47 protein-coding genes and 1 tRNA gene are annotated in these 57,151 nt (G+C 69.5%); 28 read left to right on the top strand and 20 right to left on the bottom strand.

Annotation, left to right across the window (positions count from 1 at the left end; genetic code table 11):
• Positions 1-261: 261 nt before the first annotated feature.
• Positions 262-1,272 carry a ribose-phosphate pyrophosphokinase gene (locus tag ACX938_RS11405; RefSeq protein WP_232753846.1) on the bottom strand — a complete coding sequence of 337 codons (1,011 nt, stop codon included), beginning with the start codon at positions 1,270-1,272 and terminating at the stop codon, positions 262-264.
• A 91-nt stretch (positions 1,273-1,363) separates the two neighbouring features.
• On the opposite strand from ACX938_RS11405, the gene ACX938_RS11410 reads away from it, so the two are divergent.
• Positions 1,364-1,963 (top strand): DsbA family protein, encoded by a 600-nt coding sequence (locus tag ACX938_RS11410; protein ID WP_459431145.1) that lies wholly within the window; start codon positions 1,364-1,366, stop codon positions 1,961-1,963.
• Entirely contained in the window at positions 1,963-2,811 is an 849-nt protein-coding gene (locus tag ACX938_RS11415; protein ID WP_459431146.1) for an alpha/beta fold hydrolase, read from the top strand. Before ACX938_RS11410 ends, ACX938_RS11415 begins: the two co-directional genes overlap by 1 nt.
• Positions 2,812-2,861: 50 nt before the next feature.
• On the opposite strand, the gene plsY is transcribed toward ACX938_RS11415, so the two are convergent.
• Entirely contained in the window at positions 2,862-3,470 is a 609-nt protein-coding gene (gene plsY, locus ACX938_RS11420) for a glycerol-3-phosphate 1-O-acyltransferase PlsY (protein ID WP_232753849.1), read from the bottom strand.
• 360 nt (positions 3,471-3,830) lie between these two features.
• Here plsY and ACX938_RS11425 point away from each other — a divergent pair, with 360 nt between their 5' ends.
• Positions 3,831-5,300 carry an efflux RND transporter periplasmic adaptor subunit gene (locus tag ACX938_RS11425; RefSeq protein WP_459431147.1) on the top strand — a complete coding sequence of 490 codons (1,470 nt, stop codon included), beginning with the start codon at positions 3,831-3,833 and terminating at the stop codon, positions 5,298-5,300.
• Between the two features lie 3 nt (positions 5,301-5,303).
• The gene (locus ACX938_RS11430; RefSeq protein WP_459431148.1) at positions 5,304-8,684 is read left to right on the top strand and encodes an efflux RND transporter permease subunit; all 3,381 of its coding nucleotides are present in this window, start codon (positions 5,304-5,306) and stop codon (positions 8,682-8,684) included.
• A 716-nt stretch (positions 8,685-9,400) separates the two neighbouring features.
• On the opposite strand, the gene ACX938_RS11435 is transcribed toward ACX938_RS11430, so the two are convergent.
• Together ACX938_RS11435 and ACX938_RS11440 are read right to left on the bottom strand one after the other, a co-directional pair.
• Complete coding sequence (locus ACX938_RS11435) at positions 9,401-9,802, bottom strand: hypothetical protein (protein WP_232753852.1); 402 nt, start codon at positions 9,800-9,802, stop codon at positions 9,401-9,403.
• A gap of 9 nt (positions 9,803-9,811) precedes the next feature.
• Positions 9,812-11,014: a pyridoxal phosphate-dependent aminotransferase gene (locus ACX938_RS11440; protein WP_459431149.1), complete on the bottom strand. Its 1,203-nt coding sequence runs from the start codon at positions 11,012-11,014 to the stop codon at positions 9,812-9,814.
• 96 nt (positions 11,015-11,110) lie between these two features.
• Between ACX938_RS11440 and ACX938_RS11445 the strand changes: the two genes are divergently transcribed.
• From ACX938_RS11445 to ACX938_RS11460, 4 genes are all read left to right on the top strand, one after another.
• Positions 11,111-11,503, top strand: coding sequence for a helix-turn-helix domain-containing protein (locus ACX938_RS11445; RefSeq protein ID WP_232753854.1), 393 nt, complete (start codon positions 11,111-11,113; stop codon positions 11,501-11,503).
• Entirely contained in the window at positions 11,500-11,799 is a 300-nt protein-coding gene (locus ACX938_RS11450) for a succinate dehydrogenase assembly factor 2 (RefSeq protein WP_459431150.1), read from the top strand. The genes ACX938_RS11445 and ACX938_RS11450 overlap by 4 nt, the downstream gene beginning before the upstream one ends.
• 105 nt (positions 11,800-11,904) lie before the next feature.
• Positions 11,905-12,402, top strand: coding sequence for a MarR family winged helix-turn-helix transcriptional regulator (locus ACX938_RS11455; RefSeq protein ID WP_232753856.1), 498 nt, complete (start codon positions 11,905-11,907; stop codon positions 12,400-12,402).
• Between the two features lie 843 nt (positions 12,403-13,245).
• Positions 13,246-15,750 carry a GcvT family protein gene (locus tag ACX938_RS11460; protein ID WP_459431176.1) on the top strand — a complete coding sequence of 835 codons (2,505 nt, stop codon included), beginning with the start codon at positions 13,246-13,248 and terminating at the stop codon, positions 15,748-15,750.
• Between the two features lie 107 nt (positions 15,751-15,857).
• Here the strand turns inward: ACX938_RS11460 and ACX938_RS11465 are convergent, their stop codons facing one another.
• The gene (locus ACX938_RS11465; RefSeq protein ID WP_459431151.1) at positions 15,858-16,820 is read right to left on the bottom strand and encodes an acetyl-CoA carboxylase carboxyltransferase subunit alpha; all 963 of its coding nucleotides are present in this window, start codon (positions 16,818-16,820) and stop codon (positions 15,858-15,860) included.
• 70 nt (positions 16,821-16,890) lie between these two features.
• Positions 16,891-17,493 carry a LysE family translocator gene (locus ACX938_RS11470; protein ID WP_232753858.1) on the bottom strand — a complete coding sequence of 201 codons (603 nt, stop codon included), beginning with the start codon at positions 17,491-17,493 and terminating at the stop codon, positions 16,891-16,893.
• Between the two features lie 324 nt (positions 17,494-17,817).
• On the opposite strand from ACX938_RS11470, the gene ACX938_RS11475 reads away from it, so the two are divergent.
• The 5 genes from ACX938_RS11475 to ACX938_RS11495 all read left to right on the top strand — a co-directional run bounded on the left by ACX938_RS11475 (position 17,818) and on the right by ACX938_RS11495 (position 21,299).
• The gene (locus ACX938_RS11475) at positions 17,818-18,276 is read left to right on the top strand and encodes a GAF domain-containing protein (RefSeq protein WP_459431152.1); all 459 of its coding nucleotides are present in this window, start codon (positions 17,818-17,820) and stop codon (positions 18,274-18,276) included.
• Complete coding sequence (locus tag ACX938_RS11480; RefSeq protein ID WP_232753860.1) at positions 18,273-18,884, top strand: LysE family translocator; 612 nt, start codon at positions 18,273-18,275, stop codon at positions 18,882-18,884. The genes ACX938_RS11475 and ACX938_RS11480 overlap by 4 nt, the downstream gene beginning before the upstream one ends.
• A gap of 42 nt (positions 18,885-18,926) precedes the next feature.
• Complete coding sequence (locus ACX938_RS11485) at positions 18,927-19,538, top strand: LysE family translocator (protein WP_459431153.1); 612 nt, start codon at positions 18,927-18,929, stop codon at positions 19,536-19,538.
• Between the two features lie 215 nt (positions 19,539-19,753).
• A complete protein-coding gene (locus tag ACX938_RS11490) occupies positions 19,754-20,650 on the top strand; it encodes a homocysteine S-methyltransferase family protein (protein WP_459431154.1) in 897 nt (298 codons plus the stop codon).
• Positions 20,643-21,299 (top strand): RluA family pseudouridine synthase, encoded by a 657-nt coding sequence (locus ACX938_RS11495; RefSeq protein ID WP_459431155.1) that lies wholly within the window; start codon positions 20,643-20,645, stop codon positions 21,297-21,299. Before ACX938_RS11490 ends, ACX938_RS11495 begins: the two co-directional genes overlap by 8 nt.
• Before the next feature lie 397 nt (positions 21,300-21,696).
• On the opposite strand, the gene truB is transcribed toward ACX938_RS11495, so the two are convergent.
• The 8 genes from truB to ACX938_RS11535 all read right to left on the bottom strand — a co-directional run bounded on the left by truB (position 21,697) and on the right by ACX938_RS11535 (position 28,768).
• Positions 21,697-22,602, bottom strand: a complete 906-nt coding sequence (gene truB / locus ACX938_RS11500; protein ID WP_232753864.1) for a tRNA pseudouridine(55) synthase TruB — start codon at positions 22,600-22,602, stop codon at positions 21,697-21,699.
• Between the two features lie 88 nt (positions 22,603-22,690).
• Positions 22,691-22,882 carry a Trm112 family protein gene (locus tag ACX938_RS11505; RefSeq protein WP_232753865.1) on the bottom strand — a complete coding sequence of 64 codons (192 nt, stop codon included), beginning with the start codon at positions 22,880-22,882 and terminating at the stop codon, positions 22,691-22,693.
• Positions 22,879-23,523, bottom strand: coding sequence for an LON peptidase substrate-binding domain-containing protein (locus tag ACX938_RS11510; protein WP_232753866.1), 645 nt, complete (start codon positions 23,521-23,523; stop codon positions 22,879-22,881). The genes ACX938_RS11505 and ACX938_RS11510 overlap by 4 nt, the downstream gene beginning before the upstream one ends.
• A 27-nt stretch (positions 23,524-23,550) precedes the next feature.
• Positions 23,551-24,462: a thioredoxin gene (trxA, locus tag ACX938_RS11515; RefSeq protein ID WP_459431156.1), complete on the bottom strand. Its 912-nt coding sequence runs from the start codon at positions 24,460-24,462 to the stop codon at positions 23,551-23,553.
• 93 nt (positions 24,463-24,555) lie between these two features.
• On the bottom strand, positions 24,556-25,344 hold the full coding sequence (locus ACX938_RS11520) for an exodeoxyribonuclease III (RefSeq protein WP_459431157.1): 789 nt from the start codon (positions 25,342-25,344) through the stop codon (positions 24,556-24,558).
• A gap of 239 nt (positions 25,345-25,583) precedes the next feature.
• Positions 25,584-26,609 carry a succinylglutamate desuccinylase/aspartoacylase family protein gene (locus ACX938_RS11525; protein ID WP_459431158.1) on the bottom strand — a complete coding sequence of 342 codons (1,026 nt, stop codon included), beginning with the start codon at positions 26,607-26,609 and terminating at the stop codon, positions 25,584-25,586.
• 69 nt (positions 26,610-26,678) lie between these two features.
• Positions 26,679-27,953, bottom strand: coding sequence for a multidrug effflux MFS transporter (locus ACX938_RS11530; RefSeq protein WP_459431159.1), 1,275 nt, complete (start codon positions 27,951-27,953; stop codon positions 26,679-26,681).
• A 161-nt stretch (positions 27,954-28,114) separates the two neighbouring features.
• Complete coding sequence (locus ACX938_RS11535; RefSeq protein WP_232753871.1) at positions 28,115-28,768, bottom strand: peroxiredoxin; 654 nt, start codon at positions 28,766-28,768, stop codon at positions 28,115-28,117.
• A 144-nt stretch (positions 28,769-28,912) separates the two neighbouring features.
• On the opposite strand from ACX938_RS11535, the gene ACX938_RS11540 reads away from it, so the two are divergent.
• On the top strand, positions 28,913-30,358 hold the full coding sequence (locus ACX938_RS11540) for an aldehyde dehydrogenase family protein (protein ID WP_459431160.1): 1,446 nt from the start codon (positions 28,913-28,915) through the stop codon (positions 30,356-30,358).
• 116 nt (positions 30,359-30,474) lie between these two features.
• Here ACX938_RS11540 and ACX938_RS11545 read toward each other — a convergent pair whose 3' ends face one another.
• Together ACX938_RS11545 and ACX938_RS11550 are read right to left on the bottom strand one after the other, a co-directional pair.
• Entirely contained in the window at positions 30,475-31,149 is a 675-nt protein-coding gene (locus ACX938_RS11545) for a GntR family transcriptional regulator (protein WP_232753873.1), read from the bottom strand.
• Between the two features lie 236 nt (positions 31,150-31,385).
• Complete coding sequence (locus ACX938_RS11550; protein WP_459431161.1) at positions 31,386-32,090, bottom strand: M48 family metallopeptidase; 705 nt, start codon at positions 32,088-32,090, stop codon at positions 31,386-31,388.
• A 116-nt stretch (positions 32,091-32,206) separates the two neighbouring features.
• On the opposite strand from ACX938_RS11550, the gene ACX938_RS11555 reads away from it, so the two are divergent.
• The 5 genes from ACX938_RS11555 to ACX938_RS11575 all read left to right on the top strand — a co-directional run bounded on the left by ACX938_RS11555 (position 32,207) and on the right by ACX938_RS11575 (position 40,251).
• A complete protein-coding gene (locus tag ACX938_RS11555; RefSeq protein WP_232753875.1) occupies positions 32,207-32,530 on the top strand; it encodes a TIGR02300 family protein in 324 nt (107 codons plus the stop codon).
• Positions 32,531-32,631: 101 nt separating this feature from the next.
• Positions 32,632-32,707: transfer RNA gene (locus ACX938_RS11560), tRNA-Ala, on the top strand.
• A gap of 1,132 nt (positions 32,708-33,839) precedes the next feature.
• Positions 33,840-36,287, top strand: a complete 2,448-nt coding sequence (locus ACX938_RS11565) for a mechanosensitive ion channel domain-containing protein (RefSeq protein WP_459431162.1) — start codon at positions 33,840-33,842, stop codon at positions 36,285-36,287.
• Between the two features lie 194 nt (positions 36,288-36,481).
• Positions 36,482-39,373: an error-prone DNA polymerase gene (locus tag ACX938_RS11570; RefSeq protein WP_459431163.1), complete on the top strand. Its 2,892-nt coding sequence runs from the start codon at positions 36,482-36,484 to the stop codon at positions 39,371-39,373.
• A gap of 515 nt (positions 39,374-39,888) precedes the next feature.
• Complete coding sequence (locus ACX938_RS11575; RefSeq protein WP_459431164.1) at positions 39,889-40,251, top strand: antibiotic biosynthesis monooxygenase family protein; 363 nt, start codon at positions 39,889-39,891, stop codon at positions 40,249-40,251.
• A gap of 38 nt (positions 40,252-40,289) precedes the next feature.
• On the opposite strand, the gene ACX938_RS11580 is transcribed toward ACX938_RS11575, so the two are convergent.
• On the bottom strand, positions 40,290-41,093 hold the full coding sequence (locus ACX938_RS11580) for an undecaprenyl-diphosphate phosphatase (protein WP_459431165.1): 804 nt from the start codon (positions 41,091-41,093) through the stop codon (positions 40,290-40,292).
• A 225-nt stretch (positions 41,094-41,318) separates the two neighbouring features.
• On the opposite strand from ACX938_RS11580, the gene ACX938_RS11585 reads away from it, so the two are divergent.
• The 6 genes from ACX938_RS11585 to queG all read left to right on the top strand — a co-directional run bounded on the left by ACX938_RS11585 (position 41,319) and on the right by queG (position 50,972).
• Entirely contained in the window at positions 41,319-42,755 is a 1,437-nt protein-coding gene (locus tag ACX938_RS11585; protein WP_459431166.1) for an NAD(P)-dependent oxidoreductase, read from the top strand.
• A complete protein-coding gene (locus ACX938_RS11590) occupies positions 42,752-43,210 on the top strand; it encodes a GFA family protein (protein WP_459431167.1) in 459 nt (152 codons plus the stop codon). Before ACX938_RS11585 ends, ACX938_RS11590 begins: the two co-directional genes overlap by 4 nt.
• A complete protein-coding gene (gene gltB / locus ACX938_RS11595) occupies positions 43,207-47,745 on the top strand; it encodes a glutamate synthase large subunit (protein ID WP_459431168.1) in 4,539 nt (1,512 codons plus the stop codon). Before ACX938_RS11590 ends, gltB begins: the two co-directional genes overlap by 4 nt.
• Positions 47,746-47,914: 169 nt before the next feature.
• On the top strand, positions 47,915-48,640 hold the full coding sequence (gene mtgA, locus ACX938_RS11600) for a monofunctional biosynthetic peptidoglycan transglycosylase (RefSeq protein ID WP_459431169.1): 726 nt from the start codon (positions 47,915-47,917) through the stop codon (positions 48,638-48,640).
• Positions 48,641-48,740: 100 nt separating this feature from the next.
• Positions 48,741-49,406, top strand: a complete 666-nt coding sequence (gene fzlA / locus ACX938_RS11605; protein WP_232753884.1) for an FtsZ-binding protein FzlA — start codon at positions 48,741-48,743, stop codon at positions 49,404-49,406.
• A gap of 525 nt (positions 49,407-49,931) precedes the next feature.
• Positions 49,932-50,972 (top strand): tRNA epoxyqueuosine(34) reductase QueG, encoded by a 1,041-nt coding sequence (gene queG, locus ACX938_RS11610; RefSeq protein WP_459431170.1) that lies wholly within the window; start codon positions 49,932-49,934, stop codon positions 50,970-50,972.
• A 198-nt stretch (positions 50,973-51,170) separates the two neighbouring features.
• Here the strand turns inward: queG and ACX938_RS11615 are convergent, their stop codons facing one another.
• Positions 51,171-51,659 (bottom strand): hypothetical protein, encoded by a 489-nt coding sequence (locus ACX938_RS11615; RefSeq protein WP_459431171.1) that lies wholly within the window; start codon positions 51,657-51,659, stop codon positions 51,171-51,173.
• Between the two features lie 308 nt (positions 51,660-51,967).
• Between ACX938_RS11615 and msrB the strand changes: the two genes are divergently transcribed.
• The 3 genes from msrB to radC all read left to right on the top strand — a co-directional run bounded on the left by msrB (position 51,968) and on the right by radC (position 53,867).
• Entirely contained in the window at positions 51,968-52,417 is a 450-nt protein-coding gene (gene msrB / locus ACX938_RS11620) for a peptide-methionine (R)-S-oxide reductase MsrB (protein WP_459431172.1), read from the top strand.
• The gene (gene msrA, locus ACX938_RS11625; protein ID WP_232753888.1) at positions 52,414-52,926 is read left to right on the top strand and encodes a peptide-methionine (S)-S-oxide reductase MsrA; all 513 of its coding nucleotides are present in this window, start codon (positions 52,414-52,416) and stop codon (positions 52,924-52,926) included. Before msrB ends, msrA begins: the two co-directional genes overlap by 4 nt.
• A 191-nt stretch (positions 52,927-53,117) precedes the next feature.
• The gene (radC, locus tag ACX938_RS11630; RefSeq protein WP_459431173.1) at positions 53,118-53,867 is read left to right on the top strand and encodes a RadC family protein; all 750 of its coding nucleotides are present in this window, start codon (positions 53,118-53,120) and stop codon (positions 53,865-53,867) included.
• On the opposite strand, the gene ACX938_RS11635 is transcribed toward radC, so the two are convergent.
• Together ACX938_RS11635 and ACX938_RS11640 are read right to left on the bottom strand one after the other, a co-directional pair.
• A complete protein-coding gene (locus ACX938_RS11635; protein ID WP_459431174.1) occupies positions 53,864-55,396 on the bottom strand; it encodes a phosphate ABC transporter substrate-binding/OmpA family protein in 1,533 nt (510 codons plus the stop codon). The genes radC and ACX938_RS11635 overlap by 4 nt on opposite strands.
• 133 nt (positions 55,397-55,529) lie before the next feature.
• Complete coding sequence (locus ACX938_RS11640; RefSeq protein ID WP_459431175.1) at positions 55,530-56,804, bottom strand: hypothetical protein; 1,275 nt, start codon at positions 56,802-56,804, stop codon at positions 55,530-55,532.
• Positions 56,805-57,151 lie beyond the last annotated feature (347 nt).

Raw genomic sequence — 57,151 nt, forward strand, 5'->3', positions numbered from 1 at the left:
GCCCGGCACCTTCGGTGCTATTCGGGCGCAAGAAGAGGGTGGTTGGGGAGGGTTGGCTCAGGAGGCGTCCGGTGGGGCGACTTGGACGTTGGCTGAGATAACGTTGCCCTTTGGAGGCCAGCCCCAAGACCGCCGGTCAGTCCTCAGCCAGCCTGCGGAGGCGCGTCGCCGCAAGAGGCAAGACCCAAGACCACCGGCCATCTCTCGGACAGCCCGCCGCAGGGGCGCCTCTTCACCAAAGCGCCCCCTCTCACCCCCCTCTTACAGGATCCCCTCGTAGATCGGCCCCAGCGTCTCCAGCTCGAAGAGCGAGGACACCGACGTCCCGTTCCAGATGTTCAGGATCGCCTGCGCGAAGAGCGGCGCGGTGGGCACCACGCGGATGTTCGGCGCGCCCTTGGCCTCGGGCGTGGCGGCGATCGAATCGGTCACCACCAGCGATTTCATCACGCTGGCCGAGATCCGCTCCACCGCGGGGCCGGAGAGCACGCCGTGGGTGATATAGGCATGCACCTCGGTGGCGCCGTGGTCCATCAGCACCTCGGCCGCCTTGCAGAGCGTCCCGGCGGTGTCGCAGATGTCGTCCACGATGATGCATTTCTTGCCCGAGACATCGCCGATCACGGTCATCTCGGCGACCTCGCCCGCCTTCTCGCGGCGCTTGTCGACGATGGAGAGCGGTGCGTTGATGCGCTTGGCCAACTCGCGGGCGCGCGCCACGCCGCCGACGTCGGGCGAGACCACCATCAGGTCGTCCATCGAGTCCTTGAACTGCGACTGCACGTCGAGCGCGAAAATCGGCGAGGCGTAGAGGTTGTCCACCGGGATGTCGAAGAAGCCCTGGATCTGGGCCGCGTGCAGATCCATGGTCAGCACCCGCTCGATCCCCGCCGAGACCATCATGTTGGCCACCAGCTTGGCGGTGATCGGGGTCCGCGCCTTGGTGCGGCGATCCTGGCGGGCATAGCCGAAATAGGGGATCACCGCGGTGATCCGCGCCGCCGAGGAGCGCCGCAGCGCATCGGCCATGATCAGGAGCTCCATCAGGTTGTCGTTTGCCGGGTTCGAGGTCGGCTGGATGATGAACATGTCCTCGCCGCGGACGTTCTCGTAGACCTCGACGAAGATCTCGGCGTCGTTGAACCTTTCGATCCGCGCGTCGACGAGGCCCACTGACATGCCCCGGTAAAGCGACATGCGGCGCGCGATGGATTTCGCGAGGTCGAGGTTGGCGTTCCCGGAGATGAGCTTGGGTTCGATGACGGTGGGCATGTGTCGCGCGGTCCATTTGGATTCGATATTGCCGCGCCCTTAGCATGGGCTAGGCTCGGCGGGAAAGCGCGACACCTCCAGGACCTTGAATATGCCGCATATCGACTACTATTTCGCGACCATTTCCCCCTTCACCTATCTCGCAGGGCGACGGCTCGAGGAGATGGCCGAGGCCCATGGCGCCTCGATCACCTACAAGCCGCTCGACATCGTGACGCTGTTTTCCCGCACCGGGGGCACCCCGCCCAAGGACCGGCACCCCTCGCGGCAGGAGTATCGTGCCCAGGATCTGCCGCGGCAGGCCAAGAAAGCGGGGCTGCCCTTCAACCTCAAGCCCGCGCATTGGCCGACCAACGCGGCGCCCTCCTCCTACGCGGTGATCGCCGCGCAGAAGGCCGGCGGCGGCGATATGGGCGCGCTGGTCCATGCTCTCCTGCGGGCCTGCTGGGCCGAGGAGAAGGACGTGGCCGAGGACGACGTGATCAAGGCCTGCTTGAGCGAGGCGGGCTTTGACCCGGGGCTCGCCGACAGCGGCCTTCTGGCCGGGGCCGAGACCTACGAGCGCAATCTCGAGGAGGCGGTCGCCAACGGCGTCTTCGGCGCGCCCTTCTACGTGGTCGACAGCGGTGAGCGCTTCTGGGGGCAGGACCGGCTGTCCGACCTGGAGGACCACCTGGCGGGCCGGCTCTGATGCCGCGCGACGCCGAGACCGGAGGCGGGGCCAGGGCCGAGAACACCACCGGCGCGGTGCACCGCATCACGCTGGGCGCGCCGCGCGGGCAGGGCGCCCCGGCGCTGGCGCTGCATTGCGCGCTGGCCCATTCCGGCGCCTGGGGCGGGCTGGCCGAGCGGCTGGGCGACCGGCTCTCGATCGCCGCACCCGACATGCCCGGCCATGGCCGCAGCGCGCCCTGGAGTGGCCCCGGCCCCGAGAGCTTCCACGACCAGGTGACCGCCATCGGCGCGGAGCACCTCGAGCCGGGCCTCACGCTTCTCGGCCATTCCTTTGGCGCCACCGTGGCGCTGCGCCTGGCCGAGGATCACCCCGACAAGATCCGCCGCATGGTGCTGGTCGAGCCGGTGCTCTTCGCCGCCGCGCGGGCGCGGGCGCCGGAGCTCTTCGAGGCGCGCCGCGCCGCGGGCCGCCCGATGATCGAGGCGCTCGAGGCCGATGATCTCGACCGCGCGGGACGGGTCTTCACCGCGACCTGGGGCGCGGGCCGCCCCTGGGACGAGATGGGCCCCCGCGCCCGGGCGCAGATCGGCCGCCAGATGCGGATCGTGGGCGAGACCCAGGCGACGCTGAACGAGGATGCGGCGGGGCTCCTGGCGCCGGGGCGGCTCGAGGCCTGCGCCCTGCCGGTGCTCTTGGTGCGCGGGGAGACAACCGAGCCGATCCTCGCGGAGATCCACGCCGAGCTCCTCGCGCGTCTGCCCGAGGCGCGTGAGGTGGTGATCCCTGGCGCGGGTCACATGGCGCCGATCACCCATCCCGAGGAGGTGGCCGCCGAGGTCCGGGCCTTCCTCGACGCGACCTGAAGAGTGCCTTCGGGCGTCCGCCTTGGCGGGAGGACGCCCCCGGCAGCCGCCTAGCTCTTCTGACCGATCTTCGGCTCGGTCCCGGCCTTCAGCCGCGCGATATTCGTCCGGTGCCGCCAGTAGATCAGCAGCGTCAGCACCGCGCCCAGGAACAGCGCCTCGGGCCGGGCCAGCAGCACCATCCAGATCGTGGCGCTGGCCGCCGCGACGAGCGCGCCGAGCGAGGAGATCCGCGTCAGCGCCACGCCCGCGATCCACATCGCGCAGGCCAGCCCGCCGACAACCCAGTCGAGCGCCAGCAGGATGCCGAGGAAGGTCGCCACGCCCTTGCCGCCGCGAAAGCCCAGCCAGACCGGGTAGCAATGCCCCAGGAAGGCCGCGAGCGCCGCGATCTGCGCCGCGTCCTCGCCCGCCAGCGCGCGCGCCAGCAGCACCGCGGCGGAGCCCTTCGCCCCGTCGAGCAGCAGCGTCGCCGCCCCCGCCGCCTTGGAGCCGGTGCGCAAGACGTTCGTCGCCCCGATGTTGCCCGAGCCGATGCCGCGCGGATCGGCAAGCCCCATGCCACGCGTGACGATCAGGCCGAAGGGGATCGAACCCAGGAGGTAGCCGATCACGGCCCAGATCAGGAGAAGGGTCGGCGCGGTGTCGAGAGGCGGCATGGCGGCTCCGGGGTCGTGGGGGCAATTGCCGGCGACATTACAGCCGGAGGGGGATTGGTCAATCGGCGGGGCACCGGGGAAAGGGCGGTGTGGCCTGCGGGTTCGGGGCGCTGGGCGCAAGCACGTGGGCGTGGCCAACCTGCCTTGAGCGCGACCCTCAGCACGCCAGCCGCCCAGCACCACCCCTCCCGCTACCCACGCCCAAAAAAATCCCCCGCCCCGCGACGGATCTCGGGCCCGCCCACGTAACACTCCGGTGAGAGCCGCCTGCGGCGCTTTGGAAATTTCTCCCATCCGGCTATCTCGCGCTATGATGGAAACACTTGGCCGCGCCTCTGCGGCGCTGGCGAACGAGGTGGAATGCGCTTTCTCCGACGCTCCCTGACGGGTCTCTTCCTCCTGGCGGCGACGCTGGGGCTCCTGGTCTATGCCGGCACGCTGATCCAGGGCGCCGTGGCGACCCGCATGGCCGATGAGCCGCGCATGCCCGAGGGCCGCGAGCGGGTCTTCGCGGTCAATGTCGTGACCGCCAGCCCGGGCACCGAGGTGCCGGTCCTGACCGCTTACGGCGCGGTGGAAAGCCGCCGCACGCTGGAGATCCGCACCGAGGCGGCGGGGCGCATCGTCGAGCTCTCCGAGGATTTCGACGCCGGCGGCGAGGTCACCGAGGGCCAGCTGCTCGCGCGGATCGACCCCGCCGATGCCGAGGCGGCGCTGGCCCGCGCCCGCTCGGCGCTGACCGACGCCCGGGCCGAGGCCCGCGACGCCCGCCGCGCGGTGGAACTGGCCGGGGCCAACCTCGAGGCCGCCGAGGAACAGGTGGCGCTTTATGAACGCGCTTTCGCCCGGCAGGAGGACCTGCGCGAGCGCGGCGTCGGCAGCGCCACGGCGGTGGAGACCGCCGAGCTGCAGGCCTCGGCGGCGCGCGCCACGGTGATCCAGCGCCGCCAGGCCCTGGCCGATGCCGAGGCGCGGGTGGCCCAGGCCGAGACCGTGATCGCCCGCAGCGAGCTGGACGTGGCCGAGGCCGAGCGCCGCCTGTCCGAGACCGAGATCCGCGCGGGCTTCGCGGGCGTGCTGGCCGATGTGACCGTGGTCGAAGGGCGGCTCGTCTCGGCCAACGAACAGATCGCCACGCTGATCGACCCCGACGCGCTGGAAGTGGCCTTCCGGGTCTCGACCCAGGGCTTCGCGCGGCTTCTCGGCGATGACGGCCGGGTCCGGCGCGCGCCGGTCAGCGCGACGCTCGACGTCTTCGGGACCGACCTCGTGGCGGAAGGCGTGATCGACCGCGCCAGCCCGCAGGTCGCCGAGGGCGAGACCGGGCGGCTGATCTACGCGCGGCTGACCTCGGCGGCGGGCTTCCAGCCGGGCGACTTCGTGACCGTCCGGGTCGAGGAGCCGCCGCTCGCGCAGGTCGTGCGCCTGCCCGCCACCGCGCTCGGCAGCAACGGCCGGGTGCTGCTGGTCGGCGCCGAGGACCGGCTCGAAGAGGCGGATGTGACGCTCCTGCGGCGCCAGGGCGACGCGGTGCTGGTCGCGGGCGAGGCCCTCGCCGGGCGGCAGGTCGTGGCGCAGCGCACGCCGCTTCTGGGGCCGGGCATCAAGGTGCGGACCCGCGACCTCGACGCCGGGGCGGCCGAGGAGGCGGCGCCCGCGGGCGACGAGCTGATGGAGCTCTCCGAGGCCCGCCGCGAGAAGCTGCGCGCCTTCGTCGAAGGCAATGCCCGCATGCCCGAGGACGCCAAGGAGCGCATCCTCGCCCAGCTCAGCGAACCCCGCGTGCCCGCGGCCATGGTGGCCCGGCTCGAAGCGCGGATCGGGGGCTAGGGCATGGGCGGTCGGACAAGCGCGCTCTTCGGGCTGTTTTCCTATTTCACCCGGCACCGGACGCTGGCGAACCTTCTGTTCGTGGTGATGCTGGCCGCCGGGGCCTTCGCCGTGCCGAACATGCGCGCGCAGTTCTTCCCCGACGTGGTGATCGACGAGATCGACGTCACCGTCACCTGGGAGGGCGCGGGCGCCGAGGATGTCGACCAAGGCATCGTGCAGCTCCTGGAACCTGCGCTCCTCTCGGTCGACGGGGTGGAAGCGAGCCGCGCCCGCTCGCGCGAGGGGGTGGCGGCGATCGAGCTCGAATTCGAGCCCGGCTGGGACATGGGCCGCGCCACCAACGATGTGCGCCAGGCGGTCGACAGCGTGACCCAGCTGCCCGAGGACGCCGAGGAGCCCGAGATCGGCCGCTCGACCTGGTTCGACCGGGTGACCGACGTGGTGATCCAGGGCCCCATCGCGCCCGAGCAGCTCGCCAATTACGCCGACATCTTCGTGAACCGGCTTTTCGCCGAGGGGGTGACCAACACCACGATCCGCGGCCTCTCGGCGCCCGAGACGGTGGTCGAGGTCTCCTCGACCAGCCTGATCGCCCATGACGTGACCCTGCGCGAGATCGCCGCGGCCATCGGCGGCGAGGTCGACGCCGACCCGGCAGGCGAGGTCGAAGGCGCCAACGCCCGGGTCCGTACCGGCACCGAGAAACGCGCCGCCGACGAGATCGAGACCATCGTCCTGCGCTCCAACCCCGACGGCACCAAGCTGACCGTCGGCGACGTGGCCAGCATCCGCGTCGAGGGCGTGACCCGCGAGCGCAGCTATTACGTCGGTGAGAACCCCGCCATCTCGATCCGGGTCGACCGCACCGCGCGGGGCGACGCCATCGCCATCCAGCGCGAGGTCGAGGAGGTCGCCGCCGAGCTCGAGGCCGAGATGCCCGAGGGCGCCTCGATCGACCTGATCCGCAAGCGCGCCGACATGATCTCGGGGCGGCTCGACATCCTGGTCGACAACGGGCTGATGGGGCTCGGGCTGGTGGTCTGCCTGCTGTTTTTGTTCCTCAACGCCCGGATCGCCTTCTGGGTGGCCGCGGGCATCCCGACCGCCATGCTGGCAGCCATCGGGCTGATGTATCTGGCCGGGCTCACGATCAACATGATCTCGCTTTTCGCGCTGATCATCACGCTGGGGATCGTGGTCGATGACGCCATCGTCGTGGGTGAACATTCCGACCACCTCGCGCGGCGCGGGCTCGGGCCCGCCGCGGCGGCCGAGACCGCGGCGGCGCGCATGGCGCTCCCGGTCTTCTGCGCCACGCTGACCACGGTGATCGCCTTCTTCGGGCTGGTGCTGATCGGCGGGCGCTTCGGCTCGCTGATCGCCGACATCCCCTTCACCGTGATCGCGGTGTTGATCGCGAGCCTCGTCGAGTGCTTCCTGATCCTGCCCAACCACATGCGCCACGCGCTCAGCCATGCCGACAAGCGGCATTGGTACGATGCGCCCTCGCGTGTGGTGAACCGGGGCTTCCGCTGGGCCCGCGAGCGGCTCTTCCGCCCGCTCATGGGCTGGGTGATCGCCGGCCGCTACGTGGTGCTGGCGGGCACGGTGGTGCTGCTGGCTGGGCAGACCGCGCTCTTGATCAAGGGTGATGTGCCCTGGCGCTTCTTCAACGCGCCGGAACAGGATTCGGTGACCGGCAATTTCGCCATGGCGCCGGGCGCCGACCGCGCCGACAGCTTCGAGCAGATGCGCGCCATGCAGCGCGCGGTCGAGGAGCTGGCCGCCGAATACGAGGAACGCCACGGCGCCAACCCCGTGGAATACGTCCTCTCCGAGATCGGCGGCAACACCGGGCGCGGGCTGTCCGGCACCGAGAACAAGGAGCCCGATCAGCTGGGCTCCATCGCGATCGAGCTGATCTCGGCCGACCTGCGGCCCTATTCCTCCTTCCAGTTCGTGGGCGAGCTGCAGGAGCGGGTCGAGCGGCACCCGCTTTCCGAGACGGTGAGCTTCCGGGGCTGGCGCTCGGGGCCTGGGGGCGATGCGCTCGACGTGCAGTTCTTTGGCGCCGATGCGAGCACGCTGAAGGCCGCCGCCGAGGACCTGAAGACCGAGCTGTCGCAGTTCCCCGAGGTCTCGGCGTTGGAGGATGACCTCTCCTACGACAAGGAAGAGCTGATCCTGGATCTGACCGCGCGCGGCCAGGCGCTGGGCTTCGACATCGACACGCTGGGCCAGACCCTGCGGGCGCGGCTCGGCGGCGTCGAGGCCGCGACCTACCCGGTGGGCCCGCGCTCGGCGGCGATTCGCGTGGAGCTGCCCGAGGGCGAGCAGACCGCCGATTTCCTCGAACGCATGCAGCTGCGCACCCCCGAGGGCGCTTACGTGGCGCTGGCCGACATCGTGCAGGTCGAGCGGCAGGCGGGCTTTTCCACGGTCCGCCGCGAGAACGGCGTGCGGCTGATCTCGGTCAACGGCGATCTCTCCGAGGACGACCCTGCCCGCGCCGCCGAGGTCATGCAGGCGCTCGAGGACGAGATCCTGCCCGGCATCGCCGCCGAGCGGCAGGTCGACTACCGGCTCTCGGGGCTCTCCGAACAGGAGGACGAGTTCATGGCCGATGCGCTGGCGGCGCTGGTCATGGTGCTCCTGGGGATCTTCCTGGTGCTCGCCTGGGTCTTCGAGAGCTGGTCGCGGCCGCTGGTGGTCATGGCGATCATCCCCTTCGGCCTGGTCGGCACGATCCTCGGGCATTGGCACTGGGACGTGCCGATGTCGATGTTCACGGTGGTGGGGCTTCTGGGCATGACCGGGATCATCATCAACGACAGCATCGTCCTGGTGACCACGATCGACGAATATGCCGCCGAGCGGGGCATCCTGCCGGCCATCGTCGACGGTGCCGCGGACCGGCTTCGGCCGGTGCTGCTGACCACGCTGACGACGGTGCTGGGGCTGGCGCCGCTTCTCTACGAGGGGTCTTCGCAGGCCGAGTTCCTGAAGCCCACGGTGATCACGCTGGTCTACGGGTTGGGCTTCGGGATGCTCCTGGTGCTGCTGGTGGTGCCCGCGCTGATCGCCATCGGAGAGGATTTCGCCCGGGCCAAGGCAAGCGTCCGGCGCGGGCTGCGCTTCCGCCGCCGCGGTCCGCGTCTGGGGTATCTGGCCGGGTTCGCCGCGGTGCTGGGCTGGCTGGCGCTGACCATGGGCTGGCAGATCGTCACCGGCGCGCTGCCGGGGGTCTTGGGGGGCGTGATGCCGGTGGAAGGCACGCTCGGGGCGCTCCTGCTGTTCCTGGTGGGCACCGCGCTGGCGCTGGTGCTGGCCTATGTGCTGCTGGCCGGCCGGATGTCGCTCGCCGGGCGGCGGCGGGTGTGAGGTGGGTTTGGCGGTCGGGGGCTGGGTGGTTCTGGCTTGAGGGTTAGGGGCCAAAGTGTCTCGCCCGCAGCGGACCGATTAATGGGCGCGCCGGGCGAGAGGTGAGGGGTCGCCTTGGCCGAGAGGGCGCGCGCGTGTTGGCCGAGAGGTAACGGTTCGCTCTGGCCGAGAGGGTGGCGCGCGCTGTCCGAGATGCGAGGGCGGACTCTGGCTGCGAGGTCAGGGATTGCGCGGGCCATGGCGTGAAGCTTCACGTCGAACGACAGGCTTGGCGTGACCTACCCGATAAGCCGGCATTCCCGACCCAAGGCGCTCCGACCAACCAGTCACCCCGCGCTCCCCTTCCACCCTCTCACCCCGCGCCTCCCCTGAAAGGCAAAGGGCGCGCGCCGGACCGGGGGCCGGCGCTGCTGCCCTCAGAGCTTTGCGCTTTATCCATGCAAGGTCAGGACTAAAGACGAACTAAGCACGCCACCCCAAGGAGCGCCGGCCCAAGGGGCCGGTCCGGCGCGCGCCCGGCGCCTGCGGCGCTATTCGGGCGCAAGAAGTGCGTGTTGCAAGAGCGGTTCTTGATGACAGACTGATTGGCTTGCATCAGAAGAAGGCTGGGCCCGGTGGCTGTGGTGCTATTCGGGCGCAAGCGGTGCGCTAACGTTGGACGGTGTGCTCTAGGGCCGAAAGCCGGCCCTCACCGGCCAGCCCAAACACCGCCCCAATCACCCCTTCGTCAGCCGGTCCGCCTTCTTCCGCACCAGCACCGTGCGCAGGTCGTGCATCGCCAGGAGCAGCGCGTCGGTCACCTCGTCGAGCTGCGCGTCGCTGGCGCGGCTCTGGGCCCATTGCGTCGTCAGGTTCATGTGGTCGATCGCCCGGTGGATGTCGTCGATGTCGCGCAGCGCCAGGAGCGCCTTGCGCTTGTCCATCCAGTCGCGGATCTCGGCCAGGTCCTCGTCCGACAAGACCCGGTCGCCCTGCGGCTTGATCTCGCCGTTGCGGATATTGGCCACCGCGATCGGGTCCATGTCGATCCGCCGCTGGCGGTTCTCGGTGTCGATCCGAAAGACCAGCGCGCCGTTCTCGCGGATGCGGAAGTAATACTCGGGAAGATCGCCCGCCATGGCTGGCCCTCACTTCAATCCTGCGCAGAACCGGCGAATCCGCTCACACGCCTGGGTAAGCGCCTCGTCTGAGGTTGCATAGCTGATCCGGAAGTGCGGCGACAGTCCGAAGGCGGCGCCGAAGACCACCGCGACGCCCTCTTCCTCGAGAAGCGCCCGCGCGAAGGTCTCGTCGTCACCGATACGGGTGCCCGCCGCGCTGGTCTTGCCGATCGCCCCCGCGCAGGAGGGATAGACGTAGAAGGCGCCCTCGGGCGTCGGGCAGGTCAGATGCGGCGTGTCGTTCAGCGCGGCGACCACCAGGTCGCGCCGCCGCCGGAAGGCCTCCGCGCGTTCCGCCAGGAAGTCCTGCGGCCCCTCGAGCGCCTCGACCGCGGCCCATTGGCTGATCGAACAGGGGTTGGTGGTGGACTGCGACTGCACCTTGCGCATCGCCGCGATCAGCGGCTCGGGGCCCGCCGCATAGCCGATGCGCCAGCCGGTCATCGCATAGGCCTTGGAGACGCCGTTGACCGTCAGTGTGCGGTCGTAGAGCCGGGGCTCGACCTCGGCGGGCGTGCAGAAGGTGAACCCGTCATAGGCCAGGTGCTCGTACATGTCGTCGGTCAGCACCCAGACCTGCGGGTGCCGCATCAGCACATCGGTCAGCGCCTTCAGCTCGGCGCGCGAATAGCCCGCGCCGGTGGGATTGCTGGGCGAGTTGAAGATGAGCCACTTGGTGCGCGGCGTGATCGCCGCCTCCAGCGCCTCGGGCGTGAGCTTGAAGCCGGTCTCGAGGCCCGCGGGCACCACCACCGGCTCGGCGCCGCCGATCCGCACGATGTCGGGGTAGCTGACCCAGTAGGGCGCGGGGATCACCACCTCGTCGCCGGGGTTCAGGGTCGCCAGGAGCGCGTTGAACAGCACCTGCTTGCCGCCGGTCGAGACCGAGACCTGCGCGGGGCCGTACTCCAGCCCGTTCTCGCGGCGGAACTTGGCGCAGATCGCCGCCTTCAGTTCTGGAATTCCGTCCGGTGCGGTATATTTCGTTTTTCCAGCATGAATCGCCGCAATGGCTGCTGACTTGATGTTGTCCGGCGTGTCAAAGTCGGGCTCGCCGGCCCCCAGACCGATGACATCCCGCCCCTCGGCCGCCAGATCGCGGGCCAGCTGGGTCACCGCGACCGTCGGAGAGGGGGCGACACGGGAAAGCGTGTGAGAGTAGAAGGACATCTGCGCGCCAGTCATTTTTCCAAGTGTCCCATGGTTTTACGGGGGCGGAGACCACGGCGCAAGGCGCGCCCTGCCACGGTGAGGAGAACAGGATTGATGAGCGATTTCGATTGGTACGGCCCCGATGCCGCGACCTTCGGAGACCGGATCGCCGGGGCCCGCGAGGCCGCCGGCATGACGCCTGAACAGCTGTCGCGGCGGCTTGGGGTGAAGCTGAAGACGCTGCAGAACTGGGAGAACGACCTCTCCGAGCCGCGCGCCAACAAGCTGTCGATGATCTCGGGGCTGCTGAACGTCTCGATCATCTGGCTCCTGACCGGCGAGGGCGAGGGCGTCTCGCCGCCGGGCGAGGAGCCCGCCGGCAGCCAGGACCTGCGCGAGGCCATCGCCGAGCTGCGCGCGATCCGTGTCGAGATGCAGGCGCTGGCCGACCGCTCCGCGCGGCTCGAGAAGCGCCTGCGCGCCACCGGCCAGACGGAGCCCGCATGATCAAGGAAACACCCCGCACCGGAGAGCCCCGCGCCGAGCGGATCAAGCGGCTGCGCATGCGCTCGATGCGGCGCGGCATCAAGGAGATGGACCTGATCCTCTCGCGCTTCGCCGAGAGCCGGCTGGGCGATCTCGACGAGGCCGGCCTCGCGGCCTATGACGCGCTGCTCTCCGAGAACGACCAGGACCTCTACCAGTGGGTGACCGGCCAGGTCGCGCCGCCCGAGGAGCACGCCCCGATCGTGGCCGAGATCTCGGGCGCCATCGCTGCCCATCCCTCGGGCGCCGGGGGCTGAGGCAGGGGTAGGGCCAGAGGATGTCCCCGGGGCCCGCCCGGCTTAACCCTTCCTTGGGGGTTTTGCGTTTTCCTGCCGCCAATCGCGCAATTGCGGAGGCGGCGGATGAGCATCATTTCCAGTGTCGGGCGGGCCCAGGGTCCGGGTCAGATGACCTCCTATCTCGACACGCTCGCCATGGTCGAGCGACTGCACCGGCTGCTTCTCGACGTGATCAAGGACGAGTTCGAACGCACCGGCCTGCTCGAGATCAACGCCGTGCAGGCGCTCTTGCTGTTCAACATCGGCGACAACGAGGTCACCGCCGGCGAGCTCAAATCGCGCGGCTACTACCAGGGCAGCAACGTCAGCTACAATCTGAAGAAACTGGTGGAGGCGGGCTACATGCACCACCAGCGCTCCGAGGTGGACCGCCGCTCGGTTCGGGTGCGGCTGACCCGCAAGGGCCACGACGTGCGCCAGCTGATGGAAGCGCTCTTCGCCCGCCACGCCGAAGGCATGACCCGCACCGGCGTCGTCGGGCCCGAGGGCTTCTCCGACGTGCTGCACACCCTGCGCCGGGTGGAGCGGTATTGGACGGATCAGATCCGGTATATTTATTGAGGGTGCGTGGGGCTGAGCGGGGTGCACCGCAGTAGAGGGGCGTAAGGTGCCGGGGCCGTTCGCTGGGAAATGCTCCCGAAAATGTTGGGATTGAGCGTTTCAGCGAGGGTGGCGTGCTTGGCTTGGCCTAGGCTTCGGGTCGGACGGCGGGCCATGCGACGGACCCCTTCGGGCTCCTCCGCGCCGCTCCGAGCTGCGCCTTCCCGCTTTCCAGCCCTCCCAACAGAGGGCGCGCGCCGGACCGGGGGCCGGCGCTGCTGACCTCCGAGCGAAGCGCTTTATCTAAGCAAGGTCAGGACGAACCACAAACTAAGCACGCCTCCCCAAGGAGCGCCGGCCCAAGGGGCCGGTCCGGCGCGCGCCCGGCATCTTCGATGCTATTCGGGCGCAGGAGGCGCGCTTTAGTAGTCCGGCTGGCACAGGATGACGATGAGTAGTCGTCGCAGCGGATAAAGCCACTGCGCTGCTGCCGTTTCCGCGGGTCGACAATCCTTCATGGCAACTCAGGGCGCCGCACTGCAACGCACCGGACTGAACTGCAGCGCACTGCGCTGCACTGCAACGCGCCGGACTGAAGTGCAGCGCATCGTGTATCACTGTGACACCTGCAGCCGCGCCGCACCGCGCCCCTCAACCGCGCGATGCCTCCCGGCCGATCACAGCCACCAGACCTGCCGATCCATCCGCGGGCCCTCCCATCCTCCACCCGCGCCACACCTTCCGACCGACCACCCCGTCACCCCGCCCCGATGTCGCTTTCCCCACATGACAAGTCGGGCGCCGCGTAAGCCCTCTTCGGCTGCCGCGTTAGGACGAGCGGGACAGGACAGGGAAGAAATGCCGATGAAAACCCATGTGAAAGCCCTCGTGGTCGGCGGCGGCGCCGTCGGCACCTCCATCGCCTATCACCTCGCCCGGCACGGCTGGGACGAGGTGATGCTGCTCGAACGCGACGAGCTGACGAGCGGCTCGACCTGGCATGCGGCGGGGCTTCTGCCCTATTTCAACATGTCCTACGCGACGACCCATATCCACGACTACTCGATCCGCTTCTACAAGACGCTGGAGGAAGAGACCGGGCTCAACGCTGGCTTCTCGGTGGTGGGCAACCTGCGCATGGCGCAGTCGAAGGCGCGCATGGACGAATACCTGCTCTATGCCACCACCGCCGAGACCTGCGACGTGCCTTTCGAGTGGCTGACGCCCTCGGAGATCAAGGCGCGCTGGCCGCTTTTGCGGACCGAAGACCTCGAAGGGGCGATCTACCACCCGACGGACGGCTACATTAACCCCGCCGATGTCACCATGGCCATGGCCAAGGGCGCGCGCCAGCGCGGCGTCACGGTCGAGCGCAAGTGGCAGGTCGACGGCTACGAGTGGACCGGCGCGGAATGGCGGGTCTCGGTCTCCAAGATGGTCGAGAAGGGCGGCAACCTGGTGCCTTCGGAAGAGACCGCGGTGATCACCGCCGAACACGTGGTGACCGCCACCGGCAACCACGCGCAGCGCACCGCGCGGATGCTCGGTATCAAGATCCCCGCGATCCCGGTCGAGCACCAGTATATCGTCACCGAGCCCGACCCCGCGCTTGTCGCCTACCGCCGCGAGGGCGGCGGCGAGCACCCGGTGCTGCGCGACGCCGACGCCAAGTGGTACGTCCGCGAAGAGCGCGGCGGCTGGATCCTCGGCCCCTACGAGCGCAACGCCCCGGCGCGCTTCGAATACGGGGTGCCCGACAGCTTCCGCGCCGATCTCTTCCCGCTCGACCTCGAGCGCATCGAGGAAGAGTACATGTCGATGATCCACCGCATCCCCTCGTCCGAGGAGGTCGGCCTCAAGGACGATTACAACGGCCCGATCTGCTACACCCCCGACGGCAACCCGCTGATCGGCCCGGCGCCGGGGCTGCGCAACATGTGGCTGGCCGAGGGCTTCTCCTTCGGGATCACCGCCGCCGGCGGGGCGGGGGAATACCTCGCGCAGATGATGGTCGCCGGCGAGGCCGAGATCGACATGGCCTCGCTCGATCCCAAGCGCTACGGCGACTGGATGACGACCGAGTATGCCGCCCGCAAGAACGAGGAGGCCTACGAGCACGTCTACATCCTGCACCACCCCGACGAGGAGCGCCCGGCCTGCCGGCCGCTGCGCACCGCGCCGGTCTACGACCGCCAGAAGGCCCGGGGCGCGCAGTTCGGCCAGGTCAATGGCTGGGAGCGGCCGAACTACTACGGCCCCGCCGAGGCCGAGGAGGATTTCGACCACGCCGCCCGCAGCTTCCGGCGCGGCGGCTGGTGGGACTACGCCCGCACCGAGGCCGAGGCGATCCGCAACGGCGTCGGGCTGATCGACGCCACGGCCTTCACCAAGCACCTGGTCAAGGGGCCGGGGGCCGCGGCCTTCATGGATTGGTTCACCTGCAACCGCCTGCCCAAGACCGGCCGCATCAACCTGACCTACGCGCTGACCGGGGCGGGCACCACGCGCACCGAATACACCGTGGTGCGTCTGGCCGAGGACAGCTTCTACCTGGTCTCGGCGGGCGCCTGGACGGGTTATGACGGCGACTACCTGCGCAAGGCCGCCGAGGACCGCCGCGAAGACCTGGGCTGGATCGAGGTGCAGGACGTGACCACCCAGTGGGGCGTCTTCGCCGTCGCGGGCCCGAAGTCGCGCGACCTCCTCGGCGCGCTGGTCAAGGACGCCGATCCGGCCACGGTGCTGTCAAACAAGCGCTTCCCCTGGCTGTCCTGCCGCGACATCGAGCTGGGCATGGTGCCGGTGCGCGCCATCCGCGTCGCCTACACCGGCGAGCTCGGCTGGGAGCTGCATCACCCGATCGAGATGCAGACCCACCTCTGGGACCGGCTGATGGAAGCGGGCGAGCCGCTGGGGCTGAAGCTCGTCGGCGCGCGGGCGCAGAACTGGCTGCGCCAGGAAAAGAGCTACCGCGCCTTTGGCCATGAGCTCGGCCGCGACGCCACCCCGCTCGAGGCCGATCTGCCGCGCTTCGTCGACCTCTCGAAGGAGTTCCACGGCAAGGCCGAGATGCAGGCCAAGGGCATCCGCTCGCGCTGCGTCACGGTGCTGATCGACGGGCCCTCGGACGCCGACCCCTGGGGCCGCGAGGCGCTCTATCTGGCGGACGGTACCCGGGTCGGGCGGCTGACCTCGGGCGGCTATTCGGTGGCCTTCGGCACATCCATCGGCATGGGCTACGTGCGCCCCGATCTCGCCAAGGCGGGGCAGGCGCTGCAGGTGCGGATGCTGGGCCAGCTCTGGGACGCGGTGGTGGCCGAGGACAGCCCCTACGACCCGGAGAACGCGCGGATCCGCCAGGACGGCTAGGCGGGCGGGGCTCGCCGCGGCCCGCGCACAAAAAAAGGCCCCGTGCAGCGCGCGCGGGGCCTTCTCGATTGATCGGGGATGCGGGCGCGTCACGCGCCCGTCGCGCGTCAGGCCGCCAGGCCCTTCGAGCCCATCTCCAGGAACTTCTTGCGGCGCGCGGCGACCAGCTCCTCGGGGGAGGTTTTCTCGAACTCGCCCAGCATGGCCTCGATCGCCTCGCCCACGGCGGCGATGGCGGCGGGGCCGTCGCGATGGGCGCCGCCCAGGGGCTCGGGGATGATCCGGTCGCAGATGCCCAGCTTCTTGAGGTCCTGCGCGGTCAGGCGCAGCGCCTCGGCGGCCTCGCGCATCTTCTCGGCATTCTTCCACAGGATCGAGGCGCAGCCCTCGGGCGAGATCACCGAATAGACCGAATGCTCGAGCATCGCGATGCGGTTGGCGCTGGCGAAGGCCACCGCCCCGCCCGAGCCGCCCTCGCCGATGATCACCGACAGGAGCGGCACGCCGATCTGCAGGCATTTCTCGGTCGAGCGCGCGATGGCCTCGGACTGGCCGCGCTCCTCGGCGCCCTTGCCGGGGTAGGCGCCGGGGGTGTCGACCAGGGTGATCACCGGCAGGCCGAAGCGGTCGGCCATGTCCATCAGGCGGATCGCCTTGCGGTAGCCCTCGGGGCGGGCCATGCCGAAGTTGTGGGTCAGCCGCGACTGGGTGTCGTTGCCCTTCTCGTGGCCGATCACCACGACGGGCCGGTCGTTGAACCGCGCCAGCCCGCCCATCACCGCGTGGTCGTCGCCGAAGGCGCGGTCGCCCGCCAGCGGCGTGTACTCGGTGAAGAGGGCGTCGATGTAGTCGCGGCAATGCGGCCGGTCGGGGTGCCGGGCGACCTGGCACTTCCGCCAGGGCGTCAGCTTGGCGTAGAGATCCTTGAGAAGGTTCGTGGCCTTCTTGTCGAGCGCCCGGGCCTCGGCCTCGATATCCATGCCCTCGCTCGAACGCGCCATGGCGCGCAGCTCTTCGGACTTGCCTTCGATCTCGGCGAGCGGCTTTTCGAAGTCGAGATAATGCGTCATCGCGTATTCCCTTTGACCTCGGGCCGATATGCCGCGCGACGCCCTGTTTTGCAACCGGATGCGGGCGCGCTCAGCGCAGGATCACCGGGATCAGCGAGGCGACGAGCAGCCCGGCCATGGTCCAGTTGAAGACCCGCAGCCGCGCGGGCTGCTGCAGGAAGCGCCTGAGCTGGGTGCCAAGCGCGGTCCAGCCGGTGGTCGAGATCGCCGAACAGGCCACATAGGCGGCCACCACCCAGAGCACCGCGCCGAGGCTGCGCCCCGAGGCGTAGAGCGTGATAGCCGAGAGCGCCATGGACCAGGCCTTGGGGTTCACCCATTGGAACGAGGCCGCCTCGAAGAACGACAGGGGCTTGCCCGTGGCGGGGCCCTGGCCGCCCTTCTCGGGGGCGGCGGCATTGGCGATCTTCCAGGCCAGGAACAGCATGTAGCCGACCGAGAGCACCGTGAGGATGGTGTAGAGCGGCGGCCAGAGGTCGAAGAGCCGCATCACCCCGAGCCCGACGCAGAAACACATCGCCGGAAAGCCGAGCCCGATGCCCAGCATATGCGGCACCGTGCGGCGGAAGCCGAAGTTCGCGCCCGAGGCCATCAGCATGAAGTTGTTCGGCCCCGGCGTGATGACGGTGACGAAGGCGAAGGCCAGAAGGGCGGGCAGGAGCTCGGGTATCATGCGGCGCAGAATCCGCGAAACGGCGGATGATGCAATCGGCTTTTTGCGCGGTGGGGGCGGGGCGGTGAACCGGCCCTTGGGGAATTTGGGACGTTGCGGTGGAGGCCCCGAACCAATCCTCGGGAAATTGCGTGGCCGGGGTGCAGCTCCCTAACCGGCCCGGAGGAATATTCGCTGCTGGGGTGCGGCACCCGAATGGGCCCCTCGGAAATTCCGCCGCCGGCGAGCCACCCCCGAACCGCCTCCCCTTAACCGCCCCCGGCCTTGCCGGCGCGGGCCGGGCGCGATAGCCCGGCGGGGTACGGCAGAAAGCGGAGGCAAGCGATGCGCGCGGATTATGACGAGCTGGCCAAGACCATCGGCGCCCTGACCGAGGGCGAGACCGACAGCGTGGCGCTCATGGCGACGCTGGTCTGCGAGCTGCACCACGCCGACGACCGCTTCGACTGGACCGGCTTCTACCGCGTCACCGCGCCCGAGCTTCTGAAGATCGGCCCCTACCAGGGCGGCCACGGCTGCCTGGTGATCCCCTTCGACCGGGGCGTCTGCGGCGCCGCGGCGCGCACCGGCGAGACCCAGCTTGTCGACGACGTGGAGGCCTTCCCGGGCCATATCGCCTGTTCCAGCTCCACCCGTTCCGAGATCGTCCTGCCGGTCCGGACCGGGGCGGGGCGTCTCCTGGGCGTCCTCGACATCGACAGCGATTTGCCCGGCGCCTTCGACGCGACCGACGCCAAGGCGCTGGCGGCGATCCTCAAGACCACCTTCGAGCAGGCGGAATGAGCCCAGCGGACTGGCTCGTCTTCGCGGGCTTCTGGGTGATCTTCGTCACCTCGCCGGGGCCGAACGCGGTCAACTGCATCCAGAACGGCATGAGCCACGGCTTTCTCCGGGCGCTCTGGGGCGTGGCGGCGATCCTGACCCAGGCGGCGCTGTTTCTCGGGCTCTCGGCGCTGGGCATCACCGCGCTTCTGACCAAGGCCCCGGCGCTGTTCCTGGCCGCCAAGGTGGCCGGGGCGGCGGTGCTGATCTGGCTGGGTCTGCGCGGCTGGCGGCGTGCCGCCCAGCCCCTGGCCGCGGAGCCCTCGGAGCGCGGGCGGATCTACGGGCGGGCCTTCGCGGTGGCCACGATCAACCCCAAGAGCGTCGCGGGCTACCTCGCCGCCTTCTCGCAGTTCGTCGCCCCCGACGTGCCGATCGGCCAGCAGATGTGGGTCATCGTGCCGACCGCGCTGAGCATCACCGCGGCGAGCTACGCCAGCTACACCGCGCTCGGGGCCTGGATCGGGCAGGCCGCGCTCGGGGCGGTTGCGAACCGGGTCGTGAGGCGTATCCTCGCGGCCTGTTTCATCTTCTACGGGCTGGCGCTGGGGGCCACGATCTTTGTCTGAGCACTGCATTCCCAACCTCACTCCGACGTCCGCAGGGCGGCCATGATCGCCCTGCCCGAGACCGCGACGCTCCTGGCCTTCCTGGGCGCGGGGCTGGCGGTGAACCTCACCCCCGGGGCGGATGTGATGTTCGCGCTGGCCTCGGGGGCGCGCGGCGGCCCGCGCGCGGGGCTCGCGGCGGCGGCGGGCGTCAGCATCGGCTGCCTGGGTCATGTGCTGCTGGTCGCCTTCGGCGTGGCGGCGGCGCTCCACGCGCTGCCCGGCGCCTTCGAGGTGATCCGCTGGGCCGGGGCGGGCTACCTTCTGTTCCTGGCCTGGCGCGCCTGGCGCGCGCCGCCGGGGGTCACGGGCGAGGGCAGCACCGGGCTTGCCCAGGCCTTCCGGCGCGGGGTGATCACCAATCTTCTCAACCCCAAGGTGGCGCTGTTTATCCTGGCCTTCCTGCCGCAATTCGCCGATCCGGCGCGCGGTCCGGTCTGGTCGCAGCTCCTGAGCCTCGGGGCGCTTTTCGTGGCCACGGCCTTTGTGGTGACCGGCGCCTATGGCGCGGCGGGCGGGGCGCTGCGCCACGTGCTGGCGGCGCGGGGCCGGCTCTTGAACCGGATCGCGGCGCTGGTCTTTGGCGGGCTGGCGGTTAGGTTGGCCTGGGGATAGACCCCGGGGGAGACGTGTCGGGCGGAGCCTCGGGGCCACTGGGTTGGGCCGGGGCCGAACCGAGGAGCCGGACGCGACAGGACCGAAGGCCCGGGGCCGCCAGAAGGGCCTCATCCGGGGCGCGCCCCGGAACCACCAAGACCCGGCGGAACCACCCGCCGGAGACGCACAGACCGGGCCCCCCCCGGTCACGCCAGAAGACGAAAGGAGCGGGCATGGCCAAGATCACATTGCTGGATGGCGGGCTCGGACAGGAGCTGATCCGCCGCTCGGGCGAGGCGCCGACCCCGCTCTGGGCGACGCAGGTGATGATCGACCGGCCCGGGCTGGTGCAGCAGGTGCACGAGGATTTCTTCCGCGCCGGGGCCAGCGTCGCCATGGCCAACACCTATGCGATCCTGCCCGACCGGCTCGAACGCGCGGGCCTCTCGGACCGCATCGAGGAGTTCCGCGCCGCCGCCCTGGCCGAGGCCGAATGGGCCCGCGACGCCCATGGCAAGGGCCGGATCGCCGGCTGCATCGGGCCGCTCGGCGCCTCCTACCGCACCGATGTCTTCCCGGGGATGGAGACCGCGGTCGCCACCTATTCCGAGATCGTCCGCCGCATGGCCCCCGAGGTCGACGTGATCGTCTTCGAGACCCAGGCCACGCTCGAGAACCTCGAGGCGGCGCTGCGCGCGGGCCGCGAGAGCAGCCGCCCGGTCTGGGTGGCGATCACCGTCGACGACGAGGACGGCAGCAAGCTGCGCTCGGGCGAGCCCGTCTCCGAGGCCCTGGCGCTGGCCGAGAAGGGCGGCTGCCAGGCGATCCTCGCCAATTGCTCGGCGCCCGAGGCTATGGGCCCGGCGCTCGACATCCTGGCCCGCTCCGAGCTGCCCTTCGGCGCCTATGCCAACGCCTTCTCGGGGCTGACCAAGGAGTTCCTGACGCCCGACCCGACAGTCGACGCGCTCTCCACCCGGCGCGACATGGGGCCCGAACGCTACGCGGGCTTCGCGCTCGACTGGGTGCGGCGCGGGGCGACCATCGTCGGCGGCTGCTGCGAGACCGGGCCGGACCACATCCGCGCCATCGCCGAGGCGCTGCGCAACGACGGCCACGAGATTGTCTGAGACCCGCGCCGACTACGACCCCCCGCAAGGAGAGATCCCCGTCCTGCACGCCGATCACGAGATCCTCGTGGTCGACAAGCCGGCGGGGCTGCTGTCGGTGCCGGGCAAGGGGCCGGAGCTGGCCGACTGCCTGATCGCCCGGCTCTCGGTGGCCTTCCCCGAGGTGCTCCTGGTGCACCGGCTCGACCGCGACACCTCGGGCGTGATGGCCTTCGCGCTGACCCCGCACGCGCAGCGCCACCTCGGGCTGCAGTTCGAGAAGCGGCAGGTGAAGAAGACCTATGTCGCCCGGGTGACGGGCGAGATGACCGAGCCCCGGGGCGAGGTCGACCTGCCGATCGCCGTCGACTGGCCGAACCGCCCGCGCCAGAAGATCGATCACGCCGAGGGCCGCCCCGCCTTCACCGCCTGGAAGCTGCAACGCAAGGGCGCGGGCGAAAGCCGGGTGCGGCTCTTCCCGAAGACCGGACGCTCGCACCAGCTGCGCGTGCACATGCTGGCGCTCGGCCACCCGATCCTGGGCGATCCGCTCTACGCCGGAGAGGCGGCGGCAGAGCACCCCCGGATGATGCTGCACGCCGAGGAGCTGCGCCTGCGCCACCCAGATGGGGGCCGCGGCATGCAGTTCCGCGCCAAGCCGCCGTTCTAGGGCGCTTTCGAGGTGCTGCGCTGGCTGTGAGGCCGGGGGGCCAGCCCCCCGGCCCCCCCGAGGTATTTTTGCCAAACTGAAGGGCGGGGCGGGGGCGCTGGTTGTGGGGCTGGGCGCGCCGATTTGGAGCGTGGGTCTTGCGGGGCCTGTGGGACCGGGGGCCAGCCCCCGGACCCCCGAGGTATTTTTGCCAAGCTGAAGAGCGGGGCGGCGCGCTGGTTGTGGGCCTGGGCGCGACGATCTGGCGGGGGGCTCTGGTGGGGCCTGCGGATCTGGAAGACAGCCCCGCGGACCCCGAAGAGTGTTCGCCTAGGTGAGGAGCGGAAGCGGGCGCGCGGTTTCACGCGCGGGCCGCTTCGCCCCTACCGCACGAATCCGAGCGCGGGCCGCTTTGCCCCTACCGCGCGAAGACGCGGGCGGGGTGCAACTGGCCGGCCTTGAACCGGCCGACGGCCACGGCGCGGCCTTCGCAGGAGGCCCAGCATTCCTCGCCGTAGTCGATGTCCTGGGCCAGCACCATGCCGGGGTTGCCGTTGCGGATCTTCTGGGCTTCCTCGGGGCTGCAGCGGGTCTCGGGCAGCTCGGTCAGGCCGTGCTCCAGCGGCAGCAGATGGGCGTCGAGCGCGGGGTCCTTGGCCAGCCGCTCAACCTCCTCGAGGCTCAGGCCCTGGGCGGCCTCGAAGGGGCCCGACCAGGTGCGGCGCAGCTCGCGGACATGGCCGAGGCAGCCCAGCCGCTCGCCGAGGTCGCGCGCCACGCTGCGCACGTAGCCGCCCTTGCCGCAGACCATCTCGAGGGTGACGTGGTCGGCGTCGGGACGGTCGATCAGGGTCAGTTCCTCGACCCAGAGCGGGCGGGCGGCGATCTCCATCTCCTCGCCGTCGCGGGCGCGCTTGTAGGCGCGTTCGCCGTCGATCTTCACCGCCGAGAACTGCGGCGGGACCTGCATGATCTCGCCCACGAAACCGTTGAGCGCCTCCTTGATCTCGGCGTCCTCGGGGCGCGCCTCGGAGGTGGCGATGACCTCGCCCTCGGCATCGTCGGTGTTGGTGGCCGCACCCAGGCGCACGGTGAAGCGATAGGCCTTCAGCGCGTCGGTGACATAGGGCACGGTCTTGGTCGCCTCGCCCAGCGCCACGGCCAGGACGCCCGTCGCCTCGGGGTCGAGGGTGCCCGCATGGCCCGCCTTCTTCGCGGTGAGCGCCCAGCGCACCTTGTTGACCACCGCGGTCGAGGTGACCCCCGCGGGTTTGTCGATCACCAGCCAGCCGGAAATGTCACGACCCTTGCGCGCGCGTCCCATGAGACCTCCTTCGGAACAGAGGCGCGGGGCGTAGCCCAGGGCCGCGGGGCTGTCAATTCCGCTTGCGAAAAGGGGCGGGGGGCGGCGCTCAGGCCGGGTCGTCGAGCACCCGCGCCTCGGCGCGCAGCATGACCGGGATGCCGTCGCGGATCGGATAGGCGAGATTGGCGGTCTCGCTGACCAGTTCCTGGCGCTCGGCGTCGTAGCGCAGGGTGCCCTGGCTTTCGGGGCAGATCAGCCCGTCGAGCATGCGGCGGTCGAACCCGGGGCCCTCGGTCATTGCATCAGGTCTCCGTGATCGTCGCCCGAGCGCAGCGCGTATTCGAGAAGCGTCACCAGCGTCTCGCGCCGGGTCGAGAGGCAGGGCGCCTCGAGAAGGGCCTGCTTCTCCTCGGGGTCGAAGTCGAGCAGCATGGCCAGCGAGTTGATCAGCAGCTCGTCGTCGGCCTCTTTCAGGCTCTCCCAGTCGGCGGAAAGCTCGCGGGCCGAGAAGAACCGGTCGAGGATCGACAGGAAGCGGCGGCGGTCGAAGCTGCCGTCCTCCTCGGTGGCGCCGCGGTCGGCCTCGAAGCCGGCCCAGTCGACCCGGGCGCGGCGGTAGGGGGTGAAACCGTCCACCTCCTCGATGAGCCGGTAGCGCGAGATGCCGGTGAGGGTGACCATGTAGCGCCCGTCCTCGGTCTCGGAGAACTGCGTCACCCGGCCGGCGCAGCCGATCCGGTGCAGGGCCTTGTCGTTGCCCGGCACCGGGTTCGGCTGGACCATGCCGATGAGCCGCGCGTCGGTCTTCAGCATGTCGTCGAACATCTGCAGGTAGCGCGGCTCGAAGAGGTGCAACGGCAGATGCGCCCGCGGCAGCAGGAGCGCGCCGGGCAACGGGAAGAGCGCGATTGTCTCGGGTAGATCCGCGAGCCTTGACATGAGGGTTCAGCTAGCGTCCCGGGCGCCTCAGGCAAATATCATCGAGGTGAGTTTCCGGCGGCCGTTCAGAACGATCGGATCGCTGGGCTTGAGCGCGTCGAAGATGGTGAAGAGCTGCTGCTTCGCGGCGCCCTCGTTCCACTCGCGGTCGCGGCGGAACAGCTCGAGAAGCTGGTCCACGGCCTCTTCGGTGCGCCCGCCCGCGTGCAGCGCCTGGGCGAGGTCGAAGCGCGCCTGGTGATCGGCGGGGTCCGCGGCGACCTTGGCCTCGAGCTCGGCGATCGGCCCGGCCTGTTCGGCCTGGCGCGCCAGTTCGATCTGGGCGCGGGCGGCCTCGATCTCGGCGGCCTCGGAAATCTCGGCCGGGGCGCCGTTCAGGATCGCCTCGGCCTGGTCCGGATCCCCCGCCGCCAGCGCGATGCGCGCCAGCCCGCCGTAGGCGGCGGCGTTGTTCGGGTCCTCGCCGATCACCGCCTGGAAGATCTGCTGGGCGTCCTCGAGCTGGCCGGCCTCGATCATCTCGTCGGCCGCGGCCAGCGCATCGTCTAGCCCGCCCGAAGTGTCGCCGCCGCCCATCTTGGCGAGCTGCTCGACGAACTGCTTCACCTGGCTCTCGGGCACCGCGCCCTGGAAGCCGTCGACCGGCTGGCCCTTGTGGAAGGCATAGACCGTCGGGATCGACTGGATACGCAGCTGGCCGGCGATCTGCTGGGCCTCGTCGACATTGACCTTGGCCATCTTGACCGCGCCGCGCTGGGCGCGCACCGCCGCCTCGATCTGCGGGCCGAGGGTCTTGCAGGGGCCGCACCAGGGCGCCCAGAAGTCGACGATGACCGGCACCTCCTGGCTGGCCTCGATGACCTCTTTCATGAAGTCCTGTTCGGCGACGTCCTTGATGATGTCGGCGTCGTTCTGGGCGGTCGTTCCGAGCTCGATCATGGGGCGTTGCTCCCTCTTCGTCGGCGGTGAATCCAATGGCAGCTAGATGGCGCTCGCGGCGCCGTGATGCAAGGGCGGGTCTGCGCGCGTCCCTCAGAGGTCGAAGCTGGCGAAGACCGGCGCGTGGTCCGAGGGCTGCTCCCAGCCGCGCACCGGGCGCAGGATGCGGCTGCCATGGGCCGCCCCGGCGATGTCCGGCGTGGCCCAGATGTGGTCGAGCCTCCGGCCCTTGTCGGCGGCGTCCCAATCGGGCGAGCGGTAGGACCACCAGGAGTAAAGCTGCCCCTCGGGGATGTCGGCGCGGGTGACGTCGACCCAGCCGCCGGCCTCCTGGGCGGCGCCCAGGTGCTCGACCTCGACGGGGGTGTGCGAGACCACCTTGAGCATCTTCTTGTGGGACCAGACGTCGTCCTCGCGGGGGGCGATGTTCAGATCGCCCACCAGGATCGCGCGCTCGGGGCGCTCGGCCCGGAACCAGTCGCGCATCTCGGTAAGGTAATCGAGCTTCTGGCCGAATTTCTCGTTCACTTCGCGGTCGGGTTTGTCGCCGCCCGCGGGGACGTAGAAATTATGGATGGTGGTGCCGTCCTCGAGCCGCCCGGCGACGTGGCGGGCGTGGCCGAGCGCGGCGAAATCCTTGTCGCCGGCATCCTCGATCGGCAGTTTCGACAGGATCGCGACGCCGTTGTAGCCCTTCTGACCGCGGGCGACCATGTGCTGGTAGCCGAGCTCGCGGAAGCGCTCCATGGGGATCTTCTCGACCGGGCTCTTGCACTCCTGCAGGCAGAGGATGTCGGGCGCTTCCTCGGTCAGGAGCCGCGCGACGAGGCCCTCGCGCAGGCGCACGGAGTTGATGTTCCAGGTGGCGAGCGTGAAGGGCATGGGGTCTCTCTCCTGTCGGGCGGGCCCGGTCTGGCGCATCGCCGGGGCCATGGCAAGGGGCGGGTGGCGGTGTGGTCTGCCTGCGGCTGGTGGTTGGGCTGCGGGCGGTGGTGGTGGCGGTTGGCCTGGCGGTGGGCTTTCGTCGCGCCGTTTGTGGCGTGCCGTCGGTCCGATCAGGCGCTGCGGCTGGCGGTGTGCTGTCGGTCGGAGCGCGTCGAGCGTCAGCGCCCCGCCCAGGCTCAGATGATCTCGTCCTCGTCGTAGAGCGCGGGCACGTCGAGGTGGTCGGCCATGGCGTCGGGCTCCACCGGGCGGGCCGGGGTGGCGACGTGGAAGCAGGCGTCGCCCTCGTTCACCACCGGCAGGTTGGTGCGCCCGATCACCACGCCGCTGGCGGGCGCCGGGATCTCGGCGTCGACATGGCCGAAGGGGTCCGAGATGATGCCGATGGTCTCGCCGTCCTCGACCCAGTCGCCCGCCGCCTTCAGCGTCCTGAGAAGCCCGCCCGAAGGCGCCCGCGCCCAGGTCGAGGCCTTGCAGAAGACCGAGGCGCCCCGCGCCTTCGGCACCCCGCGCGCCGAGATCATGCCCAGGTGGTTCAGCACCCGCAGGATGCCCGCGACGCCCGCGCGCGCGGCGGTCTCGTCGAAGCGCAGCCCCTCGCCCGCCTCATAGAGAAGGACGTCGACCCCGGCCTCGTCGGCGGCTTCGCGCAGGGAGCCCTCGCGCACCCGGGAGGTCATGGTGACCGGCGCGGCGAAGGCCTGGCCCAGCTCGGCCAACCGGGGATCGTTGGGCGTCAGGCGGATCTGCGGCAGGTTGGTGCGCCCGACCGCGGCGGAATGCAGGTCGATGCCGACGTCGCAGCGGGTGACGATCTCGGTCAGGAAGATGTCGGCGAGCCGCGCGGCGAGCGAGCCCTCGGCATGGCCCGGGAAGGAGCGGTTCAGGTCGCGGCGGTCGGGCAGGTAGCGCGACTGGTTCAGGAAGCCGAAGGTATTGACCACCGGCACCGCGATCAGCGTGCCCGCGAGCCGCGACAAGGGCTGGGCGCGCAACAGGCGGCGGACGATCTCGACGCCGATCACCTCGTCGCCGTGGATCGCGGCGGAGACGAAGACCGTGGGGCCGGGGCGGCGGCCGTGGATCACCTCGGCCGAAAGCGTCACCGGCGTGTGGTCGGAGAGGACCGAGACCGGCAGGTTCACCGTGGCGCGGGTGCCGGGGGCGACGCGGGTCTCGCCGATGACGAAGTCCTGGGTCATGCTGCTCTCGCTTGCTTGGGCGGCTCGCGCCCCGCGATACGCTGCGGGGCGGGCCTGGGCAACCGCCGCTCAGGCGCGGCGGCGCTGGTAGAGGCCCCATCCCTCGGCATAGGCGGCCAGCGTCAGCGCGATCACGCCCAGGACCGCGAAGCCCGCGAACATCGGCAGCACCGTGCCGTCATAGAGAAGCCCCAGGCAGGCGCCGATGATGCCGCCGCCCAGCGTCTGGATCGTGCCCAGCACCGCCGAGGCGGTGCCCGCGACCTGGCCCAGCTCTTCCATGGCAAGCGCGTTGAAGTTCGCCGGGATGAAGCCGAAGAAGCAGAACTGCGGGATCAGGAGCACCAGGAACAGCGCGAAGGGCGTGGCGCCGCCCCAGCTCCAGGCGAGGACGAGGTGCAGCGCGCCCAGCGCGGCGAAACCGGTCAGCGCCCCGTGGCTCAGACGCCGGGTGCCGAAGATCCGCACCAGCCGCGAGTTGGCGAAGCTCGAGACCGCCATGAAACAGGCGACCAGCGCGAAGTAGAGCGTGAACTCCGGCCCGATCTCGTAGACCTCGGTGTAGATCTGCTCGGCCTGGCTGACGAAGGAGAAGAGCACCCCGAAGAAGGCGCCGGTGGCCAGCGTGTAGCCGAAGGCGCGGCGGTTGGTGAAGATCAGGCGGAAGGCCTCGAAGACGCGGCGGCCGGTCAGCTCGCGGCGGTCCTCCTCGCGCAGGGTCTCGGGCAGGCGGAACCAGGTCCAGACCAGCGCCGCGAAGCCGAAGAGGAACATCGCCAGCGCCAGCACCCGCCAGCTGCCGAAAAGCAGGATGCCCGAGCCGATGTTGGGCGCCAGGACCGGCATGACCATGAAGACCATCATCACCAGCGACATGACCGAGGCCATGGCCTCGCCCTTGAAGCGGTCGCGCACCACCGACAACGCCACGACCCGCGTCGAGGCCGCCCCGAGCCCCTGTACGAAGCGCAGCGCCAGGAGCGCGCCGAAGGTGGGCGCGAAGGCGGCCAGAACGGCGGCGACACAGTAGATCCCGAGGCCCGTGAACAATACGGGGCGTCGCCCGAAGCGGTCGGACAGCGGGCCGTAGATCATCTGCGCCCCGCCGAAGCCCACCACATAGGCGCCGATCACCAGCTGGCGGGCGTTCTCGCTCTCGACGTTCAGCGCCGCGCCGATCTCGGAGAGGCCGGGGATGTAGATGTCGATCGCGGCGGCGTTCAGCGCCATGAGGAAGGCGACCATGGCCACGAACTCCCAGTAGGGAATCCGCTCCGCCGCCGAGGTCGGGCGGCGGTTGTGCGGGGTGGTCGCGGCCGAAGGCGAAACAGCGGGATGGGGCATCAGGGACAAACCAAAGGTCGGATCAGAAAAGCAAAGGGCCCGGCGTGGCATCCACACCGGGCCCGTCTGCCTTATCTATGCCGAACCTCCGCGGTTCAATGCCGCGAAGAGCGCGCCTGCGCAGACCGGCCCCGGTCTGAGCGCACATCCGGCGCGCGGGATCACTCGGGCAGCTTGGCCATCCGCAGGTAGGGCAGCACGGTCTGATACTGGCCGAAGCGCTCGCGGGCGTCCTCGTCGCTGACCGTCGCGGGGATCACCACGTCCTCGCCCACCGACCAGTTGGCCGGGGTCGCGACGGTATGGGTCGCGGCGGTCTGCAGCCCGTCGAGGGCGCGCAGCACCTCGGCGAAGTTGCGGCCGACGTTCATCGGGTAGGTCATCGACAGCTTCAGCTGCTTGTCCGGCCCGATGATGAAGACCGCGCGCACCGTGGCGGTGTCGTTGGGGGTGCGGCCGTCGGGCAGATAGGCCTCGGCGGGCAGCATGCCGAAGGCCTTGGAGACCTCGAGCCCGCTGTCGGCGATGATCGGGAAGGCGGGGTCGGCGCCGCCGGCCTTCTCGATGTCCTTCTTCCAGGACTTGTGCTCCTCGACGCCGTCGACGGAGACGCCGATGACCTTGACGCCGCGCTTGTCCCATTCGTCCTTGAGCTGGGCCACGGCGCCGAACTCGGTGGTGCAGACGGGGGTGAAGTCCTTGGGGTGCGAGAAGAGGATCGCCCAGCTGTCGCCGACCCACTCGTGCAGGCTGAAGGAGCCGAGGTCGGTCTCGACGGTGAGATCGGGGATCGTTTCGTTGATGCGCAGGGACATGAGGACCTCCTATCGGGGTGTGACGCCTTCTACCTAATGGGAAGCGCGGGCCATTGCATCCCCTCGGGCGCGGTATCATTCTCATGCCGAAGATGATCAAATTTCGCGCCGCCCCCGGGGGCGGCCCGAGCCGGGGGAAAGACCATGATCGACAAGCGCGAGTTCTACATCGACGGGGCCTGGACGGCGCCGAAAGAGGGGCGCGACCACGCCGTGGTCGACCCCGCCACCGAAGAGCCCTTTGCCACCATCTCGCTGGGCGGCCAGGCCGACACCGATGCCGCGGTGGCCGCCGCGCGGGCGGCGCTGCCGGGCTGGATGGCGACCCCGCCGGCCGAGCGCATCGCCGCGGTCGAGCGGCTCGCCGCCGCCTACCAGGAGCGCACCGAGGACCTCGCCCAGGCGATGAGCCGCGAGATGGGCGCCCCGATCGACCTGGCGCGCAAGAGCCAGGCCATGGCCGGGGCCTTCCACCTGAAGAACTTCATCCGCGCCGCCAAGGACTTTGCCTGGGAGGCGCCGCTCGGCGATCACGCGCCGAACGACCGGATCATCCACGAGGCGGTGGGCGTCTGCGCGCTGATCACGCCCTGGAACTGGCCGATGAACCAGATCACCCTGAAGGTCGGCGCGGCGGCGGTCGCGGGCAACACCATGGTGCTGAAACCCTCCGAGGAAAGCCCGCTCTCGGCGATGATCTTCGCCGAATGCATCGAAGCGGCGGGCTTCCCCGAGGGTGTCTTCAACCTGGTCAACGGCGACGGCGCGGGCGTGGGCTCTCAGCTCTCGGCGCATCCCGATGTCGACATGGTCAGCTTCACCGGCTCGACCCGCGCCGGGCGACTGATCTCCATCGCCGCGGCGGACACGCTGAAGCGCGTGCACCTCGAGCTCGGCGGCAAGGGCGCGAACCTGATCTTCGCCGATGCCGACGACAAGGCGGTGAAGCGCGGCGTCTTGCACATGATGCAGAACACCGGCCAGAGCTGTAACGCGCCCTCGCGGATGATGGTCGAGGCGGGCATCTACGACCGCGTCGTCGAAGAGGCCGCCGAGGTCGCGGGCAAGGTCACGGTCGGGCCTTCCTCCGAGGAGGGGCGGCACATCGGCCCGGTGGTGAACCGCACCCAGTGGGACAAGATCCAGGGCCTGATCCAGACCGGCATCGACGAGGGCGCGCGGCTGGTCGCCGGGGGCCCCGGCCTGCCCGAGGGCGTGAACAAGGGCTACTACGTGCGCCCGACGGTCTTCGCCGATGTCACCCCCGAGATGACCATCGCGCAGGAGGAGATCTTCGGTCCGGTCCTGTCGATCATGCGCTTCGAGGACGAGGCCGAGGCGCTGCGGATCGCCAATGACACGCCCTACGGGCTGACCAACTACGTGCAGACCCAGGACGGCGCGCGGCGCAACCGGCTGGCGCGCGGGCTGCGCTCGGGCATGGTCGAGATGAACGGCGAAAGCCGCGGGCCCGGTTCGCCCTTCGGCGGCATGAAGATGTCCGGCAACGGCCGCGAAGGCGGGCCCTGGGGCATCCATGACTTCGTGGAAGTGAAGGCCGTGGCTGGCTGGGATCCCGAGGCGGCTTGAGCCGGAGCGGCAGTCAAAATGAAGAACCCCCGGCGGCACCGCTGGGGGTTTTTTGTTTGGCGGGGGGGAGCGAGCCGGGCCTCGCTCGGCGGGTTCGCGTCAGGAGAGCCGCCCGCTCAGGCGACCAGCATCTTCAGCCCCTGCGTCACGTCCGACCGCACCGCGAGCCGCAGCGAGGGCTCGTCGCCCGCCTTCAGCGCGGCGATGATCAGCCGGTGGTATTGCGGCGCCTCGGTGCGCCTGAGCCGCGCGTAAAGCGCCCGCATCGTCGGGCCGAGCTGCAGCCAGACGGTCTCGGCCATGGCCAGCATGGCCGGCGCCTGGGCGCGCAGGTAGAGCGTGCGGTGAAACTCGAGGTTGGTGCGGATGTAGCCCACCGCGTCGCGGTTCGAGACCACGTCCGAGATCGCGCTGTTGATGGTCTGGAGCCGGTCGATCAGCGCGATATGGGCGCGGGGCAGGGCGCGGGAGGCCAGTTCCACCTCGATCAGCGCGCGCAGGGCGGCGAGCTCCTCGATCCGCTCCGAAGTCAGCTCGGGCGTGCCGATCCGCCCCGAGGCCGACATCGAGAGCGCGCCTTCCGCGACCAGCCGGTTCACCGCCTCGCGGGCGGGCGTCATGGAGACGCCGAACTCGCGCCCGATGCCGCGCAGGGTCAGGGGCTCGCCCGGGGCCATCTGGCCGAACATGATGCGCGAGCGCAGCCCGCGGTAGACGCGGTCATGCGCCGAAGGCGCGGCCTCGGCGACGCGGGGGGCGGTCACGGGCCCGGGGCGGGGTGTCGATAACATGGGCCAGATGTGTGATCACAAATGCCGCCGCGGTCAATCGGGAAAGCTTCGGGTGAGGTGGTGGAGGGTAGGGTGCATAGAGGTGGAGGGGGGGGCGTAATGTGCCGCTCTTCTTTAGGGCGCGTGACCTGTGAGCTGCGCACGGCTCTTCGCGTTAGGCCCCCGAGCTTCGGCGTGTCCCAGCCGCCCCATCAGCGAAACGGACCGGCCCCCGGGCAAGACGTGGGCACAGCCCCTCAGTCCGCGTCCCCCGCCTCGAAGCGGTAGCGGTGCAGCCCGGTCCCGTGCCGCCGCAGCCAGTCGCGCGGGGCCGACCAATCGCCGTAGAGCCGCGTGACCAGCGCCCAGAACCGCCGCGAATGGTTCATCTCCTGCAGATGCGCCACCTCGTGCGCGGCCACGTAGTCCAGCACCTCCGGCGGCGCGAGGATCAGCCGCCAGGAATAGGACAGCGCCCCCTCCGAGGAGCAGGAGCCCCAGCGCGAGCGCGTGTCCCTGAGCGTGATCCGGCTGTAGTCCCGCCCGAGGCTGCGCGCGTGCCGGTCCGAGGCCTCGGCCAGCCGCTCGCGCGCCAGGGTCTTCAGGAAGCCCAGGGCGCGCGGGGCGATTCGCGCCTCGGGCCCGGGCACCAGCAGTGCGCCCTCGTGCAAAGTGACCCGCCGCCCGGTGCCGGGAGTGATGAGACGCGGGCGTCCCTCGATCGGCAGTTCGGCCCCGGGGCCGATCGCCACCGGCGCCTCCTGCCGGGCCAGGTGACCGCGCAGCCAGTCCTCCTTTTCGCGCAGGAAGGCCAGGCCCTCGCGCTCGGGCACGCGCGCGGGCAGGGTCAGCGTCACCCGCCCGTCGATGCCCGACATCCTGAGCGAGATCCGCCGCGCGCGCTTGGAACGGCGCAGCGTGACCGCGATGGGCGGGTTGCCGGCAAGTTCGATCACACCCATATGGGCCTCTGACAGATGCAGCGGGGCGCGCGTGTCAAAGCCTTTGACACCGCCCGGGCCTTATGGCAGGTGCCCCGAATTGTCCGCAAGAACGACGAGATTGAAAGGGACTTCGCATGGCGAAGGAAGAATGGGGCGTCAAACGGGTCTGCCCGACGACCGGCAAGCGGTTCTACGACCTGAACCAGGATCCGGTGATCAGCCCTTACACGGGTGAGGTCGTCGAGGTCGAGACCGGCAAGCGCAGCATGATCGCCGCGGATTCCGCCGATGGTGCGAGCCGCAAGTCCAAGTCGAAGAAATCCGAAGAGACCGAGTCGACCGAGGACGATGATGTCGATGTCGACCTGGGCGACGACGACGTTCTGGACGACGACGAGGACGACGACAACGTCTCGCTGGACGAGATCGCGGACGTCTCCGAGAACGACGACGACTGATCCGGGCGGGCCTTGGCGAAAAGGGAAATTTTCCCCTTGAACCCCCAGGGCCCACTCGATATCTGACGCGACACACGGCCTCGAGGGGCCGCGTCAGGAACGGGGCCTTAGCTCAGCTGGGAGAGCGCCTGCATGGCATGCAGGAGGTCAGGGGTTCGATCCCCCTAGGCTCCACCAATCTCCTCTTGTCGGAGGGATGGGAACCGCCCTTGGGGGCGGTTTTTTGTTTTGGGGGTGGTGGTTTGGCGTGTGGATGGTGCGGGGTCGTGGTGTCGCGCAAATCCGTTCGACTCCTGTAGCGACACGTCATCTTCCGACGTTTCCCACCTCTCTGCGACCTCCCACCGTCAGCCACCCAAAGCCCCTCCTTTGCGCCCAAACAGCACCGAAGGTGCCACGCAGAGACCCAAGCGACCTCTTGTGTCCGAACGGCACCTAAGAGGCCACGCAGGGTCCAAAGCGCCTCCTTGCGTCCGAACAGCACCGAAGAGGCCTCGCCGGGTCCAAAGCCGCTTCTTGCGCCCGAATAGCACCGAAGGTGCCGGGCGCGCGCCGGACCGGCCCCTTGGGCCGGCGCTCCTTGGGGTGGCGTGCCTAGTTCGTCGTTAGCCCTGACCTTGCTGGGATAAAGCGCGCAGCTCGGAGGTCGGCAGCGCCGGCCCCCGGTCCGGAGCGCGCCCTCTGTTGCGCTGGGTTGTGAGGGGGAGAAGGGCGGCGCACCCGGGTCATGGGGTCGGGTCTTTCTTCTCGGGATGTGGGGCCCCGGAAGCGTCGAGCGATTGGCCGGCATTGCTGAGCGCGGTTGAGTCACCGGTTCCGAACCAGCCGCCGTGGCCTTTGAGCCTGCCGATCCCGCTTCGAACCACCCGATCCCGCTTGCACCTACCGGAGCCCGCTCCGATTAGCCGGCATTCAAGCCGCCCTGAACCAACCACCGAGGCTTTTTTACCAACCACCCGAGCCCGCTCCGATGCGCCGGCCTTCTCGCCACCCGAGCCCGCTCCGATCCGCCGACCTTCGCTCCACGCCACCCCAGGCGCTCCGAGCCAAGGGACCGGCTCCAAACCACACACCCCACACCGACATCCCACTGCTCCCAACCCAATCCCCCGACGCCACCCCAAGCGCTCCAAGCCAAGGGACCGCGCTCCAAACCCACCGCCCGCACCCCACTCCCCCGTGAACACCCCGGGAACACAACCGACTACTTGGTTGTTATGGGCCAAACCTTGCGCGATACCATCCCCTCGGCGGCCCCGGCCTTCGGGGCCGTTTTGCCGTCGTAAGGACCAGTAACGAGGGACCGTCGATGACCCGAAGCATCTTTGCCACGCTCGCCCGCCGGGTGCTGCCGCTGCAGCTCCTGGCGCTGAGCTTCCTGGCCCTTGTCGTGGCCGTCACCCCCGCCCAGGCGCCTGCGCAGGACAGCGCCGCCTCCGGCCAGGCCGCCGAGGGCGCCGAAGCCGAAGGAGCCGAAGGGGCCGCCGCCGAGGCCCCCTTTGCCATCGAGGCGCTCCTGCAGGTGCTGACCGACGAGGAGGCCCGCCAGACCCTGATCGCCGAGCTCGAGCGCATCGTCTCGGGCGAGGCCAGCCTCGAAACCGGCACGGAAACCGCCGCTGCCGAGACCGCCGAGGAAGAGGCCCCCAGCGCCTCGATCGGCGCCCGGGTGGCCGAGTTCACCCAGGATGCCGCCCAGGGCATCGCCGGCAACGTGCTGGGGCTCTATGAGCGAGTGACCAGCGGCGAGACGGTGCTCGACGGGCTCTCGGGCGACGAGATCGCGGTGCTGCTGGAGGCCTTCCAGGCGCTGATCCTGGTCATCGTCGTCACGGTTGCGGTCTACCTGCTGCTCCGGCGGATGCTGGTGCCGCTCTACTCGCGGATGGGCCAGCGCGCCGAAGAGGCCAATGCGCTCCGCACGGTCTTCATCTTCATAGAGTCGCTGCTCCTGGACATCCTGACGGTCATCGCGGCCTGGGGCATCGGCTATGTCATCGCCGTCACGCTTCTGGGCGACGCAGGGCAGGTCGGCTTCCGCCAGGCGCTCTATCTCAACGCCTTCCTGCTGGTCGAACTGGTCAAGGTCGCGGTCCGGGCGATCATCTCGCCGGCCAGCGGCGGGCTGCGGCTGGTCAATGTCGCCAACCGCGCGGCGGTCTCGCTCAACCGGCATGTGAACCTCGTGGTCAGCGTGCTGGGCTACGGGCAGCTGCTGATCGTGCCGATCGTGAACCGCAACGCCTCGCTGGCGGCGGGCACGGCGGTCTCGGCGATCCTGTCGATCGTGGTCCTGGCCTATCTCGTGGTGGTGGTGATCCGCAGCCGCGACGGCGTGGCCAACTGGATCGCGCGCCGGATCATGGCGCAGGACGCCGCCCCCGAGGAAGACGAGGACCCGCGCGCGCCGAAGCAGCGGCTGGGCGGCACGCTCGGCACGCTGACGCGCACCTGGCACTGGTTCGTGCTGGCCTACCTGGCCTTCATGGTCGCGGTGGTGCTGTCGCAGCCCAACGAGGTGGTCTTCGACTACATCCTGGGCTCGGCCAAGGTCTTCGCCGCGGTGCTCGTGGGCTCGGTCATCGTCGGCGCCATCGGCGGCTGGCTGCGCGAGGGCATCCACCTGCCCTCGGACCTGAGCAGCCGCCTGCCGCTTCTCGAGGACCGGCTGAACCGCATCGTGCCGAAGCTGCTGATCGGGCTGCGCGTGGTCGTCGCCCTGGCGGTGGTGCTCTACGCGGTGGACGCCATCGGGCTGCTGAACATCGGCGGCTGGCTGTCGAGCGACCTGGGCATCGAGGCCTCGGGGCGGCTTGTCTCGGTGGTGCTGATCCTGGCCGTGGCGGGGCTGATCTGGCTCGCCATGAACTCCTGGGTCGACTACCGGCTCAGCCCGGACACCGGCAAGGTGCCGACCTCGCGCGAGACGACGCTGCTGACGCTGATGCGCAACGCGGCCACCATCGTGCTGATCGTGCTGACGCTGATGTTCGCCCTGGCCGAGATCGGCATCAACATCGGGCCGCTCCTGGCCTCGGCCGGTGTGCTTGGCCTGGCCATCGGTTTCGGTGCCCAGAAGATGGTGCAGGACATCATCACCGGCGTCTTCATCCAGTTCGAGAACGCGATGAACGTGGGCGACGTGGTGACCGTGGGCGGGACCACCGGCGTGGTCGAGAAGCTGACCGTGCGCTCGGTCAGCCTGCGCGACCTGCAGGGGACCTATCACATCATCCCCTTCTCCTCGGTCGACATGGTGTCGAACTTCATGCGCGATTTCTCCTACTTCGTCTGCGACATGGGCATCGCCTACCGCGAGGACATCGAAGAGGCGAAACAGGCGATGTTCGACGGCTTCGCCGAGCTGCGCGAGGATCCCGACCAGAACGCGCTGATCCTCGGCGACCTGGAGTGGTTCGGCCTGAACTCCTTCGGCGACAGCGCCGTGGTGCTGCGGGCGCGGATCAAGACCGTGCCGGGCAGCCAGTGGGGCGTCGGCCGGGCCTACAACGGCATCCTCAAGCGGATCTTCGACGAGCGCGGGATCGAGATTCCCTTCCCGCACCAGACGATCTTCTTCGGCGAGGCCAAGGACGGGCGCACCCAGGCGCTGCGCCTGCGCAAGGCCGGCGACGAGGAGATCGAGGGCAGCGTCCAGGAAGAGCCGACCCCGGCCGAGAGCGCCGAGAGCGGCAAGCGTCCGACCCAGGACGCCCCGCCGGACGAGGAAGGCCCGGAGGGCGACCCGGGCCGCTGAGCCGGTCACAGGCTCTTGCCAGTGAAAAAGATCAGGCGCCGCCCCTCGGGGCGGCGTCTGGCGTTTCGGGGGCGGCGCTAGTGGTGCGGTGCCCCCTCGCGCGACGCGACGGCAGGGGCCGCACCCGCGGGGCTGTGACTTCCATGTAGAACAAAATAGGAACATAATGCCCTGTCGAAAGCGAGTCGCCCCCGATGTCCGTCGAACTGAGCATCACCTCGAACTTCACCTTCCTGACCGGCGCCTCCCACCCGGAGGAATACATGGAGCGCGCCGCCCTCGAAGGGCTGGAGGCCATCGCCCTGGCCGATGAGAACTCGGTCGCGGGCATCGTGCGCGCCTTCCAGCGCCGCCGCGAGATCGCCCGCATCCAGGCCGAACGCGCCGAGGCCGAGGCGCGCGACGGCCCGATCGGCCCGCCCGCGCCGCCGGGCGCGCCCGCCGCGCCCTCGCTGTCGCTGACGAACCTGCCGCGGCTCATCCCCGCCGCCCGGCTGGTCTTCTCGGACGGGGTGGAGCTGACCGCGCTGGCCGCCAGCCGCGCGGGCTGGGCGCGGCTCTGCCGGCTGATCTCAAGGGGGCGGCTCCGGGCGGTGAAGGGCGCCTGCGAGCTGCGCCTGGCCGACCTGATGGAGGGCGCCGAGGGGCTGGAGCTCTTGCTCTCGGGGCCGGAGCCCGCGGAGGAGCCGCGCTGGCGCCCGCTGGCCCGCCGGCTCGCCGCGCGCTTTCCCGACCGGCTGCACCTGGTGCTGGCGCCGCGCTACGACGGGCGCGACGCGGCGCGCTTCGACCGGCTGGCGGGGCTCGCGGCGGAACTGGCGCTGCCGACCCTGGCCAGCGCCCGGCCGATCATGCACCACGGCCGCCGCCGCAAGCTCGCCGACGTGCTGACCGCGGTGCGTCAGGGCGTGCGGGTCGACGACCTAGGCCGCATGGCGCTGGCCAACGGCGAGCAGCGCCTGCGCTCGGAGCCCGAGATGCGCCGGCTGCTGGGCGCCCATGGGCCCGCGCTCGACCGCGCGGCGGATCTGGCCCGGCGCTGCGACTTCGACCTCGGGACGCTGCGCTACGAATACCCCTCGGAGATCGCCGAGGGCGAGACCGCCGACGCGCGGCTGGCGCGGCTGGCGCGCGCGGGCCTGGCCTGGCGCTACCCGGGCGGCGCGCCCCAGCGGGTGCGCGACCTTCTCGAACACGAGCTGGCGCTGATCCGGCAGCTCGCCTATGCGCCTTATTTCCTGACCGTGCGCGACATCGTGGCCTTCGCCCGCTCGCGCGACATCCTCTGCCAGGGGCGCGGCTCGGCGGCGAACTCGGTGGTCTGCTACTGCCTCGGCGTGACCTCGGTCAGCCCCGAGATCGGCACCATGGTCTTCGAGCGCTTCGTCTCCGAGGCCCGCGACGAGCCGCCCGACATCGACGTCGACTTCGAGCACGAGCGCCGCGAGGAGGTGATCCAGCACATCTACGAGCGCTACGGCCGCCACCGCGCAGGCCTCTGCGCCACGGTGATCCACTACCGCGGCAAGCGCGCGATCCGCGAGGTCGGCGCCGCCATGGGGCTCAGCCAGGACACCATCGGGGCGCTCTCCTCGCAGCTCTGGGGGTTCTTCTCGACCAGCGGCATGGAGGAGGCGCGGATGCGCGAGATCGGGCTCGACCCGGCCGATCCGCGGCTGCGGCTGACGCTCGAGCTGATCCAGGAGATCATCGGCTTCCCGCGCCACCTCAGCCAGCACGTCGGCGGTTTCGTCATCACAGAGGGGCGGCTCGACGAGCTGGTCCCGGTGGAGAACGCCAGCATGGAGGACCGCACGGTCATCTGCTGGGACAAGGACGACATCGACGCGCTGGGCATCCTCAAGGTCGACGTGCTGTCGCTGGGCATGCTGACCTGCATCCGCAAGGCCTTCGACCTGGTGGCACGGCACCACGGCGCCCGGCACAGCCTGGCGACCCTGCCGCCCGAGGACCCCAAGGTCTACGACATGCTCTGCCGGGCCGATTCCGTCGGGGTCTTCCAGGTCGAGAGCCGGGCGCAGATGAACTTCCTGCCGCGGATGAAGCCGCGCTGCTTCTACGACCTGGTGATCGAGGTGGCGATCATCCGCCCCGGGCCGATCCAGGGCGACATGGTGCATCCCTACATCCGCCGCCGCAACGGCGAGGAACAGGTGAGCTTTCCCTCCGACGCCCTGGGCGAGGTGCTGGGCAAGACCCTGGGGGTGCCGCTCTTCCAGGAGCAGGCCATGCAGATCGCCATCATCGGCGCGGGCTTCACCCCTTCGGAGGCCGACCGCCTGCGCCGGGCGCTCGCCACCTTCAAGAAGCTCGGCCACGTGGGCGACTTCCGCGAGCGCTTCCTGCGCGGCATGGCGCGGAACGGCTACGCGCGGGAGTTCGCGGAGCGCTGCTTCAGCCAGATCGAGGGCTTCGGCTCCTACGGCTTTCCCGAAAGCCATGCGGCGAGCTTCGCGCTTTTGGTCTATGCCTCGGCCTGGCTGAAGTGCCATCACCCCGGGATCTTCGCCTGCGCGCTGCTGAACGCCCAGCCCATGGGCTTCTACGCCCCCGCCCAGATCGTCCGCGACGCCCGCGAGCACGGCGTCGAGGTGCGTCCGGTGGCGATCAACGAGAGCTACTGGGACAACGTCATGGAGCCCGACGGCCAAGGCGGGCTGGCGCTGCGGCTGGGGTTCCGCCAGATCAAGGGCCTGGCCGAGGAGGACGCGGTCTGGCTGACCGCCGCGCGCGGCAACGGCTACCGCTCGGTGCGCGACGTCTGGCGCCGGGCCGGGCTGGGCGCGCGGGTGCTGACCCGGCTGGCCGAGGCGGATGTCTTCGCCGGGCTGGCGCTCAGCCGCCGCGACGCGCTCTGGGAGGCGCGGGCGCTGTCCGAGACCGGCGAGCTGCCGCTTTTTGCCGGCGACATGGAGGGCGAGGCGATCCGCGAGCCCGCGGCGGTCCTGCCCGCGATGACCGAGGGCGAGGAGGTGGTCGAGGATTACGTCGCCATGCGCCTCACCCTGCGCCGCCACCCGGTGGCGCTCCTGCGCCATATCCTGACGCCGGGGCGGGCGGCGTGAGTTCGGGGGGGGATCGCCCGGGCCCGGCATCGAGCCGGCCCCGGGCGACCGAGAGGCGCTGCCTCTCGGGCTCTCCGGAGTATTTTCGGCCCGGTCATGCATGAAGCGGGGCGGGGCGCGGGTTGGTTGGTGTGGCGCGTTGGGCCCGATGGGGCGCGGGGGGATCGCCCGGGGCCGGCATCGAGCCGGCCCCGGGCGACCGAGAGGCGCTGCCTCTCGGGCTCTCCGGAGTATTTCCGGCCCGGTCATGCATGAAGCGGGGCGGGGTGCGGGGTGGTTGGTGTGGCGTGTTAAGCCCGATGTGGCGTGGGGGGATCGCCCGGGGCCGGCATCGAGCCGGCCCCGGGGCGACCGAGAGGCGCTGCCTCTCGGGCTCTCCGGAGTATTTTCGGCCCGGTCATGCATGAAGAGGGGTGGGGCGCGGGGTGGTGATTGTGGCGCGTCATGCCTGAGGGGGAGGGGCGTTTTGCCCGGGGCGCGGTTGCGGTAGGAGGGCGCGCGAGGAGGAGGACGCCATGATCGCCATCATTTTCGAAGTCATCCCGGCCGAGGGGCGCCGGGCGGAGTATCTCGACATCGCGGCCGAGATGCGGCCCATGGTCGAGGAGGTGGAGGGCTTCCTCTCGGTCGAGCGCTTCCAGAGCCTGACCAACCCCGAGAAGCTCCTGTCGATCTCCTTTTTCGAGGACGAAGAGGCGGTGGCGCGCTGGCGCCGGCTGGCGGCGCATCGCGGCGCCCAGGGCAAGGGGCGCGCGGGGGTCTTCTCGGACTACCGGCTGCGGGTGGCGCATGTGTTGCGCGACTACGGGATGTTCGACCGGGACGAGGCGCCGGAGGACAGCCGGGAGGTCTTCGGGGCGGAGGGCCCGGAGGGCTAGGGCGCGCGGCGGGCCTTGGCCGCGTGCAGGGGGGCGCGTCAGCTGTAGGCGTAGACCAGGAGGCCCGCGCCGAGGATCACCCGGTAGATCACGTAAGGCGTGAAGCTCAGCGTGTTCAGAAGCCGCATCATCAGCGCCAGGGCCGCCAGCGCGGCGAGGAAGGCCAGGAGCGCCGCAATCCCCGCGTCGCCCCAGGGGAAGGCGCCGGGGGCGACCAGGGCTTCGATCCCCAGAAGCCCGCCCGAGGCCAGGATCGTCGGGATCGACATCAGCATCGCCAGCCGCGCCGCGTCGTGGCGGGCGTAGCCGAGCTGCCGGGCGCCGGTGATGGTGATGCCCGCCCGCGAGGTGCCGGGGATCAGCGCCAGCACCTGCCAGAGGCCTAGGACCACCGCGTGGCGCAGGGTCCAGGCCTCGGCGGCGCGGGTCTCGGGGCCGGTGCGGTCGGCCCAGTAGAGCACCAGCCCAAAGCCCAGCATCGCCCAGCCGATCACCGCGACCGAGCGCAGCGCCGCGTCGAGCCCGGTGGCATGCAGCACCAGGCCCACCAGCATCACCGGCAGGGTGGCGACCAGGAGGCAGAGCGCGAGGAAGGCGCCGCGGGTGTCGATCCGCCCGCGCAGGAGCCGGAGCGTGCCCGCGAGCGCCACCCGCACATCGGCCCAGAAATAGAGGATCACCGCCCCGAGCGTGCCGACATGCACCGCCACGTCGAGCGCGAGCCCCTGGTCCTCGGCCCCGGTGAGGCCGGGCAGCAGGATCAGATGGCCCGAGGAGGAGATCGGCAGGAACTCGGTGATGCCCTGAATCAGGGCCAGAATGACAAGGTGAAACAGCGACATGGGGCGGAAATCCAAGAAGAAATAGGTCGTGAGATCCTGCTACCGCGCGGGGATCGTCCAAGGAAGCCGGAAAATATGTCGCAAATCGGACCTATTTTTGTGTCGCAAGGCCAGGCGCTTTTGCGGAAGCGGCGAAACTTTTGCGATATAGGTCAGCATGTGTTACTTTTCTTTTCCCGAGGCTGGCTATATGAGACCGCCAAGAGGGAATCCGAGGATATTGTCATGGCGAAGCAGCCGATGCTGAAATTCGTGTCCGTGGGGCGGGACATGCCCCAGAAGCGCACCGCCGAGGAGCGCGCCCGCGACTTTCAGGAGATCTACGCGGAATTTGCCGAGCGGAAGGCCGAGGAACAGGCCGGCCGCTGTTCGCAGTGCGGCGTGCCCTACTGCCAGTCGCATTGCCCGCTGCACAACAACATCCCCGACTGGCTCCGGCTGACCGCCGAGGGCCGCCTGCAGGAGGCCTACGAGATCTCCCAGGCCACCAATACCTTCCCCGAGATCTGCGGCCGCATCTGCCCGCAAGACCGGCTCTGCGAAGGCAATTGCGTGATCGAACAGTCGGGCCACGGCACCGTGACCATCGGCGCGGTGGAAAAGCACATCACCGACACCGCCTGGGAAGAAGGCTGGGTGCAGCCCATCGCGCCCGCCTCTGAGCGGCCCGAGAGCGTCGGCATCATCGGCGCGGGCCCGGGCGGCCTCGCGGCGGCGGACGTGCTGCGCCGCGCCGGCGTGCAGGTCACCGTCTACGACCGCCACGACCGCGCGGGCGGGCTGATGACCTATGGCATTCCGGGCTTCAAGCTCGAGAAGGAAGTGGTCATGCGCCGCAACGTGCAGCTCGAAGAGGGCGGCGTGACCTTCCAGCTCAACTGCGCGGTGGGCGAGGACATCACCTTCGCCGAGATCCGCGAAAAGCATGACGCGGTGATCATCGCCACCGGCGTCTACAAGAGCCGCGAGCTGCAGGGGCCGGGCTCCGGCGCGCCGGGCATCGTGCGCGCCATCGACTTCCTGACCGCCTCGAACCGGGCGGTGAACTTCGGTGACGACGTGCCGGAGTTCGAGAGCGGCGAATTGAACGCCAAGGGCAAGCGCGTGGTGGTCATCGGCGGCGGCGACACCGCCATGGACTGCGTGCGGACCTCGATCCGGCAGGGCGCGACCAGCGTGAAGTGCCTCTACCGCCGCGACCGGCAGAACATGCCCGGCTCGCAGCGCGAGGTCGCCAACGCCGAGGAAGAGGGCGTCCAGTTCGAATGGCTGACCGCGCCCAAGGGCTTCAAGGGCGAGCCGGTCAGCGCCGTGGTGGTGCAGAAGATGCGCCTCGGCGCGCCCGATGCCACCGGCCGCCAGAGCCCCGAGATCATCGAGGGCTCGGACTACGACGAGCCCGCAGACCTGGTGATCAAGGCGCTGGGCTTCGAGGCCGAGGCGCTGCCGACGCTCTGGGACACGCCCGAGCTGGAGGTGACCCGCTGGGGCACCGTGAAGGCCGAGTTCACCACCGGCGCGACCGCGCTGCCCGGCGTCTACGCCGTGGGCGACATCGTGCGCGGCGCGAGCCTGGTGGTCTGGGCGATCCGCGACGGCCGCGACTGCGCCGACGCGGTGCTGCGCCAGTTCGACGGCGCCGCGGCGGTGGCGGCCGAGTGAGCATCGAGGCCCAGGCCGGCACGACGCCCGACGCGCTGGTCGGGCGGTGCCTCTGCGGCGCGGTGACGATCCGCGTGGCGGCGCATGACCCCGAGCTGCGGGTCTGCCACTGCGCCATGTGCCGCCGCTGGACCGGCAGCCTCTACGCGATGTTCGCCGCCGGCCCCGAGGGGCTCGAGATCGACGGGCCGGTGACGCGCTACCGCAGCTCGGCCTTCTCGGAGCGGGCCTTCTGCGGGACCTGCGGCAGCCATCTCTGGCTACGCGACGACGGCGACGAGACTTATGAACTGATGCCGGGGCTTTTCGAGGCGGCGCGCGCCTTCCCCCTGGTGTCCGAGATTTCCACGGACCGCGCCATCGCCGCCCTGCGGCTGCCCGGCGCGCACACCCGCCACACGCGGTCCGAATACGAAGCATGTAACCCCTTCGTGTCAGAGGAGGATCTGCCATGACCAAATACGACGCAAACTGGGCCGCCGAAATGGAGGCCAAGCGCAAGTGGCTGGCCGAGAACGGTCTCTATTCCGAGGCCGAGGAACATTCCTCCTGCGGGGTGGGGCTGGTTGTCTCGCTCGACGGGACGCCCTCGCGGAAGGTGGTGGAATCCGGCATCTCGGCGCTGAAGGCGATCTGGCACCGGGGGGCCGTGGACGCCGACGGCAAGACCGGCGACGGCGCGGGCATCCACGTGCAGATCCCCGTCTCCTTCTTCTACGACCAGATCGAGCGCACCGGCCACACGCCGCGCAAGGACCAGCTCATGGCCGTCGGCCAGGTCTTCCTGCCGCGCACCGATTTCGGCGCCCAGGAGACCTGCCGGACCATCGTGGAGACCGAGGTCCTGCGCATGGGTTACTACATCTACGGCTGGCGCCACGTGCCGGTGACCGTCGACTGCCTGGGCGAGAAGGCCAATGCCACCCGCCCCGAGATCGAGCAGATCCTGATCTCCAACGCCCGCGGCGTGGACGAGGAGACCTTCGAGCGCGAGCTCTACGTCATCCGCCGCCGCATCGAGAAGGCCGCGGCGGCCGCCGGGGTGAACCAGCTCTACATCGCCTCGCTGTCCTGCCGGTCGATCATCTACAAGGGCATGATGCTCGCCCAGGACGTGGCCGAGTTCTATCCCGATCTGCAGGACGACCGCTTCGAGAGCGCCTTCGCGATCTACCACCAGCGCTATTCGACCAACACCTTCCCGCAGTGGTGGCTGGCCCAGCCCTTCCGGATGCTCGCCCATAACGGCGAGATCAACACGCTGAAGGGCAACACCAACTGGATGAAGAGCCACGAGATCCGCATGGCCTCGGCGACCTTCGGAGAGATGGCAGGCGACATCAAACCGATCATCGCCAACGGCGCCTCGGATTCGGCCGCGCTCGACGCGGTCTTCGAGGTGCTGGTGCGCGCGGGCCGCAACGCGCCCATGGCCAAGACCATGCTGGTGCCGGAGAGCTGGTCCAAGCAGGCCGAGGAACTGCCCCAGGCCTGGCGCGACATGTACTCCTACTGCAACTCGGTCATGGAGCCCTGGGACGGCCCGGCGGCGCTGGCCATGACCGACGGCCGCTGGGTCTGCGGCGGGCTCGACCGCAACGGCCTGCGCCCGATGCGCTATGTGGTGACCGGCGACGACCTGCTGATCGCGGGCTCCGAGGCGGGCATGGTGCCCACCGACGAGGCCACCGTGAAGGAGAAGGGCGCGCTTGGCCCCGGCCAGATGATCGCCGTCGACATGGCCGAGAAGAAGCTCTTCCACGACGTCGAGATCAAGAACAAGCTCGCCGCCGCCCAGCCCTTCGGCGATTGGGTCGGCAAGATCACCGAGCTCGACGAGCCGCTGAGCGGCGTGCAGGAGACGCCGCTGTTCGATGCGGGCGAGCTGCGCCGCCGCCAGATCGCCGCGGGCTACACCATCGAGGAGATCGAGCAGATCCTCGTGCCCATGGCCGAGGATGGCAAGGAAAGCGTCGCCTCAATGGGCGACGACACGCCCTCGGCGGTGCTGTCCAAGCGTTACCGCCCGCTGTCGCATTACTTCCGGCAGAACTTCAGCCAGGTGACCAATCCGCCGATCGACAGCCTGCGCGAGTTCCGCGTGATGTCGCTGAAGACGCGCTTCGGCAACCTCAAGAACGTGCTCGATGAAAGCTCGTCGCAGACCGAGATCCTGGTGCTCGACACGCCCTTCGTCGGCAATGCCCAGTTCGAGGAGCTGAAGACGCATTTCAACGCCGAGATGGTCGAGACCGACTGCACCTTCCCGACCGGCGGCGGGCGCGACACCCTGAAGGAGAACCTCGAGCGCATCCGCGCCGAGGCCGAGGACGCGGTGCGCTCGGGCGCGGGGCACATCACCCTGACCGATCACCGCGCCGACGAGGACAAGGTCGCCATGCCGATGATCCTCGCGACCAGCGCCGTGCACAGCCATCTGACCCGCAAGGGCCTGCGCACCTTCTGCTCGCTCAACGTGCGCTCGGCGGAATGCATCGACCCGCATTACTTCGCGGTGCTGATCGGCGCCGGCGCGACGGTGGTGAACCCCTATCTCGCCGAGGACACGATCGCCGACCGCATCCGCCGCGATCTGCTCGACGGCACGCTGACCGAGGCGATGCGCCGCTACCGCGACGCCATCGACCTGGGCGTGCTGAAGATCATGTCGAAGATGGGCATCTCGGTGGTCTCCTCCTACCGGGGCGGGCTCAACTTCGAGGCGGTGGGCCTCAGCCGCGCCATGTGCGCCGAGTATTTCCCCGGCATGATCAGCCGGATCTCGGGCATCGGCGTCTCGGGCATCCAGAAGAAGGTCGAGGAAATCCACGCGCTGGGCTTCCGCGGTGGCCGCGACGTCATGCCGATCGGCGGTTTCTACAAGGCCCGCAAGTCCGGCGAGACCCACGCCTGGGGCGCGCAGACCATGCACCTCATGCAGGCGGCCTGCGACCGCGCATCCTACGAGCTTTGGTCGCAGTTCTCCAAGGCGATGCGGGCAAACCCGCCGATCCACCTGCGCGACCTGCTGGACATCAAGCCGCTCGGCAAGCCGGTGCCCATCGAGGAGGTGGAAAGCATCACCTCGATCCGCAAGCGCTTCGTGACGCCGGGCATGTCGCTGGGGGCGCTGTCGCCTGAGGCGCACAGGACGCTCTCGATCGCGATGAACCGCATCGGCGCGAAGTCCGACAGCGGTGAGGGCGGCGAGGATCCCAAGGATTTCACCCCCGACACCAACGGCGACAACCGCTCGGCCAAGATCAAGCAGGTGGCCTCGGGCCGCTTCGGGGTCACGGCGGAATACCTGCTGAACTGCGAGGAGCTCGAGATCAAGGTGGCCCAGGGCGCCAAGCCCGGCGAGGGCGGCCAGCTTCCGGGCATGAAGGTCACCCAGCTGATCGCCAAGCTGCGCCATTCGACGCCCGGCGTGACGCTGATCTCGCCGCCGCCGCACCACGACATCTACTCGATCGAGGACCTGGCGCAGCTGATCTACGACCTCAAGCAGATCAACCCGCGCGCCAAGGTGACGGTGAAGCTGGTGGCCTCCTCCGGGGTCGGCACGATCGCCGCGGGCGTGGCCAAGGCCAAGGCCGACGTGATCCTGATCTCGGGGCACAACGGCGGCACCGGCGCCTCGCCGGCGACCTCGATCAAATACGCGGGCCTGCCCTGGGAGATGGGCCTGACCGAGGCGCACCAAGTCTTGTCGATGAACAACCTGCGCAGCCGCGTCACCCTGCGGACCGACGGCGGTCTGCGCACGGGCCGCGACATCGTCATGGCGGCGATGATGGGCGCCGAGGAATACGGCATCGGCACCGCCGCGCTCATTGCCATGGGCTGCATCATGGTCCGCCAGTGCCAGTCGAACACCTGCCCGGTGGGCGTCTGCACCCAGGACGATGACCTGCGCGAGAAGTTCACCGGCAATGCCGACAAGGTGGTGAACCTGATCACCTTCTACGCCCAGGAGGTGCGCGAGCTTCTGGCCCAGATCGGCGCGCGGTCGCTCGACGAGGTGATCGGCCGGGCCGACCTGCTGAGCCAGGTGAGCCGCGGGTCGGACCACCTCGACGACCTGGACCTGAACCCGCTTCTGATCCGGGTCGACGGCGCCGACGACGTGGTCTTCGACCGCAACGGTCCGCGCAACGAGGTCGACGACACGCTCGACGCCGAGATCGTGAAGGACGCTGCGCGCTTCCTGAACGACGGCGAGAAGATGCAGCTCTCCTACGCGGTGCAGAACACGCACCGAACCGTGGGCACGCGCACCTCGAGCCATATCGTCGAGCGCTTCGGCATGCGCAATTCGCTGCAGCCGAACCACCTGACGGTGAAGCTGACCGGCTCGGCCGGGCAGTCGCTCGGGGCCTTCGCGGCGCCGGGGCTGAAGATCGAGGTCTCGGGCGATGCCAACGACTACGTCGGCAAGGGGCTCTCGGGCGGCACCGTGGTGGTGCGTCCGCCCATGGCCTCGCCCCTGGTGGCCGCCGACAACACGATCATCGGCAACACCGTGCTTTACGGCGCGACGGCGGGCTACCTCTTCGCCGCGGGCCGGGCGGGCGAGCGCTTCGCCGTGCGGAACTCCGGCGCGCATGTGGTGGTCGAGGGCTGCGGCTCGAACGGCTGCGAATACATGACCGGCGGGGTCGCGGTGATCCTGGGCTCGATCGGCGCCAACTTCGGCGCGGGCATGACCGGCGGCATGGCCTATCTCTACGATCCCGAGGGCCGCGCGCCCGAGCTGATCAACATGGAGAGCCTGGTCGCCTGCCCGGTGAACACCGCCCATTGGGAGGCCGAGCTGAAAGGGCTGATCCAGCGCCACCAGGAAGAGACCGGCAGCCGCAAGGCCGCCGAGATCCTGCAGCACTGGGACGAGGAGAAGGCCCGCTTCCTGCAGGTCTGCCCGAAGGAGATGCTGGACAAGATCGAGCATCCGCTGGGCATCGAGGACCACGCCGTCCCGGCGGAGTGATCTGCGGGCGCGCCCTAGCGGGCGTGCGGTGAATTGAGCAAGGGGCCGCCTCGCCGGGGTGGCCCTTTTCGCTGGCGGGGCGGTCTTGGCCCGGCGACCCGAGGTCCTGGCCCGCGGTCCCGCGCCTTTTGCTTTGCCGCCCCCCGGCCCGCCCGGCTATGAGAGAGCCATGGCCAAGAAATCGAGCAAACCCAAAACCAAGACCAAGCCCGCCCGCCTGCGCCCCGGCCGGCTATTGCTGCGCTGGGGCCTGCGCGGGGTGCTCGCCCTGGCGGTGATCCTGGCGCTCGCCGTGGGGCTCTATCGAATCGTGCCGCCGCCGACGACGCCCTACATCATCGCCGAGGCCCGACGGCTCGACGGCGTGGCCCGCGACTGGGTCCCGGCCGAGCGCATCGCCCCGGTCATGCTGCGCGCCGCGGTGGCCGCCGAGGACGCGAATTTCTGCCGTCACTGGGGCTTCGACATGACCGCGATCCGCGACGCCATCGAGGAGGGCGGCAACCGCGGCGCCTCGACCATCTCCCAGCAGGTGGTGAAGAACGTCTACCTCTGGCACGGGCGCAGCTGGTCGCGGAAGGCGCTCGAGGCGGTGATCACCCCGGCGATCGAGGCGGTTTGGCCCAAGCGCCGCATCCTCGAGGTCTATCTGAACGTCGCCGAGTTCGACGAGGGCGTCTTCGGCGTCGAGGCCGCCGCCCGGCATTACTTCGGCGTCAGCGCCGCCGATCTGAGCCCGACCCAGGCTGCGCGGCTGGCCGCGATCCTGCCCGACCCCAAGGGCCGCTCCGCCGCCGACCCCTCGGGCGCGGTGCGCCGGCGCGCGGCCTCGATCCTCGACGGGGCGGCCACGATCGAGCGCGACGGCCGCGCGGCCTGTTTCGGGGCGGCGTAACCCCGCCCCGCGGTGCCTTGGGGGCCCTTGGATGGTTGAACAGCTTGGCCCGCAGGCGCTAGAGACAAGACGGATTTCAGGAAGCGTTTCGGACCCCTTCATGGCAAAGCTCTACCACGTGCCGCTGTCGCCCTTCTGCCGCAAGGTGCGGCTCAGCCTCGCCGAGAAACGGATCGAGGTCGAGCTGATCGAAGAGCGCTACTGGGAGAAGGATCCCGATTTCCTGCGCCGGAACCCGGCGGCCAAGGTGCCGATCCTGAAGATCGACGGCAAGACCATGGCCGAGAGCGCGGCGATCTGTGAGTGGATCGAGGAGAAGCACCCCGAGCCCGCGCTGCTGCCGCGCGGTGCGGACGCGCGCTACGAGGTGCGCCGGCTGGTCGGCTGGTTCGACGACAAGTTTCACAACGAGGTCACCTCCAAGCTGCTCTACGAGCGGGTGAACAAGAAGGTGATGAAGGCGGGCTTCCCGGACAGTTCCAACGTCAAGGCCGGGGCCAAGGCGATCAAGTATCACCTCGACTACATGGCCTGGCTGCTCGACCACCGCCGCTGGCTGGCGGGGGACGTGATGACGCTCGCCGATTTCGCCGCCGCCGCGCATCTCTCGGCGCTGGATTACATCTCGGACGTCGACTGGAACCGGCAGGCGGCGGTGAAGGACTGGTACGCGAAGATCAAGTCGCGGCCCGCCTTCCGCTCGATCCTCGCCGACCAGTTGCCCGGCTTCCCGCAGCCGCCGCATTATGCCGACCTCGATTTCTGATCCTGCGCCTCACGCGGTTTCGACGTGGGGTTTTGGTGGTTGGGTCTGTCCTCCTGGCTCTGGTTTTGGTTGCGCCCCACGCCTTCGGCGCGGGTCGCCCGAGCGGGGGCTCCGCCCCCGCACCCCCGGAGTATTTTTGGCCCGATCATGCCCGGGGGTGGGCATGGTTCCGGGGCGGCGAGTCGTCGGGTCTGCGCCGGATGGCCGTATTGATTTGGCCGAGCGCTTCTCAACTGAGCTGACCGCACGCTTTCCCTCGGCTCTAATCGCGCGCCTCTCCGATCGCGCACAAGGGTGTACATCGAATCGATCCGAACCCTCCCCCGGTCACGCCACGGGGTGTGCATCGGATCGAACGGAACACTCTCCCGATCACGCCAAGCGGTGCGCGTTGGAGCGACCCGAGCGCACCTCCGGTCACGCCAAGGGGTGCGCGTTGGATCACCCCGAACGCTCCCCCGATCGCACCATTGGGTGCGCAGTGGATCGCCCCGAGCGCCTGCCCGATCACGCCGAGGGGACCACATGGATCTGACGACCCGCCTCAAGGAAGAGGCCCGCGCGCAGGGCTTCACACTTTGCCGGATCTGCGGACCCGACGACATTCCAGAGGTGCCCGAACGCCTGCGCGCCTTTCTCGCAGCAGGGCGGCATGGCCAGATGTCCTGGCTCGAGGATCGTGCCACCTGGCGCGGGGACCCGCGCGTCCTCTGGCCCGAGGCAAAATCCATCATCATGTTGGGCGAGAGCTACACGCCCGGGCATGACCCGCTGGAGGTGCTGGGCCAACCCGACCGTGCGGCGATCTCGGTCTATGCACAGAATCGAGACTACCATGATGTTGTTAAGAAACGGTTGAAGCGCCTGGGCCGTTGGTTGATCGAGGCCGCCGAGGGCGCGCCCGAGATCAAGGTCTTCGTTGACACCGCCCCGGTCGCGGAAAAGCCCCTGGGCCAGGCGGCTGGCCTCGGCTGGCAGGGCAAGCATACCAACCTGGTCAGCCGCGAGATGGGCTCCTGGTTCTTCATCGGCGCGCTCTTCACCACGCTCGATCTGGACCGCGACGCGCCCGAGAGCGATCACTGCGGCAGTTGCCGCGCTTGCCTCGACGTCTGCCCGACCGATGCCTTCCCGGCACCCTACCAGCTCGACGCGCGGCGCTGCATTTCCTACCTCACCATCGAGCACAAGGGCCCGGTCGACGAGGGGCTGCGCCCCGGCCTCGGCAACCGGATCTACGGCTGCGACGACTGCCTTGCGGTCTGCCCCTGGAACAAGTTTGCCGCCGAGGCCCAGGAGGCCAAATACCAGGCCCGCGACGACCTTCTGGCGCCGCCCTTGGCCGAGCTCGCACTGCTCGACGACGCCGGATTCCGCGCGCGGTTTTCCGGCTCGCCCATCAAGCGGATCGGCCGCGACCGCTTCGTGCGGAACGTGGCCTATGCCATCGGGAATTCCGGCGATGCGGGGCTGCGGGAAGTGGCGCGCGCCTTGACGGCGGACGACGACCCCACGGTGCGCGATGCGGCGCGCTGGGCCTTGGCGCGGTTGCCGGAAGAGTGGTGAGCCTACGGGGGTAGCGTGAATAGGCGGCCTGGTCACCAATTTGCGGCTCGCGTCGAGCTGCCGGGGAATACAAGGCAGACAGCGCGCGCAGCCCCTATGAATTCATTGCGACTTTACGACTGACTTGATGCCCGTCCCGACCAAATGGGCCTTCGGTGTCCGGCCCCCGCGCGGGGAAGTCGCGGGGGCCGGTGGGCGTCAGGCGCGGTCGTCGATCAGCAGCTCCACGGTGCCGGCGCTGCCCGCGAAGACGCCGATCACGTCCTCCGGGGCGTAGCCTTCGGCCTCCAGAGCGTCGCTGAGCGCGGCATTGGCGGCCACGGCATCCTGGATCTCGGTCAGCTCGCCCTCGGCATCAGCCAGCGCGAGGTCGAGGCGCTCCGCCTCGCCCGGGGCCGCGTCCGGAAAGTCGGAGATCGCCATGGTTTCGATCGCCGCGTCGGAGGGCAGGTCGGAGACCTCGGCCATGGGCGGCAGCCCGTCCTCATAGGCCGTCACCAGCGCGTCCAGTGTCTCGGGCGCGCCGCCAGCCGCGCGCGGGGCCTCCATGCCGAGCGGGCTCGTTTGGCTGCTGTCCTCGGGCGCGGACAGGCTGCTGTCGGGCGCGGTCTGGGCCTGCACCCCGGCGGCAAGCGCGGTGGAGGCAAGAAGGGCGGTGACGCCCAGGGTCTTGCTGTGGATGGTCATAGCAATACTCCTTTGCTCTGCTCGGCCCCGTTGCCGAGGATCGGCGCCGGGGCTGGGCAAGACATGGGCGCTTGGCTGGGGCCTGTCGCCACCTCGCTTGGCGACGTCGAATTTTGAGCGCTGGCCCGCCCGCGGTGTGGGTTTGGGCGGTGCGACTCCTTGCCGGTTCCCGGGCTTGCCGCGTCGATGGCGCCCGGTCGCCGAGAGGTTTGGCATCTCGCGGCGGGTTGGCGCCGAAAATCCCCCCGTTGCGTTCGCGCTGCAGGGCCCCATCTTGAACCCAAAGGATCACTGACCAAGAGGGGCCCATGGCCGACTACCGCAAAGACCCCGACATCGTCGCGGCGCTCGAGCCCGAGAGCTACCGTGTCACCCAGGAAAACGGCACCGAGCGGCCGGGCACGGGCCGCTATCTGCAGAACAAGGAACCGGGCATCTACGTGGACATCGTTTCCGGCGAACCTCTTTTTGCCTCCTCTTCCAAGTATGACTCGGGCTGCGGTTGGCCCAGCTTCGTGAAACCGATCGAGCCTGCGAATATCGCCGAGCTACGCGACACCACCCACGGCATGATCCGGACCGAGGTTCGGTCCAAGCACGGCGATAGCCATCTGGGCCATGTGTTCCCGGACGGTCCGGCCGACCGAGGCGGGCTGCGCTACTGCATCAATTCGGCGGCCTTGCGGTTCGTGCATCGCGACGACATGGAGGCCGAGGGCTACGGCCGATATCTTGACCAGGTGGAGGAAAGAGCATGAGCGAACATCAACGCGCGGTCTTGGCCGGAGGCTGCTTCTGGGGCATGCAGGATCTCATCCGCAAGCTCGACGGTGTCGAGGGCACTCGGGTCGGCTACACCGGCGGCGACGTCCCAAACGCGACTTACCGCAATCACGGCACCCATGCCGAGGGCATCGAGATCATCTTCGACCCGGCGCGCATCTCCTACCGGCGGCTTCTGGAGGTCTTCTTCCAGATCCACGATCCGACCACGCTCAATCGTCAGGGCAATGACATCGGTCTCTCCTATCGATCGGCGATCTACTATGTCGATGAGGCGCAGAAACAGACGGCGCTCGACACGATCGCGGATGTCGAGGCGTCCGGCCTCTGGCCGGGCAAGGTGGTCACCGAGGTCGAACCTGTCGGCGACTTCTGGGAAGCCGAGCCGGAGCACCAGGATTACCTGGAGCGGATCCCGAACGGCTACACCTGCCACTTCCCGCGTCCCGACTGGGTTCTGCCGCGGCGCGACGCGGCGGAGTGACCCGAGCTTTCCCCGCGGCCTGGTCAGGGCCGCGGGGGCGCGTTTTGGGGAAACGAGCGCTTGGGGGACCCTGAATGCCGGGTCTGCCGGTAGAATTCCCCGAAAGGTGTGAAGAAAGGGTTAAGACGCTGAAAAAATATTCTGCAGCGCCGTTAATCCCGCTTTAACTCGCGGCGCGGCAGCCTGCGGGCATGTTCATACGCGGATTTTCAGAAGCGCAGGGCCAGCTGTTCGACACCCCGCCGCGGGATGCGGGCGGCCCCGTCCTGCCTTCATACCTGCGCGACCACCGGCAACGGTTGCGCGACCGCTTCCTCACGGGCGGGGCCGAGGCGGTGCCGGATTACGAGCTTCTTGAGCTGGTTCTATTCAGGACGATTCCGCGCCGGGACGTGAAACCTCTTGCGCGCCGCCTGATCGAGACGTTCGGGGACTACGGTCAGGTGCTGGCCGCCCCCGCGACCCGCCTGGCCGAGGTCGAGGGTGTCGGCCCGGCCGTAATCTGCGAGCTCAAGGTCATCGAGGCCGCGGCGCAGCGCCTGGCCCGCGCGCGCGTGATCAACCGGCCCGTGGTCTCGAGCTGGCAGGCGCTCCTGGACTACTGCCGGACTGCGCTCGCCAACCGCGAGATCGAGGAGTTTCGCCTGCTGTTCCTCGATCGCAAGAACGTGCTGATCGCCGACGAAGCCCAGGCGCGCGGTACGGTCGATCATGTGCCGGTCTACCCGCGTGAGGTGATCAAACGCGCGCTCGAGCTGAACGCCTCGGCCCTGATTCTTGTGCACAACCATCCATCCGGCGACGCCGCGCCGTCCGAGGCCGACATCGCGATGACACAGCAGGTTGCCGCGGCGGCCGAGGTCATGGGCGTGGTCCTGCATGACCACCTGGTGATCGGCAAGAAGGGCGCGCTCAGCTTCCGCGCTGAGGGGCTGATCTAATGCAGCCAGACCTCGACCCGCCGATTCGCACCGCGACCCCATTGGGTGTCGTCGCAGGCCATGGGCATGGCCTCGCCGAAGCCTTCGGTGCCGATTTCGATCCGGTCCAGGTCGGCGGCTTCCGCCTCGGCCAGCACCGCGTCGCGGACCGCCTCGGCGCGCTTGCGCGCGATGGCAAGATTGGCGGCGGCCGGGCCGGCGCCATCGGAAAAGCCCGCAAAAAGCAGCCGGCGGTTGTCGTAGATCCCAGCCTCGATGTCGGCAGCGAGGCTTTGCACATTGGCGCGGCTTTGCGCGTCGAGCCGCGCAGACCCCGGCTCAAACCGGAAGGATGTGGTCAACCGATTGAGCGGCGCAAGTTCCGTCTGAAGCCGTTTCAAGGCGGAAAGGCCTTCGGGCCCCTCGGCCACAGCTATGGCATTGGCGAGACGCGCGCCCTGGTCCGAGATCGGCACTTCCTCGGGGGCCTGGTCGGTAAATCCGACCCGCCGGATCACGTTCTGGGCCGGGGCCGAGGCTGTATAGGCGATGAAATCCCGCCCGATCTTGGGCAGGCGTCGGGCCGGCAGATACAGGAACAATGGCGCGGTCAGGGGCCAATCCTCGGTCTTGATGGTGCGCCGGCCGGCGTCGAGGGTGAAGCCGCAAGGGCCGGTCAGGGCGAGGCGCTTGGCGAGACCCGTCTCGGAATGGCTGGCGATGCCGAGACCGAAGAGATCGACGGCCAGGGCGGCGGCCAGCGCGTCTTGGCTCTCGTGGCGGATGACCGCGCCGTCGGAAGCCTCGGGCAGAGGGCGACCAAGGCGCGCCTCGATCGATTGGGCCAGACCCGATCGGGGCGCGGGCAGATGCAGCACCACCGGGGCATCCGGCCCGCCAAGTGCCGTCCAATTGGCGATCTTGCTGGACAGGACCGCGCTCAGACCCGACAGGGAAATCTGATCGACCGGGTTGCCCGGCGCGACCACGGGCACCATGGCGTCGAGCGCAAGCACGCGGGACCATTTCGCCTGGGTCAGGTCGCCCAGGCCTGCCTCGCGCGCCTGGGCCGCTTCGCGCGGGGTGATCTCGCGCAGCGCCATGACCATGTCGGCCTCATCCGCCAGAAGATCCGCGAAGCCCTCGTCCGTGTAGGTGCTGTAGATGCGGAAACGCGCGGCGGGGGCGCCACTGGTCTCGTCGATGAGGCGGTAGAGGGTCACCCGGGGCCCCAGGGCGGCGCGCTCGGTGCGGTAGCCTTCGCGCAGGGCGAATCCTTCGATCAGGGCGGGCAGCAACACGCGGCCGATGGTGGCGGAGCCGGAGAAGCGCAGTTCAGCGACGAAGTTCGTGAGGGACGGGCAGGCGACCCCGTCGCAGGAGACGCCGGAGGCATCGACGGTCAACTCGCCGTATTCCGAGCGGATCCGGTAGTATTCGCCGTCAAAGCCCAGAAGCGTGCCGGAAAGCGAGACGCCGCCGTCCTGCGAGCGCAGGGTGACATCCTCGGCGCTGGCATGTGGCACCGCCAGCAGCAGGGCCGCGGCCATCAGTGCGGCGCGAGCGGCGCATCGGGCGGCAAGTCTGCGGATGAGAAAAATGGTGCCCCCCAAGGTCGCCAGGATTTGCCCGCGCGACTTTTCCCGGAGGGCAGCGGAATTTCAATAGGTGTCGGTGGCGGGATTAGCGGGCCGCGACCTCGATGTCGCGGACCAGCGCGTCGAGCACCAGGAAATCGCCGACGGCATCGCAGGCCGGCACGGACAGCCGCAGGTCACGGACCGAGAGCTCCGCCCCGCCGCGGCGCTCCAGGGTCTGGGCTTCGACGTCGGCGCTGCAGTTGTCGGCGGTGACCTCGGCTTCGACGGAAATGGCCACATCTGCGGGCTCGCGCACCATACCGGCGGGGAAGGAGTAGATCTCGGCGAGAAGCGGCTCGGGGGCTCCCGCATCGCCGAGCCGGACGAGGAAACCGCCTTCGCCGCGGGCGGCAGTGGCGACCTCGCCAGGGGCGCCGCTCCAGATGTGACCGGGGGCGAAGTATTCGGCGCCGCCTTCACGGGCGTGCAAGCCGAGACCGGCATCGCCGCGCCACTGCAGGGCGACGCGGTCGTAGAAGCTCAAGGAGGAGACTTCGGCCTGCGCGACTGCGCCGGCACCGCCCGCGAAGGAGAAGATGAAGACCGCGGTCTCGGACAGCGCGGGCACGTCGAGCGACAGGCTGCCGTCGGGCTTTGTGGTGGCGGTGAACATGAGGCCGCTGTGGTGCAGGGTGACGCGCTCTGCGCCGTGACAGGGAGCTTCGAGTGTGAGGGAGACCATGGCAGCGGCGCTGGTCTCGGCGTGGGCCTGAATGGCGCATTCGGCGCTATCCTTGGTGCTGCCCTCGGTCGCGGAGGCGGCGCCGATGGTGGCGCGTTGCTCGGAGCCGAGAGTGGGCGTCGAGGCGCTGTCGCGGGGCAGGAGGCGGCCTTCGAAGTTGGGCTGCGCGTTGGAGGCGAGTGTGGTCTCGCCGGCTGCGGTCTCGCTTGTGGCGGTGGGGTCTGGCTGGGCGCCTGTGGCGGTGAAGCCCGCGTTGGCGCCGGTTGCGGCGGGGTCGCCGAGAGCAACGAGCGTGTCGGGGGATGCCTTGAGTGTGTCCTGGGATGCTTGAAGCGGGCCGCCTGACGCGTTGACCCCACGGTCGGATGCCGCGAGCGAGTTGCCGGGCGCGGGGGGGGCCACGAGCGAGGCCCCTGCAGTTCCGCCGCCGCCAGCGCCGGTGAGCAGCGAGGAGCCGGCTGTGCCGAACCCGGTCGCGGAGGCGCCGGCGGGTGCGGCGGTCTCGGTGATGCCGCTGACCGCGATGGGGTCGGAGGAGGTGCCGAGGCCGGGAAGGCCGAACTGCATCACGTAGCCGATGGCGAAGGCCGAGGCGACAGTGCCGGCTGCGAGCGCATAGGTTTTGGAAAGGGCCATGGAAGCCTCCGTCACGCGGGTTGTGTCAGGCAAAATCCTGGCGGGCAAAGGTGTCAACCTTGGGGCGCAGGCTGGGTGAGGCTTGGGCGTTTCCGGGGCGGTGACAATGATGTGGAGATTGGAAACGATAGCGGGGAGGAATATTTGTTTGAGACTTTATTGGTCTGTAGACCCGGCAAAGCGTGGGATGGGCAGGCGGCTGGGTGATGACCTGCTCCCCTGAAAAATCCGCGGTTTGAAGTTAGCCTGTTCTCCAAACGAGGAGACAGACGATGCGGAAAAGCCGTTTCAGCGAAGAGCAGATCATTGGCATCCTGAAGGAGCACCAGGCCGGCATAGGGGCCAAG

It is taken from the genome of Roseivivax sp. (assembly GCF_054552075.1).

Coding starts and splice junctions, on each gene's coding strand:
- ACX938_RS11460 (WP_459431176.1), top strand. CDS start 13,246: ATGAAAACCCATGTGAAAGCCCTCGTGGTCGGCGGCGGCGCCGTCGGC.
- msrB (WP_459431172.1), top strand. CDS start 51,968: ATGGCCGACTACCGCAAAGACCCCGACATCGTCGCGGCGCTCGAGCCC.
- radC (WP_459431173.1), top strand. CDS start 53,118: ATGTTCATACGCGGATTTTCAGAAGCGCAGGGCCAGCTGTTCGACACC.
- trxA (WP_459431156.1), bottom strand. CDS start 24,462: ATGATCGAGCTCGGAACGACCGCCCAGAACGACGCCGACATCATCAAG.
- ACX938_RS11555 (WP_232753875.1), top strand. CDS start 32,207: ATGGCGAAGGAAGAATGGGGCGTCAAACGGGTCTGCCCGACGACCGGC.
- ACX938_RS11525 (WP_459431158.1), bottom strand. CDS start 26,609: ATGACCCAGGACTTCGTCATCGGCGAGACCCGCGTCGCCCCCGGCACC.
- ACX938_RS11545 (WP_232753873.1), bottom strand. CDS start 31,149: ATGTTATCGACACCCCGCCCCGGGCCCGTGACCGCCCCCCGCGTCGCC.
- ACX938_RS11505 (WP_232753865.1), bottom strand. CDS start 22,882: ATGACCGAGGGCCCCGGGTTCGACCGCCGCATGCTCGACGGGCTGATC.
- ACX938_RS11470 (WP_232753858.1), bottom strand. CDS start 17,493: ATGATACCCGAGCTCCTGCCCGCCCTTCTGGCCTTCGCCTTCGTCACC.
- ACX938_RS11440 (WP_459431149.1), bottom strand. CDS start 11,014: ATGTCCTTCTACTCTCACACGCTTTCCCGTGTCGCCCCCTCTCCGACG.
- ACX938_RS11485 (WP_459431153.1), top strand. CDS start 18,927: ATGATCGCCCTGCCCGAGACCGCGACGCTCCTGGCCTTCCTGGGCGCG.
- queG (WP_459431170.1), top strand. CDS start 49,932: ATGGATCTGACGACCCGCCTCAAGGAAGAGGCCCGCGCGCAGGGCTTC.
- ACX938_RS11640 (WP_459431175.1), bottom strand. CDS start 56,804: ATGGCCCTTTCCAAAACCTATGCGCTCGCAGCCGGCACTGTCGCCTCG.
- ACX938_RS11445 (WP_232753854.1), top strand. CDS start 11,111: ATGAGCGATTTCGATTGGTACGGCCCCGATGCCGCGACCTTCGGAGAC.
- ACX938_RS11455 (WP_232753856.1), top strand. CDS start 11,905: ATGAGCATCATTTCCAGTGTCGGGCGGGCCCAGGGTCCGGGTCAGATG.
- ACX938_RS11550 (WP_459431161.1), bottom strand. CDS start 32,090: ATGGGTGTGATCGAACTTGCCGGCAACCCGCCCATCGCGGTCACGCTG.
- ACX938_RS11580 (WP_459431165.1), bottom strand. CDS start 41,093: ATGTCGCTGTTTCACCTTGTCATTCTGGCCCTGATTCAGGGCATCACC.
- ACX938_RS11405 (WP_232753846.1), bottom strand. CDS start 1,272: ATGCCCACCGTCATCGAACCCAAGCTCATCTCCGGGAACGCCAACCTC.
- ACX938_RS11575 (WP_459431164.1), top strand. CDS start 39,889: ATGATCGCCATCATTTTCGAAGTCATCCCGGCCGAGGGGCGCCGGGCG.
- ACX938_RS11415 (WP_459431146.1), top strand. CDS start 1,963: ATGCCGCGCGACGCCGAGACCGGAGGCGGGGCCAGGGCCGAGAACACC.
- ACX938_RS11435 (WP_232753852.1), bottom strand. CDS start 9,802: ATGGCGGGCGATCTTCCCGAGTATTACTTCCGCATCCGCGAGAACGGC.
- gltB (WP_459431168.1), top strand. CDS start 43,207: ATGACCAAATACGACGCAAACTGGGCCGCCGAAATGGAGGCCAAGCGC.
- ACX938_RS11490 (WP_459431154.1), top strand. CDS start 19,754: ATGGCCAAGATCACATTGCTGGATGGCGGGCTCGGACAGGAGCTGATC.
- ACX938_RS11570 (WP_459431163.1), top strand. CDS start 36,482: ATGTCCGTCGAACTGAGCATCACCTCGAACTTCACCTTCCTGACCGGC.
- fzlA (WP_232753884.1), top strand. CDS start 48,741: ATGGCAAAGCTCTACCACGTGCCGCTGTCGCCCTTCTGCCGCAAGGTG.
- ACX938_RS11535 (WP_232753871.1), bottom strand. CDS start 28,768: ATGTCCCTGCGCATCAACGAAACGATCCCCGATCTCACCGTCGAGACC.
- ACX938_RS11450 (WP_459431150.1), top strand. CDS start 11,500: ATGATCAAGGAAACACCCCGCACCGGAGAGCCCCGCGCCGAGCGGATC.
- truB (WP_232753864.1), bottom strand. CDS start 22,602: ATGGGACGCGCGCGCAAGGGTCGTGACATTTCCGGCTGGCTGGTGATC.
- ACX938_RS11510 (WP_232753866.1), bottom strand. CDS start 23,523: ATGTCAAGGCTCGCGGATCTACCCGAGACAATCGCGCTCTTCCCGTTG.
- ACX938_RS11430 (WP_459431148.1), top strand. CDS start 5,304: ATGGGCGGTCGGACAAGCGCGCTCTTCGGGCTGTTTTCCTATTTCACC.
- msrA (WP_232753888.1), top strand. CDS start 52,414: ATGAGCGAACATCAACGCGCGGTCTTGGCCGGAGGCTGCTTCTGGGGC.
- ACX938_RS11480 (WP_232753860.1), top strand. CDS start 18,273: ATGAGCCCAGCGGACTGGCTCGTCTTCGCGGGCTTCTGGGTGATCTTC.
- plsY (WP_232753849.1), bottom strand. CDS start 3,470: ATGCCGCCTCTCGACACCGCGCCGACCCTTCTCCTGATCTGGGCCGTG.
- ACX938_RS11635 (WP_459431174.1), bottom strand. CDS start 55,396: ATGGCCGCGGCCCTGCTGCTGGCGGTGCCACATGCCAGCGCCGAGGAT.
- ACX938_RS11530 (WP_459431159.1), bottom strand. CDS start 27,953: ATGCCCCATCCCGCTGTTTCGCCTTCGGCCGCGACCACCCCGCACAAC.
- ACX938_RS11615 (WP_459431171.1), bottom strand. CDS start 51,659: ATGACCATCCACAGCAAGACCCTGGGCGTCACCGCCCTTCTTGCCTCC.
- ACX938_RS11565 (WP_459431162.1), top strand. CDS start 33,840: ATGACCCGAAGCATCTTTGCCACGCTCGCCCGCCGGGTGCTGCCGCTG.
- ACX938_RS11540 (WP_459431160.1), top strand. CDS start 28,913: ATGATCGACAAGCGCGAGTTCTACATCGACGGGGCCTGGACGGCGCCG.
- ACX938_RS11475 (WP_459431152.1), top strand. CDS start 17,818: ATGCGCGCGGATTATGACGAGCTGGCCAAGACCATCGGCGCCCTGACC.
- ACX938_RS11425 (WP_459431147.1), top strand. CDS start 3,831: ATGCGCTTTCTCCGACGCTCCCTGACGGGTCTCTTCCTCCTGGCGGCG.
- ACX938_RS11585 (WP_459431166.1), top strand. CDS start 41,319: ATGGCGAAGCAGCCGATGCTGAAATTCGTGTCCGTGGGGCGGGACATG.
- ACX938_RS11465 (WP_459431151.1), bottom strand. CDS start 16,820: ATGACGCATTATCTCGACTTCGAAAAGCCGCTCGCCGAGATCGAAGGC.
- ACX938_RS11410 (WP_459431145.1), top strand. CDS start 1,364: ATGCCGCATATCGACTACTATTTCGCGACCATTTCCCCCTTCACCTAT.
- ACX938_RS11520 (WP_459431157.1), bottom strand. CDS start 25,344: ATGCCCTTCACGCTCGCCACCTGGAACATCAACTCCGTGCGCCTGCGC.
- mtgA (WP_459431169.1), top strand. CDS start 47,915: ATGGCCAAGAAATCGAGCAAACCCAAAACCAAGACCAAGCCCGCCCGC.